The organism is Leptolyngbya sp. CCY15150 (assembly GCF_016888135.1).
Classification (GTDB): domain Bacteria; phylum Cyanobacteriota; class Cyanobacteriia; order RECH01; family RECH01; genus RECH01.
In genome coordinates, this window is record NZ_JACSWB010000243.1 from 1 (window position 1) to 57,671 (window position 57,671).

Genomic DNA, 57,671 nt, shown 5'->3' on the forward strand with positions numbered 1-57,671 from the left:
ATTGCAACCCGCTACGAGAAGAAGGCTGAGAACTACCTCGCCATGCTGACTCTAGCTTCTATCATGCTGTGGCTATAGTTTTAAAACAGAGCCTAGTATTTCGGGAAACCGGCAGTGCTAAATAGCGGTATGATTCCGCAAGCTTTTGCCTAGAGTTTCAGAATCTCTAGCTAGAGGTTCATACTCTGATTTAGCAACGCCATGTCGGGAAACCTTCGTGGATTGACGATAGTTTCCTCCTTTTCCCCAGTCCTTCAAGATACCGTCCTCGCAGGCGCAGCGCCCTAGGTGAGGACGCTACGCCTACTACGACCTACGTAAGCTGGATATAGTCAGAGATGGAGCGATCGCCATGCACTCGGTTATGACGGCTAGATAGCCCATGAGACTGGTGATGACGATTGATTTCATCCCGCCGCGCATCAAACACTTGCTTGATCTTAGGTTGGGTTGCAGCCCCAACTTGCTTCAGCAAATCTTTCATAACTGGGTAGGATACTGCCCACTTGTCTTCCTTTGATAACCCCGACTGGTTGTTGTAGCTAAAGATAGCTTCCAAGGCAAGGTTAACGTTAGAGTCTAGACCATTTGCACTACTGGCAGCACGCCCTTTCGACGGAGGCCGTCCTCGGGTTGCTTTCTTCGTGGTCTTCGCTGTCTTTGTAGCCTTTGTCTTCCGCTGACGCGTGGGTGCTGGCTCTGCTGCAGGAGGGCTGTAGGCAGGCTCTTCCTCCACAATCCCTAACGCCTGCTGCACATGGTTGACTTTGTCCCGTAGAGCCGCGTTTTCTGCTTTCAGAGACTCATTTTCTGACTGCAGTTGGTCGATCGCCTGTGAGCTGACGCCCGGCACCGTTTTTTGAGTTTTGACCTGCTGCAACTGTTGACGCAGTTGCTCCACCTCACGAGTAAACCAAGACAACACTTGGGCTAGCTCTGAAACATCCTGAATGCTAGCTTTGCCTGGCTTGGGGCTAGGCGCTGGTGTCGCCACAGGAGCCGGCTCACGGGTAACGACAGGAGCTGGAGCCGGAGGCGTGACCTCTGTACGTCTGGGACGACCGGGCTTGCGCTTGGGAGGAACGTCGGGCTTGGGCACAGCATCACTAGGACGCATATCTTCCCAATTTCTGGCGTTGCGGCTGAATTTAGGCGTACTGCTGTAGGCTAGCCCATACTGCTTTTCTAGGGCTTGGGGCGTCTCGCGAGCCATCATCCGTAGCTGTTCTTTGGAACCATCAAAACCACGGTGCTGCGCCAAAACGTAGGCGTCACTGGTCGAAAGCATAAGATTAGCCATTTATCTATCCCTCATCTGTGGGGTTTACTGAATGAATCACCAGTTGGAACAGCCGAAAAACTCGGACTGCACCAGCGGCTTTGAGCGTGAGATTGGGTGAACTAAACTCCTGAATTGCTCATCAATGAACAATCCTATCTGCCTGAATGAACGGCACAATCGCCCAAGACATTTGAATCGAACGATTGCGATCGCTAGACTGACAGATGTCATTGTTTGATGGAATCCATAATATTCAATGATGAAAACCGACGGAGGTATAAGGCTGATATATCTGAAGCCGAAGACAATACTTGGTTGGGGTTATGAAGCAAGGCTGATTAGAAACAGCAGAATCCATGCTAGAAGGGGCTACAAACGGCAATCATTCAACCTTTTTCCCAATGTGCTGACCACTATACTGAACCAGATGTTGATCTAGGCACATCTTTGCCGCCGAATGACGGAACAGCTCAGCTATAAGCCAGTCACCCGGTTGAACTTACTTCCCTTTGTAAACAACGCTGCTATGTTCATGCCTCTTCCAAGGTCTATCCTGAATAAGAATTTGCGAAGACTAGATAATAGTATCAAATATTTTCCAAAACTTGACAGGTCTTGAGTAAATTCAGTGGAAAATATTTGCAATCAGGATGAAATGTGTCATGTTTTGTAGGCAGAATCATGGTTTGGCGATGGGTATTGGGGTGGAATGAACACCTGTCAGAGCAACCATGCCCCAAAGATGAGGAACGGCTTTTGAAGGAAGAACCTGCTGTTGTGGCTATCAATGTGTTCATTCAAGCTGAATTTGAGATGCTTGTGTAGCTACTGTGACGGACTTGGTCTTCCCTGGCGATCGCTCTAGTCACCATGGGAGAGTTCATGGTTTTGCACTATCATTCCCACTTTATGTCAGCTTCATATCAACATTTCACCATGATTATCGCAGGATGGTGACGCGATCGCTGTGTGATGCCTATGGTTTGACTCTTCCCTGCTCTGGAGAGTTTTAGGATTTTCAGCATGGCTGTTGTCAGGTATTACATCGAATCAGGATATTCAAGAGCCGGTCTTACAGCCGTTGTGCCGCCCCAAGTTCACCATAAGAAGGTCTATCGTCGTTGATTGTCCATAAAACTTGTTCATAAAACAAGGAAGAAATCCTAGCTGCGGCCTAGATGAAATTACTGAATAACCAATAGGCCACTACCGTCTAAATACTCAGAACCCTGGCTAATACCTTGATTATCAAGAACTATTGCACAATGTTACCGTAGGGTAACCGTTGGGACAATAAGTACGTCCGTAGGTCAGCCATTCTCAGGATACATATTTCATCCGGGCGTTACTGAATCGCAGTAGGGTTTGCTATCGCAGTAGGATTTGCTAAGAAACCGTGAGCAGGACACTCACACGACCTAGATGGTGAATGAATTGGGAGGGTGAGCAACCCGCTCCCATGGCGATTCATAGCCTCATTCAGCTTCGGCAACGCCGGTTTGCGGGTGGTGGGCAGGTTGACCTGGTTATGGCTTGACCGATTGATAACAACAGCACCGTGACCTGCAGCTACCCTAGGGCATGTGCCAAGTACAAAAGATAAGCTCAGGCGATGCTGGCACCTTGGGCGGTTAGGTATTCATCCCAATGCCTAGGGTCTATGACATGAAACGTTGTGACGACTCTGTGCGTACCGAAAGAGAGATCTCTCTTGTCTCTCTACCCAAAGATAGACTGCTCGCGCCCCCTGTTGTGATAGACGATCAGTCCAACATACTGCTGTTGGATGGATCATGGGTGAAGAACCGATGTAGATCACCCAGAAGACATGTGAAAAATTGTTCTGAATCTACCGTTTGCGCAACCCAACTATTAGCAAACTGGGGTAGAAGGCGGCGATCGCTGACGGTTTGCCCAAGCGTCCATTGCCCAAGGGTTTCAACCTGCACCTGGGATCGTTGAAAGGTAAACAGGTGGGGGTAGCAGAGATAGGCGATCGCTGCCGCGTCATGCACCAGAAAACCTGGTTGCCCAGAGGTTTCTCGATAGGCCATGGCGGTTGTGATCAGACATTCACAGAGTTCCACCAACAGGCCTGCTGCTGGATGGTGGTGGAACGTCTGCCCTAGCGATCGCACCTGCTCACGGGTGAACAGGAGGGTACGGGTGACATCCAGGGGAAGGATAACCACATCTTGGCGGCTGGCTAACACCGTTTGGGCTGCATCGGGGTTGAAGTGGATATTGAACTCTGCCTGAGCTGTAATGTTCCCAGGGCAGGTAAAGGCACCCCCCATCAGGACAATTTCTTTAGCCAGTTGCAAGATGCCCGGACGGGTTCGTTCTGCTGCCGCTAGATTGGTGAGAGGCCCAATTGCCACAACGGTGACTTCATGAGGACGGGTTTCGAGCTGCTGAATGATCACATCTTCAGACCATGGAGCAGTTTCTCGATCATGACCAGGTGGCTCTAGAACCTGAGATAGACCGCCTAGTCCATCTGCCCCGTGGATATGAGATGCATCGTCTGTCTGCCCACTGCCCTGCTGTCCTTGCCCCAAGATAACCGTTGCTTGCTGTAAGCGTGCTAGCACTTGACTGGCATTGCGGAAGGTTTGGGCTGCAGATACATTGCCATCTACCGTCGTCACAGCCACAAGCTCTATAAGCTTGGAGGCTTGGAGGGCCGCTAGCCAAAATAGCGCCACGACATCATCGCCTCCGGGGTCTGTATCTAAAATAACTGGACGAGGCGAGATAGGCTGAGGGGGCATGGAGATGCGCTTTTTACAAAGATTTTACAAAGAATAGACTTAGCATACTGGATTTCCTGCATCTCTCTATAGTTGCCCTAGATAGGTGATGGGTGGTTGACCCAGATAGGTGGTTGATCTAACTAGATGGTTGATTCGGATAGATGAAGACGAAGGATTACATACTATTGATAACGGTCTATTGATCACGGTTGATCGGGATCACGGTTGATCGGAATCCTCCTGGAGAGTTATGGTTAGTGTGACCTAGGTCGCGTACACGTTAAGACTCAGCTATAGTAAGAGTTTAATATTGCCCGTTAGGCGATCGCTCCTATGACCGCAGAATCCCATGCATCTTCTACAACTGTTCAGGCCTCTCCTAGGGATGCCTCAGAAGGCGATCGCTCCCTAGACGTAGGTTCTAGAACAGATGTGGAGGTGGTTGTACCAACCACGATTCATGCCTCAACTGGTTCTACAGGCTCTCCCGTCGGCGACAAAGGATATCGCTGGGCTAAGCTAGTCTCCGACCTGCTCACGCCAGACTATCTTGAAACCCTAACAGGCACCTTACGGGACTATTCATCGTTGCCGGATACCGTCACCCTGCAACTGTTTCAGTATTTGGTGAGTGTCTATCAACATCGCCTTGCCCAAGATATTGAAACCTACGGTATCGACGCGATCGATACGAGCCTGCCTCATCTGAAATTGGCTACAGGACGCCGCAAGGGGCCCCAGCGATTGGAGCTGGTACTCGATGAAGACAAGACGAAGGCCTACCTCAAAAATTCCCTGGCAGAATTTTTCAATCATGCTGGCTTCAAAGAAGAGTTTGCCAGAGCCATTGGGGCCAATCTGGTCATCTGGGCCCTAGAGGATATTGAAGCTAGCATCAGTCCTGATACCCTGCAGCAAATCTCCTTATCCTCGCTGAAAGAACGCTGTAGCGCCTATTTGCTAGATCCTAGCTCACCCGTCCTGCAAGAAAAAATCAGCTTTTTTGGTCAAATTTATTGCCAGGATATTACTCAAAAAATTATCGATGGCTTCAATCTGCCCAACTGTACATTACAAGATATTGAGAAAATCCTGGGTCTCAAGCAGCGGCCACCAGCAGAGACAGAAACCAACCTCACCCTAGACCCAATTGCAGTGGTTCCCACCTGCATTCCCATTGCCAGCAGCATTCGGGCCCAGCTTCGTCCTGATTTATGGCAGCGGAGTGATGATGAACTGGCTGTTTTCCACTACCGCAGTCGGGTGAATCCGGCTAATTATATTGAGCATTACATCACCAACCCTGGGGATATTGCCATGCTGCCCTGGGAAGCCGCCGAGCAAATTATCAACAAATTTGGGTTTGATACCGTCAAGCTCCAGCTTATTTTCGCGGCTCAGACGATGGATCAAGGAGAGCCGTGGAAAAGTACGTTTACCCTGCGGGCCAGCGACATTATTCAGCTTCTCGGCTGGGACAAGAACCACAACACCAATATGCCCGAGAAGCGCAATGCGGTGGCGAGTACCGCCTACGCTCTATCCTGCCTACTAGTGCGATCGGTGTGGGTGGAGGGGCGGGGTCGCCGCCAGATTGATGCCAGCACTCCCATTGGGCGCATGTGGGACGTGTTGATTGACCCCCACGGGCAAATTGACTGGGTGACGGGCAAAATTGAGAAGCCTGAGGAAGTTTATATCACCATCAGTCCAGGTCTATGGACGAAGCATTTCCTCAACCGGGCGGGCAGCAAAGCCAAGGAAGCGCTACACCAGTTTGGCTATCTTGCCAAAGATATCCTAAAAATTGACCCCTACCATAATGAAATGGCGCTACGGCTGGCCATTCAGCTTACCCTCGATGCTCGAATTCGCGCCCGCAACCAAAATCCCTACGATTACCGCGTGATTAGCCTGCTAGAAGAGGTGTTGCCTAAGCTAGAGCTGGATCGAGCCTTGAACAACAAGTATAAAGCTCGTGACCTGAAGAAACGCTGGAATAAGGCGCTCAACCTTTTGATGAGCCTAGGCTGGCGGATTGAGTTTGATCCAGAAACCTATCCCGACTGGCTGCAGCCTGGCAGTAAAGATGCGAAACCTCAAGACTGGCGCAAGATTAAGGTGATTGAGCGCTTGCTGCAGGCCAAGCTGACGATCAAACCGCCTCACCCCATTCCCGATTTACTAGACAAAATTAAGGATCCCAAGCGCCCGAAAGCCATTACGCCGGCTGCGATTGTGGAATCCCTCACCGGCGACATCATGAAATCTGCACGGCAAAATCAAGGCTGGAGCCGTAAGGAAATCGGTGGCTTTTTGGGGGTGAGTGCCGACTATATCGGTAAGCTAGAACGGGGCGATCGCTTCATTACTCCCGAACTAGAAACCAAGCTGAGAAAATTGCTACACCTCTAGGAGGTGCTGGCATCAATAATTTTCTATGGTCTAGACATGGTTCATCAAGGAAGCTCTGGTTTGCGGGTCGATCCTAGCTAGAATAAGAACCCATTAGCATCGCTTGCGCCCATGGGAGGAGGCAGGCTATTATCAGTCCGTACCATGGCGTGCCCGTAAATTTACGTCCGTAGAATTCCAGTCTTGCTGTTGTTACGCTGTCCAACAAGTTGAAGTAGGGGCGTGAGTCTCAGGCTATAGGGACGGGGTTACCCCTGTGATTCTACTGAAAGCACGTCATCTTTTATCTACTGTTCAGGGTGACCGAGGAGAGTAGCGATGAACCAGCCGGCTAGGGTAGGTTTGGGGGTAACCCTGATACTCAGTGTTTTAGCTGGGGTGGGGATGCCGGTTCACGGGCAAATTATTCGGGATGCGTCCCTAGGGGCAGAACCGTCGCGGGTAGTGCGGGATGTGCAGATTCGTGGCGCGCAGGGCGATCGCATTGAGGGTGGAGCCCAACGGGGCGGCAATTTGTTCCATAGCTTTCGGGAGTTTAATGTGGGGGATGGACAGCGGGTGTATTTCACCAGTCCCGCTGGCGTAGACACCATCCTCACTCGGGTGACTGGCACCAGCCGCTCGGATCTGTTGGGTACCCTGGGGGTGGATGGAACAGCAGATCTGTTCTTGATGAACCCCAATGGGGTATTTTTTGGCCCCAATGCCCGCTTGGATGTATCTGGCTCGTTTGTGGCTACAACGGCGGATGCTATCCAGCTCGGCAACGGTGAGTTTAGCGCTCGTAGCCCGCAGGTGCCTGCCCAGACCCTGCGGGTTGATCCCTCAGCTTTTGTGTTCAATCAACTGAATCGACCTCGGGGTGAAATTGTTCATCAAGCGATCGCCCCTGATCCTAACGATCTCAGACCTGTAGCCAACGGTCTTAGCGTACCTGACGGGCGCAGCCTCATTTTGCTGGGAGGGGATGTGATCCTGGAGGGTGGCTACCTGCGGGCATCGGGGGGACGGGTGGAACTGGGTGGATTGGTAGAACCTGGCACCGTGACCATACGGAGCAGCCAAGATGGGCGTCGCCTGCGGCTCACCTACCCTGATGCTGCCGCTCTCGGTGATGTGACGCTGACGGATGGTGCCATCATTGACGTGACCGGAGCGGGGCGGGGCGATCTATCGATGACGGCTGGTACGTTGAGCATCCTCAGCGGCAGCAATATTTGCGGTGGATTGGGGGCATCGTCCTTTTGCGGTCGAGACGAAGATCAACAAGCTGTGGGAACGTCCCGCAGCCGGGCGGGCAATGTGGTGTTGGTGAGCACAGACAGGATGACGATTAGCGGAGCCAATACGGGGGTGCGTAATCGGCTCAATCCTGGAGCAACCGGCAACACGGAAGACATTTTTGAGGCGATCGCTCGTCTGGACGACACCAATGCCGACGACCCGATTGATATTCTCTTCGGCTCAGTTTTGCTGATTTCTGGGGATGCCGTCACGGTTTCCGAGGGTGCCCAAGTCAGCACCAGCACCAATGGTCAGGGCAATGGCGGCTTGCTGTATGTTCTCTCGCCCAATGTGACGGTGGAAAGTAGCGGCGTTTTGGATAGCAATGTATTGAGCAATGGCAGGGGCCAGGCCGGCGGCGTGTTCATTGGCAGTTCCGCCCTGCAGGTTACCGGAGGATCATCGGTGGAAAGCGGCACGGATGGTCGGGGGCCAGCCGGTCGGGTGCTGATTCAATCGGGGACGGTTGAGGTGAGTAACGGGGCACGCCTCTCCAGCGCAGTCTTCCAAAATGGTGTGGGGCGGGCTGGCGGTATTGCCATTGAAACCAATGGTTTAGTGATGACCGATGGTGGATCGTTGAACAGCAGTACGTTTTCCCGAGGGCCGGCAGGGGCGATCGTGGTGGTCTCCAATGGGGCGATCGTCATCGATAACGCTCGCATTGATAGCGCCGTTGGGGAAAATGCCGTGGGTCAAGGCGGCCAGATTCGTATCCTAGGGCAAGATACGCTGATTTTGTCTAACGGTGCTGTGATTAACACCAGTACCAATGGGGTCGGTCAGGCTGGCGATATTGTTGTGGCAACCGCCAGCGATTTGATTCTGGAAAATGGTAGCTTTATTCTTAGTTTGGCGAACGTAGGAGCCCAAGGGAATGGCGGCGAAATTGGCATTGGGGCAGGGGGTTCCTTCATAGCTAATAGTGGGTCGGGTATTACCACCTTAGCGGTTGAACCAGATGCGGCAGCCGGCGACCTGTTTTTGGCGGTCAACAACTTGTTCATCGTCACCGATCGCTCCTTTATTAATGCAGCAACCGGCTCCGGGGACGGCGGCAATTTGTTCTTGACGGGAACAGACTTTCTGATTTTGGCCAACGCCAGCAATATCTCCACCAGTGCTGGGCAGATCCAGGGAGGTGGAGACGGCGGCAATATTGAGCTGGATATTCAACGGGCGATCTTTGCCATTCCCTTTAATGACAACAACATCCGTGCCGAGGCCTTTGACGGGGATGGTGGCAATATTCGAATCGTGCGGCCGATTAATCTTCAGGATATTGCTGAACGACCGGATGTGCTGACAACCAATGACATCACGGCTAGCTCAGAATTTGGCGTGGATGGCATTGTAAATGTTAATGAACTAGATGTGGATCCGATTCGCGGCTTAAATGAATTGCCGACCGCGTTGGTAAATGCGGAAGATTTGGTCACCCAAGAATGCCCAGGGTTAGGGTCGGGGCAGTCGGGGCAGGTCGGGGCGTTCTACGTCACTGGGCGTGGCGGCATTCCCACTACACCGGATACCTATCGAGGGCAGGCAGCGGTGATCGTCGATTGGGCAGAGGACGATCGCTCTCCCGAGGTTAACGATCCATCCCAGGGCGATCGCTCCTCCATGATCCCCCATGAGCCATCTCAAATACCCCCCAGGGAGTTTCAAGGATGGCAGCGGGATGAAACGGGTCAGGTTTGGCTAGTAGCGGAGGGAGCATCCCAGCCAGCCACGCCAGCTTCAGTCTGTCCATCACCCTAGGCTTACTTACCTCGCACGCGATCGCCCTCTTAACGTCACGGACTACCACGGTATGCATCACCGATCATTTCATTATTTTTATTTTATTTTAATACCTGGAATATTCTGTTGTTCCAGTCGGGTAGCTATTGCCCTTGAGGATTTCCGCGCTGTTGAGGAACCGCGGTATGATAGGGGAGCGATCGCCCAAGCGAACGTTGAACCTACTGTGGATAGACTCAATCTAGGGAACTTAGATGGAATCGATGCACCCCAGTTGCTTGAGCCCTTCTCCCGCCAGCGTCCCACTGAGCCGTCGCTGCTCGTCGTTCCTGACCCGGCTATCCTAGTTCCCATTGAGCTTGTTCCAGACTCTGCTAGCGATCGCGCCCCCGTCCGTGAGTCTAAGGATCAGGACGATCCGGTGGTTCAGAGGAATGCTCCCGATACATCGCCCCAGACTATCCCCTTAGATCTACATACTCCAGATCGTCCAGAGGCACGTGGTTCTGTTTTCCTAGACGCCCCAGTGAGCCAAGTGCTGCCAGCACCGCTGTTTAATGATCCGCTGTTTGATGACCCGCTGTTTGATGATGACGTACCGCCGCCCCTGCCGCCGCCGGACGAGTTGCTGCGTCCCGTTGAACCAGACGCCATTGAGGATCCTGGTTTAGATAGCTTGGATCGCATTGTGGTAGAGCGATTTGAGTTTGTGGGCAATACGGCCTTTAGTGACGCTGAGCTAGAGGAGGTTACTCAACCCTATACCAACCGACCGATTACCCTCGATGAACTGTACGAAGCGCGATCGGCGGTGACTCAGCTTTACCTGGATGCGGGCTACGTAACATCCGGGGCCTTCATTCCTCCCCAACCGATCCAAGCCGGGGTGGTGCAAATGGAACTGGTGGAAGGACGGCTAGAGGGCATTGAAGTACGCAATAACCAACGCTTGAGCGATCGCTACTTTAGCCGTCGTATTGCCCTAGGGGCTGATATCCCCTTGAATGTGAATGATTTGTTAGAGCGGCTGCAACTGTTACAGCTTGATCCGCGTATTCAGACGCTCACCGCCGAGCTATCGGCTGGCCCGGAGTTGGGTACGAGTTTATTGATCCTTGATGTGCTGGAAGCCGATACGTTTAATATAATCGGCACCTTAGATAATCGGCGATCGCCCAGCGTGGGTGAATTTCGGCAGCGGCTGGAGATCAGCGAACTCAATGTGAGCGGGGCAGGTGAAACCCTTAACCTTAGCTACGCTCGCACCTCGGGCAGTGATGCTCTGGAAGGGCGGTTTCGTGTGTTTCTGAATCCCCAGGGTGGCACCTTAGAATTCAGCACGGGGGTGGGTATGGCGGAGGTGATTGAGCGGCCGTTTAACCAGCTTCAGGTGGAGTCCGAGTCGAATTTCGTAGACCTGACCTATCGCCAGCCGCTGTTTCAAACCCTGAATGAAGAGCTGGCCGTGGGCATCACCGCCAGCCGCCAACAAACCCGCAGCATTCTGGATCTACCGGCAGACCTCGGTGGGCCGTTTCCGCTGACGGTGGGGGGTGCCGATGAAAATGGCTACACCCGCGTGGTGGCGCTGCGCTTGTTTCAGGAATGGCTGCAGCGCAGTTCCCAGGATGTGTTTGCGGTGCGATCGCAATTTAGCCTAGGTCTAGACGCCTTAGACGCTACGGTGAACCAAGATCGCCCCGACAGCCGCTTTTTGGCCTGGCGTGGTCAGGGTCAGTGGCTGCATTTATTTGCTGACGATGCCTTGCTGCTGGTGCGTAGTGATGTCCAGCTTTCCACCGACTCGCTGCTGTCCCTAGAGCAGTTTGGCATCGGTGGTCAGGATACGGTGCGCGGTTATCGCCGGGATCTGTTGCTCACGGATAATGGTGCCTTGCTGTCGGCAGAAGTGCGGCTACCGGTGTGGCGGCAGCCAAGGGTCAACGGCTTGCTCCAAGTCGCGCCCTTTTTGGATATGGGTATGGGCTGGAATGTCAATGACCCCGACCCCGATCCACGCACCCTTGTGGGCGGCGGCATCGGTCTACTTTGGCAGCAAAACCATCTCAACGCTCGCTTGGACTGGGGTATTCCATTTGTATCAATAGAGGCGGATCGCAACACATGGCAAGAACATGGGCTGTATTTTTCCATCAACGTCAGTCTGCGCTAGGCAAGCGGCAGGGCCGGCGATCGCTACGGCTGCGGTCTAGTCTGGCGATCGCCCTCGGTTGCCTAGTAGCGTTGAGCATTATCCTGCCAACTCAGATAGAGCGGGGCATGGCCAGTCCCCCATCGATCAGTCAAGGCGTGAGTGCTGATGATCTCGTCCAGCAAGGTCAGCAGTTCTATGATGCTGGCCGCTATCAAGATGCGGCTGACCGCTTGCAGCAGGCGGCCCAAGTCTATGCTCAGCAGGGAGCCGAACGACAGCAGGCGATCGCCCTCAGTAACCTGGCCCTCACCTGGCAGCATCTAGGAAACTTAGAGGCTGCGACCCGTGCCATCGACACCAGTTTATCCCTGCTGCGTGCGGCTGACGGCGCAAATCCATCCCGTTCCTATGCCCAAGCCCTATCGATCTACGGTCGTATTCAGCTAGCTCAGGGGCTGCTGAACGAGGCCTACGATAGTTGGGGACAAGCTGCCGATCTCTATGGAACCTTAGAGGATCCGGCAGGGGTGACCCAAAGCCGCATCAACCAAGCCCAGGCCCTAAAAGACCTAGGCTTTTATCGGCGGGCCGTTGACCTGCTCCAGGATCAGGTTGATGCCCTCAACGCCCAACCGGCTAGCTTGACCACGGCGATCGCCTTGCGTAGCTTGGGGGAAACTCTCCAGCTTTTAGGACAGTTTGCGCCAGCTATTCAGACCCTGGAGGCTAGTCTCGCCATCGCTACCCAGATTGGCGATCCCGATGCGATCGCCGCTGCAAACCTGAGTCTGGGCCATACCCTGCGCGCCCAAGCCGCCCGCCAACGCCAGCTCCAAGAAGCCGGTACGCCGGGAGCCGGTAATGCCACCGATACCCTCATGCAAGCCCAACGCGCCTACACCGCAGCGATCGCCGCTGATCCCTCGTTCCCACACCAAATCCAAATTCGTAGCAGTCAGCTCAGTCTATTGGTGGATCAACAGAACTGGTTGGCCGCCCAAACCCTTTGGCTCCAGCTTCAGCCTGACCTTGCCCAACTGCCCCCCACCCGCGCCAGCCTGGATCAGCAGGTGGAGGTGGCTAAAACCTTGATCCGTCTGCGTCAGGGACAGGATCCATCCAGCAGCCCGACGGTATTAGAGATTGCCAATCTGCTGACCCAAGCCCATCAACAGGCCCAGCAGATTGGCGACCAGCGCTCCCAATCCTATGCCCTAGGCACCCTTGGGGAACTTTATGAGCAAAACCAGCAGTGGCGGGATGCCCAAACCTTGACCCAAGATGCCCTAGCCCTTTCCCGTCGCCTAGAGGCTCCGGAGGTGTCCTATCGCTGGCAGTGGCAACTGGGAAGGCTGTTGAAGCAGCAACAGGATCGTGAGGGAGCGATCGCCGCCTATGATCAAGCGATCGCCACCCTGAAAACCCTGCGGTCGGATGTCGTTTCCATTAATAATCCCGAAGCCTGGCTCTCCTTTCGCGACACCATCGAACCTGTCCACCGGGAATTCGTAGACCTGCTGCTAGCCCCCGATCGCACCCCCAGTTCCGCAGAGCTTGACCGGGCCCGAGAAACGGTCGAAGCGCTTCAGCTTGCGGAGTTGGATAACTTCTTCAAGGCAGCCTGTCTAGATGCCGATGCCGTTAATATCGAAACCATCGATCCTCGGGCTGCAGTCATCTATCCTATTCTCCTCAGCGATCGCTTGGAGCTGATCCTTAACCTACCCGATCAGCCCCCGATCCGCCATAGCGTTCCCGTCCCTGCCGAAACTGTTGCCGCCACCGCCCGCGAGCTTCGTCCCCTGCTGTTTCGGGATCTATCAGGCATAGGCATCCGCTTGCGTCCTCTGACAGCACAACTCTATGACTGGCTGATTCGTCCCTTAGCGGCTGATCTTGCCACCAGCGACTTAGATACCCTAGTCTTTGTTCTGGATGGCTCTCTGCGTAATATTCCCATGGCAGTATTATTTGATGGTACGGACTATCTTATTCAAGACTATAACATTGCCCTAGCTCCTGGCTTACAGTTAGTTGATCCTGCACCCGAGCGATCGCCTGACTATAGCATCCTCCTAGCGGGCGTCAGCGAAGTGCCTGAAGACTCTCCCTTCTTTGGACTCTTGAACAACTTACCTAACGTTGAAGAAGAGCTCAACGCTATCCGCTCCCAGATTTCCGGACAAGTATTGCTGAACGAGGCATTTACGACTCGTAGTCTACAAACTACTGTGAATGTTGCTTCTACACCAATTGTTCACTTGGCAACCCACGGTCAGTTTAGCTCCGATCTAGATAATACCTATGTCTTAGCTTGGGACAATACCATTAACGTACTACAGCTACGGGATCTCCTAGAAGTCACCGATGTGCGCCGCCGGGTACCCATTGAACTTCTGGTCTTTAGCGCCTGTGACACAGCCCAAGGTGATGATCGCGCTGCCCTTGGCTTGGCTGGCGTTGCAGTGCAGGCTGGAGCCCGCAGCACCATCGGCAGTCTTTGGAAAGTGGATGATGCTTCCACATCTGTCTTCATGCAGCAGTTTTACCAAGCCTTGACCCAAGATAATTTATCCAAGGCGGCTGCCCTTCGCCAAGCCCAACTTGCCCTACTAGATAGTGAAGCCTATCAAGCTCCCTACTACTGGGCTCCTTTTATCCTTGTTGGCAACTGGCTTTAGAGAGAGGAACCCCTTTTTCGTTACCGTTGCAAAGCAAGAGAGCAAGCCCAGATTTTCTTGTCAGATAGTGGTAGCTGCCATAACAGAAATTCGTCTGTCACTAGCATGTCTCACCATGACGAAAGAGGGGTGGCATTGCTGAATAGTGAGATGATTCCGCAACCTTTTGCATGGAGTTTCAGGTTTTATAGCTAGCGGTTAATCTTTTAGTTCAGCAACACCAGAGAGTTAATGGCAAGGGAGCCCCTCTATATACCGCAGGCAGGGCCAGCCAAGTCGCCAAAAGCCACATCTGGCCCCTTGACAGCTACTGTTGTACGACCCACTGTTAACGATCCAGATAGGGTTACCGAAAACTCACCTTCTACAAATCCACCACCCGGCTGCCACTTAATACCACTCAGGCGAGCATTGGGATCCGGATTCACTAATTCTCCTCGGGGTGATGCATCTACAATCCGCGCACAGCTTGGCAGTTCTAGCACCCAGTTACTTAAATCCTGGGCAACAGGCAACTCTTCGACGTAGTATCGCCACGTTGAGCTTTGTCCTGTGTAAGACACACCCAAAAATGTCACGCGATATCCATTGGAAAGCGTTACCACATCGTCGCCAGCCACGGAACCTGTTGTCGAGTCAGGGCTAGGAAGTTCAGGAAGCCCCGTGATCGCACTAGGTCGATTAGACACTCCACCTTCCTGAATCTCAGGTAGACCAATTCGTCCTCCCGGGCGGTTGAAGATACCGCTCTCCCTTGACGTCTCAGTCTGTTCTACGATCCCCACAATGCCATCAATCGTGGTTGTTTGAGCGATCAAGCTATAGGACTGAGTTTGGACTGTCTCTACTACTTGATCCCGTCTACCGCCGCGCACATCATACCGCACTTGGGCAACAACACGTAGATCGACCTCTGATAGGTTTAGACCCTCTTGATCTAGGCGCTCTTGTAACGCAGTAATGGGAATGACTTCTGGCTCTAAGGTCACAGATCCTGCTTGGGAGGTGATCAACCGAGCGCCTGTGTTGGTATAAATTCCTTGCCATTGACCATCGATCAGTGCAAAAACTTCATACACCGTATTGGCATAAGATGTATCAGGTTTGTTTAAGACATTAAGCTGCACGACTAAATCCGTTACCTCTTGACTAGCATTGACCAGTCGTACTACGTCTAAAGCCGTCTGCCAGTCTTGGGATTGCTGACTGATCTGGTACGGAGCAGCGATCGCTTCAGGGGTGAGGGTATAAATTGAGCCAAGGACAGTTGTAGCTATTAAGGCAATGGGTAGGTGTTGCCACAGGATATGTGAATGAAGAGGTTTTCTCATGGTCATGGAGATCATTAAAATCCAGTAGAATTTCGGAGAATGTTGCCATGCCCAGGTATGGCTGATACACACCAATGGGGTCAAATGACGACGGCGAGATTATACAAGTTCCTGCCCTAGGAAGCATAGATGGCAATCTGGATCAGGATATAAGGTTCATGTAATATCAAGTCCGAAGTTCAGTGGTCACCTCATAGATCTACCCGTTCGGCTGAACTCACGCCGCAGCCCCAAACCTCTCACGGAACGCGTAGTTGTCTCTCCCAGATCTGAAAGGGGATTGAGATAAGAGATAGATTCTATGGCTTTTTAACTAAACTTGATATCATTCCCTGATGCAGTAAAACTCATGGCAGCAACTCCTTCATATTCACAGATTCACGGAATTGTAGGCGAGAATTTCACGTGTAATTCAGTCCATTTTTCTGGAATGACAACCAAGTTTTCTGTTGTTGACTAGGCAACTTGTTTGATGTCATGACAGGAGTGAAGTCTATGATCCAATCGACACTGCCAACGTGGGGACGGCTGACGATGCTCGCAGTGTTGGCCCTAGGTCTCTCTTCTCTGTCGGATCTAGGGGCGATCGCTGCTCCCGAGGCTCAGCTAGGTCAGCCAGTAGCGGCTCTGAACCAAGCCATGCTGACGGTAAACGACATGAACATTTTGCGGCAGGCTGAAATTCCCATCGCCTTGCCCACCTACATTCCTGAGGGCTTTCAGGTAGACTATGTAGAAGCCTTTGCCCCCAATCCTAGCGGCCCCGGTGATGGTCATGGTTATCTAATTACCTATCGTCAACCTCAACTGAGCGGTACCGAAGCGGCTTGTTTTGAAATAGAGGCCAGCACTGGGGGATTTGGCGGGCCGGTTCCGGAGCGATCGCAAGCTATTAACCCACCCACCTTTGTCCAAGATGCAAGCCCTCCCAGCTACCAAATCTTTTGGACTGAAACCGGCGATCCAGACGGCCCCTTTCCCGAACCCATCTTGTTTTCTGACTGGATTGAGGGCGACGGCGCATTCTACCGTCTTTCTAGCCGTATGACCATGCGACGCTATTGCAATCTTCTGCGCCCCGAGACCGCCCGGCAAATTTTAGAATCATTTCGCTATGTGGACTGACTAGACCCATGATCAGACGGCGACACGGGTGACACCTTGCGCTACAGTCAAGAAGCGACGAGCGTAGGATAACTCTATGAAAGAACAGCCAAGTGTACAGTCTCTGATTGCCATTGGATTGGTAGGACTGTTGGCCATTTTCAGCCTTAACTCCTTTTTCATCATCAATCCCGGTGAGGCAGGGGTGTTGAGCATTTTAGGAAAAGCGCGGGACGGCGTGTTGCTAGAAGGATTCCACTTCAAGCCACCCATCATCGCCCGTGTGGATGTGTATGATGTCACGGTGCAAAAATTTGAAGTGCCGGCCCAAAGTTCGACCAAAGACTTGCAGCAACTATCGGCAAGTTTTGCGATCAACTTCCGCCTTGATCCAATTGAGGTGGTAAATATCCGTCGTACCCAAGGGACGCTGCAAAATATTGTGGCTAAGATTATTGCACCGCAAACTCAAGAATCTTTCAAGGTGGCAGCGGCTCGACGGACGGTGGAAGAAGCTATTACGAAGCGGGATGAACTTAAGAAAGACTTCGATGAAGCGCTGGGTCAGCGTTTGGTCAAGTACGGCATTATTGTGTTAGACACCAGTGTCGTGGATCTTAATTTCTCAACGGAATTTTCCAAGGCGGTTGAGGAAAAGCAAATAGCTGAACAGCGTGCCCAGCGAGCTGTCTACATTGCTCGGGAGGCAGAGCAGGAAGCAGAAGCCACCATTAACCGCGCTAAAGGACAGGCGGAAGCTCAGCGACTGCTGCGAGAAACCCTCACTGCAGAGCTATTGCAGAAGCAGGCCATTGAAAAATGGGATGGTAAGTTTCCTCAAGTCCTGGGTGGCGATGGTGCCATCCCGTTCATCAACATTGAGCCTCGGGCCCTGCAAACAACCCGTTGAGACTCTTTCTCTCGTTAGATCACACCTGCTTAGAGAGCTATAGGATCGGCTCCTCACGCTAGCCCTCTTCCAACCTTGGATGATCAGCTAATCTTAGCCCTTCTCCCTCCAGGAGAAGGGTTTGGGGTGAGGGTCTTCGGGTTTTGTCCGTCAACCAAGTGCTGATCAGTTGTGATGTGGGTGCGGCTCTATCCTGTTGATGCTTTCAGGTTCTCTCTAGGAGAAATCTAGAGGGTGAACGCTAGGCCTGAAAAGCTCTGTAGTCTTTCACACAGAGTTATACCAGAGGGTAGCTTACAGTGCAGAAGGCGATCGCTGCTTGATAGTTCCAGGCAGGCTGCGATCGCTTTTCCGTATCTACACTTAGCGATCCCACTATGACCACGACTCCTCGTCCCACTCGTTCCATTGCCACAGCCACCCATCCCCTAGATCCCCTCTCGCCCGCAGAACTGCAGGCAGCGATCGCTATCCTGCGTCACCAATCGCCCTTAGGCAGCACCTATCGTTTTGTCAGCGTGGCGCTTCAGGAACCGCCTAAGCTAGAGGTGTTGGCCTTTACCCCAGGGCAAGCGATCGACCGCCAGGCCTTTGCCATAATCTTAGATAATGCTACCGGCTATACCTACGAAGCCGTTGTATCGATCACCCAGGATGAGGTGCTGTCTTGGACGCATATCCCCGATGTACAGCCCTGCATCATGCTGGATGAATTTTTGGCCTGCGAGAATGCGGTCAAAGCATCCCCAGACTTCCGCGCGGCGCTGAAAAAGCGCGGCATTGAGGATATGGATTTGGTGATGGTCGATCCTTGGTCGGCGGGGAACTATGGCATTGAAGAGGAACAAGGTCTACGGCTTTCCCGTGCCTTCTGCTGGGTGCGATCGGAGGCGAACGATAACGGCTATGCGCGCCCCATTGAGGGGGTTGTGCCCATGGTAGACCTCAACAAAATGGAGGTGATCCGGGTAGAAGACTATGGTGTGGTGCCGCTGCCGCCCCATCCAGGTAACTATGCGCGGGAGTATATCCCTAACTTTCGGGATGACTTGAAGCCTTTGGACATTGTGCAACCGGAAGGGCCAAGTTTTACCGTGGATGGCTACCAGGTCTCTTGGCAAAAGTGGCAGTTTCGCATCGGCTTCACGCCTCGGGAAGGATTAGTTCTCTACAATGTTAGCTATGCTGACCAAGGACGGCAGCGATCGATTCTCTACCGCGCGTCCTTGGCGGAAATGGTGGTGCCCTACAATGACCCCAGTACCCCCGCATCCAATCACTATCGCAAGAATGCCTTTGACGTCGGTGAATATGGCGTGGGGATGTTGGCTAACTCCCTGACCTTGGGCTGCGACTGTTTGGGAGTGATCCGCTATTTTGATGCTTATCTGACCAATAGCTCCGGTGATGTCTCGATCATTGAAAACGCCGTCTGTATGCATGAGGAAGATTTTGGCATTCTCTGGAAGCATACGGATTGGCGCACCAATCAAGCTGAGGTAAGGCGATCGCGTCGGTTGGTAGTGTCCTTTATCGCGACGGTCGGCAACTATGAGTATGGATTTTTCTGGTATTTCTACCAGGATGGCAATATCGAGTATGAAGTCAAGCTGACTGGCATTCTCAACACCTCTGCTATTGCACCGGGAGAAGAGCCAGCCTACGGCGCGTTGCTTGCACCCCAGTTAGTTGGCCATGTTCATCAACATTTCTTTAGCCTGCGCTTAGATATGATGGTAGATGGTCTATCGAATACAGTGCGAGAGGTGAATACCGAAGCACTACCCTTGGGCCCAGACAATCCCTATGGCAATGCTTGCCAGGTGACAGCAACGGTACTGAAGACAGAACAAGAGGCCCAGCGCACCATCGATCCCTTTAAAGCACGCTACTGGAAGATTGAAAACCCCCACGTTAGTAATTGGGTAGGTAAACCAGTCGCCTACAAGCTGATGCCTGGAGATACGGTATTGCCCTTTGCTCAGCCAGAATCGAGCGTCATGCAGCGGGCCGGATTCATGGCCAAAACCCTATGGGTGACGCCCTACGATCCGTCAGAGCGCTATTCCGCAGGTATGTATCCTAACCAACATCCTGGGGGAGAAGGGTTGCCGAAGTGGACAGAGGCAAATCGCTCCATTGAAGATACAGATGTTGTGGTGTGGTATACATTTGGTCAACATCATATTCCCCGTCCAGAAGACTGGCCAGTCATGCCGGTATCCTATGCAGGATTTATGCTTAAGCCTCAAGGATTCTTTGATGCAAGCCCTGCCATGGACGTGCCGCCGTCTGCCCCCAAGCATCACTGCTGTCCGGAGTAGGTTAGCGGTAGTGCCCAGTAAGCTAGGCTTCGAGACCGTGACGCGATTGTGAGTCAAGGCGTCCTGTCGTCATCATGACTTAGAATGACCTGTAGGGTCGTGTATAGCACAACCCTACAGGCTCTCAATCTGTTGATCGTTGATCAATGGATCAATGGTTTGATCTACCGCAGCAGAATCCGAGTTCTATGGGCAGGATAACTAGCGACCTTTACGCTTTACATCGGATCATAGCGGGTATAGCAATGATCAGGAAATATGCTAGGGTCATCGCTTAACAACTGATCGAGCTGTTCTAGCGCTTTCTCGGTTTGAGAGCCAAATTGCCCGTCTACCTCTCCAGCATAGATACCTTGGTGTTTTAGATAAGACTGGAGCGTTTGCACAGACTCCTGGGTACAATTTTCCTGTTTTACATAGGACAGAACTTGCTGAATAGAGCAGCGCATCTGGTCAACGGAGTCCTTCAATCCCTTCACTAAGTTTTCCATATCAGAAAAATTCCTCATCTTTCTAAGCAAGGCAGTTTGCTGCTGATCAATAAAAGTACTATCAATGAGATTCAGTTTGTGCGCAACAACATGATCAACTTCATCAATCCAGAAGCTAAGCAGGGTGTCTTGTGTAGCCTCATCAAGAATTGCTTCAAGCCGTTCTGCTTGGGGTTCGGTTAAAACATCTAGCAATGAAAGAGTGAAATATTCGATTACTTTAGAACGAAGATCTAACGATTTTGCTCGGAAGCGTTCTAAGGAATCCGGAAATTGGTTGTCTGTAAGCGTTCCCATTATTCGTGATTCACTCCAATCTAGTACGAACGTCTATGGATAGCAATGTAAATGTAGGTGTTCTACCGTACATTACTCTCGCAATCAGTTATCCCTGAGACTGTTCAAGACGATGAAAAAGCAGGCGAAACTTTTTCTTGGCCCGCGACAGCTTTTTGCGTAAGGCAACATCATTGATAGGTTGACGATACTTGGCGCTCCATTGTTCAGCGATATCCTGCCACGATAACCGATCCAACGTTCTCAAACAAAGCAATTCAAAGGCTTCTGGTTCTTCTCGGGCAAAGATAGCGATCGTTTCCCGTAGATCCTGCAATTCCTCTTGCCAGATGAGTTGTCCCATCGGTTCATCATCGTCGTCACTGACAACATCAGATAGAATAGCTGGATCCGTTGGTATACCTTTTTTAGATCGACTATATTCCCGGATAATGTTGAACGAGGTTTTCTTAAGCCATGCATGGGGGTTTGTAATAGCTTTCCCTGCTTTAAGAGCAGCGACGCCTCGTTGATAGGCTTCATGGAGTACGTCATGGGGTTCCATCCGCCAATGAAGCTGATATTGTCGTAACGCCCGTTTGATAAATGAGAACATAGTGTAAGCATAGGGGTTATTCTTACCTAAAATCTCATCAAGCGCCTTGTCGAGAGTTGTGTTGTCTAACCAGTCGCTAGGTGGTCGAGGGCAAGTTGGATCTGTCATCGGTAGTTCCCACTGATGTGTTGCGACGCAAGAATACTGATACTTGGTAGAGTTAAATCGTTTAGGTGAGGTACCTCCTCCACATGTGATTAGGGTCTCTAAAGTATTAGTGACATCAGGTGAGGGTTTGTGACCGCGTCTTGAAAAAACGGTTGGGACATGCCTTCAATCCCCCGCTTCGCTGCCTCCCTAGCAAGACGTCCACAGACATCTAGGTACTGCCACAGCCTTGAATGCGTAGCGCGCATCTAGTCAGACTGGATAAACAGTTCACGAATCTTCATGGGGGGCGATCGCTCCTTGTCCCTCTTCCACGTCATCGACTACCCACCCAATCTCAAAGGGTGGCTCTGGCAAGTATGCCAGTTTCAGAAATGGCAGGATTTAGGCGGTTAATTGTATCAGTTGATGTTAAAACTTGGATGTCACTTGGAAAAGTGTCATAGGATACGTTTCATACCCATCAATAATAGGGTCACCATGGCATCATCCCTGACAACAGCCCCCAACGGCATGTTAGGGCCGTGATGCAGGTTACGTCGAACCCATCACACTCGCATCTCTTCAAAGGTTGACCCCCATGATGCCAGAAAAGTTTCGTCAACAGTTACGTCAAGAAGCGATCGCTTGGCGTGAGGAAGGTTTGATTCAGCCTTCGCTCTATGATCACCTCAGCGATCGCTACCAGTTTGATCAAATCGACAGCACGGCCCGTAACAAATTCGTCATGATCTTGCTCGGGCTGGGCAGCGTGTTAATTGCCCTCGCCGTGATCACCTTTATTGCCGCCAACTGGCAAGAATGGTCGCGTCTGGCGAAAGTGCTGCTGCTCGTGAGTTTATTCATCGGTATCAACAGCGGCGGCTTTTATCTATGGCGCGGAGCCGGCCAGCGCTGGCAAGCTCGCTTAGGACAGGCGCTATTGCTGTTAGGTGCATTACTGATTGGCCCTAGCCTCGCCCTGTTCTCCCAGATGTTTCACCAAACGGGCAGTGTGCAAATCCTGTTTTTAGTTTGGGGACTGGCTGTGCTGGTCATGGCCTACAGCCTATGCCTGCCGATGCTGGGTATTGTATCCATCATCTTGGTATCGATGGGCTATTTCTGGTACTATCCAGACCCTGGTGTCCATGGTCTATGGTTAAGTCTGTTAGCCTATTTCCCACTGATCGCGATCGCTCTCTTCTTTCCCCTAGCGCGATGGAGTCGATCGGCGTGGCTTTTGAGATTAGTTGTTCTCTTTACGGTGTTCGCTCTGCAGTTTAAATTGCTGCAATTCGTCAACACATTAAATAACTTCAATCATAGCTGGACATTACTAGGGGCGATCGCTGCGAGCTGCCTGATTCCGTTTCTGCTGTGGGGCTCTCGTGCCCTAGGTTCTATCTTCGCAGAAGAAGACGATGTTGCCCTATCAAGTTCCAGGCTAGCCGTTGTTTATGTCAGCTTCTTTAGCTTCCTCTTTTCCTTCAACTACTGGTGGCGAAATCCAGTATCCTTGGCAACGGAAACAGAGACAACCTCTGCAATGGTCAATGGATTGGTGTTAGTTGTTCTTTTCAGTGCTATCGCCCTTGCTTTGTGGTGGCGCTTGGGTACCCTACGCGGTTCAGTGTGGCGACTTACCCTATCCGACACCTCTTTTGCAGCCGTCTTGCTGATCATTGCCGGACTGATTTGGGCTCACTGGACTTTCGGCCCCCTATGGGTGGCAGGAACGCTGATCTTAAACATTCTGCTCACCCTAATAGCGATCGCCTGTATTCAAGAAGCGCTCAGCAGCAGCGATCGTCAAGGTTTTTGGTGGGGACTGCTGGTGCTTGTGGTGCAAATTATGTCCCGCATGTTGGAATACGATACGGGTCTTCTGGCAAAATCCCTAGCTTTCCTGCTTTGCGGCATTGGTGTCATTCTGGCAGGACTATGGTTTGAGCGCTACGTTCGTACCCTGGCCTCCTCTCGCCCCTAAGCCGCTGGTGCTGAACATGAAGACGACATTGGACTTGTGTGAAGAGACCATAAGAGTCCCCCCGTCATCTGCTACGCACCATCCTCCTGATTGTTGTAACCCCTTTTGATGGATTGACAGTCCTATGACCTCCTCTCCTACGTCCCCCATGCCCCGCTGGCGATTTTGGCTGCCCCTGCTGGCCCAACTGACCTTGATCTTGGGACTACCCGCCCAAGCGATGTTGACTTACCTGACCGGCACAACCGTGATTTTACAAACCGCTCCGGTTGATCCCTACGACTTACTGCGCGGCTATTCTCAAACCCTGAACTACAATATTTCCCTGGTTGATACCCTGGATGATCTACCAGGGTGGGAGGCTGTGGAAGAACGCAGCAGCCGTGAAAGTACGGATCAGACTCAAGCTAGCATCCCGGTGTATGTTGTGCTGGAGCAGCCTGATGCTGATCCAACAGCGGAGATTCCCTTAGCTTGGCAACCGGTGGCGATCGCTCCTGATCTACCCCGCAACCTACCAGATACCCAGGTTGTGATTACCGGACAGTTGTACTATCAACAGGTAACCTACGGTTTAGAGCGCTACTACATGCCCGAAGATCAACGGGATACCATCAACACCGAAATCATGGAGCTGAACCAAGAGTTTGGCAATGAGCCGCCCTTTGTGGTGGAAGTACGGGTGCGGGGCAATGGTTATGCGGTGCCCATAAGCCTCTGGGTGGGCGATCGCCAGTATCAATTCTAGACCGGGTGTTGCTGAATGAAGCTATGACATCAGACTGTGAGCAAGATGCTCCCACGACCTTGATTGCGAAGGAATACTAGACCTTATCGGTACTTAGTTGCCCGACATCTACATGGATGTACTAGCCATACGATCGATCGGTTTCGGGCTAAGATTAATTGCTTTTCCTACTTCTGATGAAGTCTCATCAATGGCGACTGTGAGCGTCCCACTCACGGTTGGTTAGCGCCAATCCTATCGCGATTCAGCAACGCTCACTCAAACTTTCTGCAAACGTTGTGGAGGCATCTTGTTATTACCGCTATATTTTTTAGGAGGACGTGGGTAATTTCACCAGCTATTGGGGCACATTAGAAATGAACAAAACCTAGACCATCCAGGATGGTTGAGATAGCTCAATCGTCAGGGCAACCATAGGCTATTGGCATTACACTCCAGCCTAGGAGCTGTACCAATCATTATCTATCTGCTAGTGCCAACATTGGGGAGGCTGGATCATGATCGATCTGATGGACTTTAATGAATGCCCACGACTGGGTAGCTCTTGGACACAGTTTACTCAATCTATTTCGCGGCTTTTACTGACGCCATTGCCCCTGCATGTCAAAGGATTGATTGTACTCATCGCCTGTGCGATCGCCGTTTGGCTAGGGCGGACAATCTATCGTCAGTGGAACAAGCGCCATCATCCCCACTGGAACCCCACCTGGACAAGGGTGACGATTGGTGGGGCGATCGCTTTCTTGGTTTTAGTGTCGCCCCCAAGCCTCAACCTAGCGCTCTGGGGACTGAGCAGCCACATTCCGTCTGACCCAGGCACCCCCGCCGATGCCATTGTGTTTCCAGGACGACCCTATCGCCTAGATGGCGGTGGACGGTTTGCAGCGGCGGCTGAGCTATGGCAAGAAGGACGGGCACCGTTGATTTTCGTCAGCGGTTCCGGCACCACTCCCTTTGACATTCTGGAAGATATGGGGGTGCCTCGGTCGGCCATGAGTGGGGAAGTCTGCTCCCTAACGACCAACGAAAATGCCATCTATAGTGCCTATAGTCTGCTGCCAGAGGGCATCCAGGAGATTGTCTTGATCACCGATCCACCCCACATGTGGCGATCGATCCTCACCTTCCAAAACCAAGGCTTTGAGGTGATCCCCCACATGACCTCCTTGGTGAAGGATCTTGGCTACCGAGAGAAAATTGTGCTGGTGCTGCGGGAATATGGCGGTCTCCTCAGCTATGTTGTGCTGGGACGACTGGAGTAGACGTCTGGATAGGCTATACCAAGTCTTGGATTGCCCGCCACAGTGCCCCTACCCTCAATCCTTCTCCCAGAGGGCTCCTAAGTACAGACAAGTCCAACGTTTGTGACCCTAAGTCCTGAAACCCTTGCCTAGCAGGGTGCCGCTATGCGAAGCCGTAACGCACCGTCTCACGAGGACTGGATGCGTTACGCTGCCGCTTTAGCCTGGAGATCACTGGGCCAGGAGCGATCGCCAGAGCAGTTTGCGATCGCTCCAGCTTGCTTTGAGTAATTCTTGCCGCACATCGTTGGTGGTTTTACCGAACAGAGTGACCATAGCCAGCATCAGCTCCGGCATGGTTAGAGTATCAGCCAAGAAGCCCGACCACTGGGGTTTGGAGAGCTGGAAGAAGGCATGAAAAAAGTCGTTGAGCTGAGGCTCATCAAAGGCCAGCAAATTGCTGAGCCCAAAGCGATACAGATAATATTTCCGCAAGCGCTCCGGCGACCATAGGGCCTGCCAAGCCGCCCGCGCAGTTTGCTGGGGAGAACTGGCACCGTTGAGAGCTTGGGCGATCGCTTCTGCCACGATCGGGCCACGGCGCAGGAGACTGCCCACCATGTAGCCAGATGCTGGATGCACCATGCTAGCCGCGCCGCCAAACCCAACCACGGGTTGATCCAAGAAGGGCATGGGCAAGTTCATGGGAAATAGGCAGCGTTCGGTGTGATGAACCTCGGTGACCGCTACGCCGTAGTGGGCCAACCGTTGATGGAGGCGACGTTCTAGTTCCTCAAAGGCGATCGCGGGACTGTGGGCCAAAGACGTTTCCTCAACAAAATAGACCCCATCACCTAAATCCATGGCATAGAGGAACGTGGGAGGTTGGGCCCGCTCGGCCGCCGTGAGATGATCGGCACGATAGTCCATCAACACAAACTGCTGAGGACGAATAGGGGGTTTGGAGAAGCGGCCGACGATGCCATAGGCTGCTTGATAGGCAACGTTGGCTAAGGGCGGCCGCTGCACCAAGGCAGGGCGATGGCCGCTGGCATCGACGACAATGCGGGCGGTGAGCTGTGTGCCATCTTGGGTGGTGATGCAGGAGACCTCTGATTTATGGTCAATCTGGGCGGCAGTGCCCTGGTGCCAAGTCACAGCGTGGCGATCGCAGCGATCGAGGAAATAGGTCTGGAGCTTCGTTTTATCAATCAGTCCATAGTCACGGTTCAACGCTGTGACCTTTGACCCTGTATAAACCACGCAGTCATGCCAGCGATGGCCCAACATATCAGCCAGCAACAGCGACTCTAGTTCATCGCACCAAATGCCGTAGGTGTTGGGCCAAGCAGCGGTCGGCTCAGCCATGGTCAGCCCAATCACCCGCAAGCCCCGACTCCCCAGCTCGGCAGCCATGGATAATCCGGCAGGCCCAGCCCCTATCACTACGGCATCTGCTACGTCACGATGTTCCACAGGCTCACCCATACTTGTCTTTATTACTCACCTCCTTTAGTCTACCGGTCGCGCCGTCAGGATATCTAGCGATCGCCCCTGGAACGGTTAGCTACTCGGCCGCCGCCAGCATTTCATCTAAACGCTGCCAGTCCTGCACCCAAATCCGTCCACCCCGTTGATAGGTGACCACAGGATGCAGTTGCTTAAAGAGGCGCACACATTCTTCATAGGTGATACCAATGCTGCGGGCAATTTGGTAGTGGGGCAGAGGCGATCGCAGTTCTTCTCCCTCCGCTAGGGTGACCGTGCCATAGTGGTCGGCGGCGTATTGCAGATAATGGACAAGCCGCACCATAGCTCGTTCCGACACCAGCCCATGGACGGTATCGTGGAGCTGCTGTAGGCGATGGTTGAACATCATCAGCATGGTCAGCGGCACGTCTGGATGCTGGCGAAATAGGGTCAGCAGTGCCTGGCGATCGATGGTGATCACCTGGGCCTCAGCGATCGCAGTGACGGTAGCGGGTGCAACCTGATCGCCAAACAGGGCCGGCGCAGCAAAGATATCGCCGGGGGCCAGGGTGCGTAAAATGGTCTCCTTGCCGCTGCTGGCCAGCTTCGCCACCCGCAGGTGGCCAACGCTGAGACTATAAAGCTGGGAGGGGAGGCGATCGCCCTCTTGTAACACCACCTCCCCCGCCTGGTAGGACAGAAGGCGGGTATGGGGTTGGAGATCGGCTAACTCATCCGTGTCAAGGTTGTGGAAGAGGGGGAGCTGGACAAGCTGATGTAAGGAAACGACCATGGGCAATTGGGGCTCTACACCATCATTCAACGCCCATTTGACCGTTGACCGCAAGGTTTGGCGTCTAAGCCTGCCCTTCATGCGGACGGCGTGGTAGCGAGCAGCCTGGAATAGAGTCTATGACGTTAAGCCATATTACCGAGGTGCGAACGTGAGTGTGGTTGGGGGCATCAGCATCAAGAAGGTGTTGGCCATCATGACGCTCGACGGTTCCATGGATGGCAATGCGTTCAAGGTTTTTATTAAGCGTTTTCTATTGCCACAGTTATGGGTTGGTGCCGTTGTGGTGATAGATAATTTGCCAGCCCATAACGTTGAAGAGGTCGAGTCATTAATTAAGTCGGTTGGTGCAAGTGTTCTGTATTTATCCTCATATTCTCCAGAAGTTAATCCCATTGAACATTGGTGGTCACACTTGAAAGCGTTCTTGAGACTATTTTCTCCAGCTACGGTATCGGGTGTGGATAGGTTGATTAAAATAGCCCTGCAACTCATGAATCCTGAACACCTCAAACATTGGTTTACACATTGCTGCTACTGCACTTCATAAACTTCGAATCCGCCCCTACTAACCGGACTGTGCCAAGACATGAAGGCAGTCCAGCACCGCATCGGCTTTTGCTGCCGAGACAAACAGATGATCGTGATAATAGGCCGACACAGGATTAACGCTGATGCCTTCACGGGCTAGGGCTTGGGTGACGGCTGCTAGAAAGCCCACGGCGTCGAGGCTAGAGTGAACAGAGAGGGTGATCATGGAGAAAATGGTGCCATAGGGCAGGCGATGGGCATCGGCGCTAGGGCGAGGCAGGATGAGCGTCAGCCCCTCAGCTTCCTGGAACAGGCCGAGGGGGTTAAAGGCAATGCATTGGGCCATCGGTATCTGAACGGTACAAAAGACATACTCTCCCTCCTGTTTGACAGGTGTCATGGAGGTGAGTAGGGTCGCGAGATCGGTTTCGCCAGACATGGGTGAACGAATAGAGATAGGGTAAACGGTGCTCTAGGCTTCTTTCAATCTTAGAATATCTAATGATCTTAGCTTTTTTCTCTTTGGGATAGGGATTTGGGGCTTCGGCGTGATCTCATATTAAATCCGTTTAGACCCACGATTTATTTAAAACAGCGGCAGCACCCAGATGTTGGTAGCCCACTTGTCCAAGGAACGGCGAAGTAGGGGATCGAGCGCAGGATGTCTCGGCGATGAACCTTCAAGCAGACTTGATAGGAGTATAGCCAGATCCTGATTTAATCTGAGCATAAAAAACCGTAGCCAAAATTTTTGACTACGGCATGAGGTAACGTGTTGGATCGTCAGGATTCTGATGGCTAAACTAGCCGTTGGTGGAAACTGATACAGGGGATGATTGAGCCTTTTGAGCAGGAACCGGCACGGTCTTAGTTGGTAGCCCTTCAATAGGACATTCCTCCGTGCCCACGGTTGGGCGAGTCAGTGCCTCTACGTTTTCCTTCACCTTCTTCGGATCAAGAACCCAGTCACGGTAGAACTGGTAGGGACATTCCGCCATGCCCTCGCTACCGTCTCCGGAGTTGATCATGCCAGTGTAGCCACGGTGTAGCAACTTGAAGAGGTGGTTCTGAGACTGAGAGTTCTTACGGAAGTCGCGAATGGCAAACTTCGACAGCGCCGCATACTGAATGCCGTTTTCTTCCTCACCACATTCACCCAAGGTGCGGCCATCAAAGCCAACGACAGCGGAATGGCCAAAGTAGCTATAGACGCCGTCAAAACCTGCAGCATTGGCAACAGCAACGTAGACATTATTCATCCAGGCCATGGCCTTGGATACCATCACCTGCTGATCCTTAGCTGGATACATATAGCCTTGGCAACGGATAATCAGTTCTGCACCCTTCATGGTACAGTCGCGCCAGATTTCCGGATAGTTGCCGTCATCACAAATGATCAAGCTAATTTTCAGACCCTTCGGCCCATCCGAAACATAGGTGCAATTACCTGGATACCAACCTTCAATAGGCGTCCAAGGCATGATCTTGCGATACTTTTGAACAATCTCACCCTGATCGTTCATCAATATCAAGGTGTTGTAGGGTACCTTGTTAGGATGATCCTCATGGCGCTCGCCCGTGAGGGAGAAGACGCCCCATACTTTATTGCGAATACAGGCTTCTGCGAAAATATCTGTTTCTGGCCCAGGAATGGATGCCGCATTCTCCATCATTTCCTTGGGATCATACATGATGCCGTGGGTGGAGTATTCTGGAAAGATCACCAGATCCATACCGGGCAACCCCAACTTCATCCCATCAATCATGGATGCAATGTTCTTGCAGTTGGCAAGGATCTCATCTTTGGTATGCAGCCGTGGCATTTTGTAATTGACAACTGCGACACCAACTGCATCATCGCTGGAAGAAATATCGCCGTGGTAAGACATGTTAGGCTCCAGTTAATGTTTCTTGCATGTACGAGCAACACATGTGAGGGCAGCACTCCTCAAATGTCGCTATTGGGCAAAACTTACTTGCACCTAGCTATGGAGAGCAACGCCTACATCTAAGACGTTCAACGGCTTATGTTCGCATAGCAGGTGGCTTACTTTCTCAGAGAATGACAGAGTTACTAGAGCTATTGTAGGGAACATCCAAGGTAGAATTTGTATCTAGTTTTACACAAAATAGTTAAGTGCCTAACCATTTTGCGTGGTGCCCCTCCGAACATCCTGGATGATGGCCTGGCTCTGCCTCAGAGATTCAGGAGTTGCGCAAGCCTCTGGCTGACCGCACAGCAATGCTCCCAGCAGCGCTCCTGTGCCCAGACCTTAGTTGTCGAGAAGAGTCGCAGGAGCGACCAAGACAGGTGTCAACGCGGGAGCACTGGCACCATCAGCAACTCAAGCAGTTGACCGGGGTAGAAGCCTGTCAGTGCCGCAAAGCACGGATTCAGCGCAATCCCATTGCTTGTGCGCTGCTCGTCTGGACACGATTGAAGACGATGGCTTACCAACGTGGGCAAACGATTTATCAAATCAAGCATGGTCTGTTGTCCAACAACTTGATAGCGCAACTCAAGCAACCGGCGATCTCAATGCTTCTTGCGTAAGTCCTGCCTTCATTCAGCATCGCCCGAGATGTGCGTTACAGCTACGCCTAACGGTACGGTTTGATCTGAGCGATCGCAACCCATCTCCTATGCTTCGAGCAGATCAGCATGGCCAAGACTATGCCAGTCAAACTCGCGCTAGAGACATATATCTTATCCATCTCAACGATTCATCCCTAGCCAAGGCTAGTGAGATGAGCCGGCCCATGGACATGCATTCTCAGCAACAACTTCTCAGCAACTATTGATAACCTATCAGGGTTGTAGCACCATGCAGATCAACCCAGGGATCTAGATAGCTGCCTAGCGGAAAACAAGTACCGGAATCATGGTGCTACGGAGAATTTGGCTGGTCGTACTGCCAAGGACGAGGTAACGAATGCGGCTATGGCCATAGGCTCCCATGAGCAAGAGATTGATGTGATGCTCGGTGACGTAGTTGGCGATCGCTGTTTCTGAATCTCCCTGAAGAACCTGGCTAATGGGTGTAAAGCCGGCTGGCCGCACTAGGTCTTCTGCCTCTTTGATCTGAGCGATCGCAGCGTCATGGTCAGCAGCGTTGGCAACGGTGAGCAGATGAAGCTCTAATCCTTGAAATAGCGTTGATCGGGCTAGAAACTCCAGAATTTTTTGACAGCTCTTGCTACCATCATAGGCAAGCAAGAGGCGTTCGATGGGCTGGAACGCTTGCGGGGTAACCAGACAAGGCTTATGGCTTGATCGCAGAATGCGTTCTACGTTGGCCCCCAAATGTCCGGTGGCAAACTGGGCTGTTTCGCCACGCTTACCCAGCATCACCAGGTCTGCCTGATCTTCAAATTCATGGAAGCAGTCCACCAAAAACCCTGTTTCGTGGAGAAGCTGCACCTGCTCGGCACCCAGCTCCTTCAGGCGGGCTTCGGCCGTTTGCAGCACTAGCTTCGCCCGTTGGTGGTTCAACTTCGCCCGTTGATGCTCCAATTCCACAAGCTGACTGAGCAAAACCTCTGAGGCATCAATGCCAATGCTGCCACTCAGATTACCGCTGGCGATCGCTTGCTGCGAGCGAATATCCGTGACAAACAGAACATCAATCGCGGCGGGCAGTCGGCTAGCAAACCAGGCTCCGTAGGGGTAACTATTTTCCGCAAAGGGTGATCCATCGGTACATAGCAAGATTTTTTTCATAGGAACCAAGGCTCCTGAGGGGCGATGGGGGACATGTCGATCATGATGTTTTCCTGTCAGGGCGATGAGGAGTGTTGGACGAGAACCGACCCCTCTCGCCGATCATGACATGAAGGCCACCGCCCTACAAGCCAGTAACCCTTCCTGGGTTGATAAGCCTCAGCTATGGATTCGCCTGAGCATAGTCCAAAATACCGCGGGCGATCGCGTAGGCAATCAGTTCGCGAAACTCTGGATCAGCTAACAGGGCGGCATCTTCTGCCCCCGTGACAAATCCCATTTCCACCAGCGCCGAGGGCATGGATGTATTGACCAAGACATAAAACCGCGCCGACTTAGCGCCGCGATCGCGCATCCCTGTTGCTTGCAGCAGACTGCGCTGAATAGCTTCGGCCACCTGGCGATCGCTAGAGGAATAGTAGTAGGTTTCCACACCATTCACGTCTGGGCGACTCATGCTAATGGCATTGGCATGGAGGCTAATAAACATATCAGCCCCATAACGCTCGGCAGTTTGCACCCTGGGAGCTAGATCGAGGGTGCGATCATCTTGTCGGGTGAGCACCACCTGAGCCCCCTGCTGTTCGAGCAAGGTGGCGACCCGTTGGGCAACGGGGAAGACTATATCTTTTTCCCGCAGACCGCTAATTCCCACAGCTCCAGGATCAGAACCGCCATGACCGGGGTCAATCACAATCAGCGGACGTAGGTGGGCCACATTAGGCAGGGTGATGTCGGCAATTCGGGCAGCGATCGCCTCGGAGGTGATGGGCGTTGACGTAGATGTCCCTCCCAGCGGTACCGCCAATCGTTGGCCATCCAATTGGCGAATGGTGCCAACCTGCACTCTGGCCACCAATTCAAGCTGCACCACAACCGTGGTGGCGTCAGCTTGCTCCACCCGCATCGATACGAGACCCGGATGGTCTGTGAGGTCGGGCAGCATCACCTGCGGGGCCAGTTGGGTATTCGACAGTTCAATCCGATGGCTGGTAACCCGCTGTTGCCAACCACTATTCACCTGCCCCACAGCCCGATCGGTGCGAAGAATCAGTTGACTACCATCCTCTGACAGCTCAATGGCTTGTAGGGTGGCGATCTGGGAGGAAAATAAACCTTGGCTAATTTGATGGGGCTGAGAGGTTAACGGTGAGCCGGATGCGGCATCGAGGGTGGACAAGTCCGATGCGGTTGCTAGGGTTGGTAAGGCCATCAATGCCCCACAACACCCTAGCCACATTGATAAAAAACGATAGGTCTTCAAGCAAACTCTCCTGGTGTGTAAGGAGACAGGCAGCGATCGCACCACTCACCTGTCTAAAGCTTTCCATGATTTACACCGCCTGATCTCGTCCTGCCGGACAGGGGAGAACCTGTTGGGCAGGGGCAGTGTATCAATACAGGTGAAAGCAACGCGGTCGTTGAGATGAAATTAAATTGGGGGCCGTACAGGAACACAGGTGAAAGCAATGGTAACAGCAGTCATCTAGACAAAACTCGATGGGGTGATGCGAGAGGCCTGGACATCGTTCAAGACCAGCAATGTCGTATTACCGGCTTGAATGAGCGTGTTGTCTTGTCGTTGACGAAAGGTCAGTTGACCGACGGTGAGCGATCCGGTGAGCTGAATGCGATCTTGGCGGGGGTTGAAATCGGTGACGATGTCGGTGCCGTCCCTTGGGCCAATCACTAGGATATCGCGTCCTAACCCCGTGGTGATGCGATCGCTTCCCCGGCCACCGATGAGTTGATCATTCCCAGCACCGCCGTCTAGCCCATCATTCCCGGCACTGCCGTCCAAGCGATCATTGCCGGGGCCTCCCAACAGCAGGTCATTGCCAGCATCGCCTAAGAGCCGATCATTGCCCTGGAAACCCAGAAGGCGATCGTTGCCCCCCAAACCCCGCAAAACATCATCTCGCCGGGTGCCCCGCAGAACGTCGTCGCCCTGGGTCGGCGGATTGGGATCGGTGACCGTGACCACAAAGCTTTCCTCCACGCTGACGCCCAGCAGGTTGGTAGCCCGCACGGTAATCTCGGCAGTACCGGTGCGGATGGCGCTATAGTCCAGCACTAAACGATTCTGACGAATGGAGGCATTGACCAGGCGGCTATTGGAATTGCTGACCACCGAAAAGGTGAGTTCATCCCGCTGGGCGATGGTAATGCGGCGATAGCGCACAAAATTTTCATCACCCGTCACCTCCGGTACCAGGGGATTATCGACGCTCAGGGGCAAGCTGTTGAGCACTCCATTGTCGATATTGAAGCGAGGCAGGGCAGCGATCGCGTCTACAACAGCCAAATCACGATTGGAGCGCAGTTGCCCAAAGACCGTAAAGCCACCATTTTGAGCATCTAGATTGGTCGAATTGTCGTTCAGGTTAAAAAACCATTGGCTGGTGGCGCTATTGGGATTGCCATCGACCTTAGCCATGGCGATGGTGCCCCGTAAGTTGGAGCGATCGCTGCTGAACTCATTGACGACCGGCGGATTGGTGGGAATAGTGGCAATCGGGATGGAGGAGACCGGTGCAGAAAAATCATCCACCGTAAAACCACCCCCCTGCACAATGAAGCCAGGCACCGATCGATGGATAATCGAATTAACATAGGCACCGTTGTTCACATAGGCCTGAAAGTTTTGCACCGTTTGCACAGCTCCGCCCCCGGCTTGGTCAAACAAGACCACCTCCGCCACACCCCCCCCTAGGGATGTGTCATACAACACAAAGCGAGCTACCAATCCCGTTGTCAGCGGATCATCGAAATTATTGCCGAGATTAATCAAGCGGTCGGGGGCATTTTTGTCCGCATTAATATCCCTTAACGGAGTTACCGTAATCGCCACAGGCATACCTCTCGCAACTGTTGCACAACACCATGCTCATGGATAATTTAACCTAGTTCTGCCACAATCGATCGCAACAACTCCAGGATTCTACTGATATGCCAGCCACACCTAGTCCCCGTACTATCCTCGAAACCCTGCTGCCCCATCTGCGGGTGGCCGCCCGCTATGCCCAGCAGATCCAAACCAGCATCGTGGCCCTACCCGACAAGGGCGATGCCAGCAATGCCTTTGCCGCAGCCCTCACGGCGGCAGATCTATCGGTGCAAACAGCAGTGGAGGTGGCGCTCTTGGGTACTTTTCCCCATCTGCATTTCTATGGCGAAGAGTATGAAAAATCCTTCAATACCGGCTATGTGCGATCGCAAGACCTGAGCCCGCCGGGCAATTATTTGGTGACCCTCGACCCCATTGACGGCACCCGCTTCTACGTGGATGGCCATGACAACTACCAGATTCTGCTGGGCGTCTTGGGCTGGGAAGAATTTGAGGCCGTATTGGCGATTACCCCCGCCCAAAACCGTTACGCCTACGCGCTGCGGGGCCAGGGGCTGGCTCAGGGAGCCCTGCATGAGGATCTGGATGCCTGCACTCCGGTGCATATCGAACAGCCACAGGCCGCTATCCTCCTGGGCTCGGGCATGGCCAAGGTCAAGCCTTTTTTGCCCGACACCTATGAGGCGATCGCTGTGGAAACTGATTATGACCAAGTGCGGAGGATTCCCAATGTTAACGGCGTCTTGACAGGGGAGTTAGCCGGAGCCGTGCTGCGGGGCGGTAAGTTCATTGACGGTGCAGCGATCGCCTTCTTAGCCACCGAGATGGGCTATGTGGTCACCACCCACCAGGGTGAACCGCTACCCCCGCTCCACGCCTGTTCCGACTACGCTCGACCAGGGCTGATCATTGCCGCCTCTGCCAAGATTCACCAGGATCTGCTCCAGGCCGTCCAAGCAGCGATCGCCCGCGACGCCACCGAGTCCTCTGAGGCGTAAGGAACCCGCTTATTGGCTGAGGCAGGCAACCTCGGGCGTCCTAGACTTCCTTTTCGTTCTTCCTTTTCGTTCTTCCTTTTCATTCTTCTGTCTTCGTTCTTCTGTCCTGCGGTACTAAGATCTACGGTTGGTGAAAAAGACGCCCGTAACGACCAACAGTCCTCCCAGAGCCAACGATGGCGTAAACGGCTCCTGCAAAATCACAAGACCGGCAATCACCGCCACCACCGGCACCAGCGTGATAAACACCGATGCCCGGGCCGGGCCAATGGCCTGCAGACCCTCGTAGTACCAATAAAATCCAACCACCGTCCCGAGGGCTGCCAGGTACAAAATGCCTAGCCAAGCAGCGGGAGCCACATCCCCCCAGTCGGTGAGCAAGCCATCTTGAATCGCCGGGATGATAAACAGCGGTGTACCGATCAGACAAGCATAGGTGGTGGCGGTTAGGGGTGATAGATCCGCCATCACCCACTTGCCCACCAGGGTATAGATCACCCAGCAGATCACACAGCCCACTAAAAAGAGATCGCCTAGGGTAATGCCCTGAGACAACAATGCCCAAGGCTGTCCGTTACTAATCACCAGCGTAGCTCCCAGCAACGCCGCCGCAATGCCCACCAGCCGGGATGGCGTTAGGCGATCGCCAAAGACTAGTGCTGCACCTAGAGCAATCACACTGGGATTGGTGGTAATAATCAACGAGGCCCGGCTAGCGGGCACGGTTTGCAGCCCCAAAAAGAAAAAGATGTTGTAGGCAAAAATGCCGCTCAACCCCAGCAGCGTCAGGGGTAAAATATGTCGCCGCTGTAGGGGCGGCAGTCCACCTTCCCGATAGAGCATCCAAGCCACAAGGATCACCGTAGCCACAGCATAGCGATAAAAGGCCGCACAGATTGGCCCCATACTTTGCACGGCAATGCGTCCAGCAATAAAAGTGCCGCCCCAGATCAGGGTCATGCCCACTAATTTGAGATAGATCCAGAGGAGCGATCGCCCCTGGGGAGGAGAACTAGAGAGATTGGGCAGGGTCATGAATGCCTTGGACAACGGTGAACAGTATACACAGAGTCGTGACGATAGAATAGCGATCGCCCGCGTTGTCTACATCCTCCACTGGTATGAACCTATCGTTATGAGTCTATTGTTATGAATACACCGGCCCACATCGCCCTCAACCTACTTTGTATTGGGCGGAAAGATAGTCCTTCTGTTCTACTGCCTGTAGCTCTGGGCGCGCTGCTGCCTGATGTTCCTATCTTTATATTCTATGGCGTCGAGAAATTGGTCTTCGGCGTTCCCGAGTCGGTCATCTGGAGCCAAAGCTACTATCAGCCCGGCTGGCAAACCGTGATTGCCCTCTCCCACTCCCTACCGCTGATGCTCTTGGGGCTCGGTCTATCCCTCTGGAGGCGATCGCACCTTGGCCTCCTCTTATTCAGCAGCATGATGCTGCATGTCGCCGGGGATCTCCCCCTCCACCATGACGACGCCCATCGACACTTTTTTCCACTCTCCAACTGGCGATTTATGAGTCCTGTTTCCTACTGGGATCCTCGCTATTACGGAGATATTTTCGGAGTTATTGAAGCGATCGCTGTCCTCGTCAGTTGTGGATGGTTATGGCGGATCTATCAATCTAAGCTCAGTCGAGCAGGCGTACTCTTAATTGGCGGCATTTATATAGCCTATCTTATTTATGTAGTTCTGGTGTGGGTTTAAGATTATTTGTTTTGGTTCATGATGAAATATTCTGACGGACTCTCGTCATGACAGCTAACCACATCTGACGATAGCACCAGGGGTAGACCCTGATTGGTAGACCCTGATTGACAGGGCAAACTCCTGCGATCTTGATTCTCTCGTAGGTTAGGTTAGCGTCAGCGTAACCCAACGGAATCTAAGCTGGTACTGGGTTTTACGTTGCTCAACCTAGTCTAGACAAAAAGATTTGCCAGTCAATCAGAGAGTAGACCTCCTTGGTTGCGAACGTGATGTTGCGGGAGCAATATTGCGAGAGTGGCAGGCGAAAGATTATGTCAACTCTAGTTAGCCCCACGATTCCTTTAAGACTGTGCCGTACCCAGATATCTGTAGCTCCCTTGCCAAAGAGGGCGGTGAAGCAAGGGATTGAAGGCAGGATATCTCAGGCATGGCTATTCCATCGGATGTGACATGCGTAGGGGTCACGCCGTGACTTCGCAACACCTTAAAGGTTTATAAAGCTCTAGACAAGTCCTAGAGTTTAATGGTATCTATTGAGAATAATTTTCAATCAAGAGCGTTGTTCTTGCTTAATCCAAGTCGTCTAAATCCACCTTAGCCAGGAACTCTTCATGCTTCTGTCCCATGGTTGACACTATGTAGTTCTTCTCATGAATCCACCACAGCTTTGTAGTATGCGCCATTATTGTTGCCTAAGGTTTAGATCCTTGGCCAGCAAGACTTAGTGTTGATCGATGCAGGACCTGGGTTTGCTGAAAAGTAGTATGACGCCGCGAACATTTGCAGAAGGTCTTAGACTCTCTAGTTCGAGGTTCACACCCTAATTCAGCAATACCCAGGCATCAACCAAATGTTTCATCATTCACCCCAGAGATATGCCTGTCCTACATCAATGGATCAGCTTCATCAGCAAATTTACCCTCTTATTGACAAACAACTCACATCAAATTCGGTTGAATAGCTATCACGGGGATATCCTGTCTTGGATCTTCCGCTGCGTTGTCTCCTGATCCAGGAAGCTATCAATACCCGGCGACTATCAATATCTCATATGAAACGTCTGTCTAGCCGGATTTGACATCAGTTAAACCTATCCATCGTCGAAAGATTGACCTTTCAAGATTCATGATGGCACTCACCTTATTTTTAGCGCTAGGAGTCTGTTATGCATAGCGGAGATGATTTAGTCCATCATTGGCTACAAGATGTTCATCCCTCAGATTGGGAGAGATTTACCTATGTCAGCGATCGCCCTCCTTCCTCTTCACCCGAGAGTGATTCCCTAGATCAGTCCTCCAACCCCTATGTTTTGTCAAACATGGAGGTTGGCGATCGCGTTCAGATTATTGGACTAAACTGCGGAGACGCCACTGCACGCCTACGAGGCATGGGATTTATGCCCGGGGTGGCGTTAGAGATTGTCAGCGTACTCTCTAGTGGCTCGGTAATCGTTCGCTTAGGTCAGCAAAGTATCGGGCTCAATGCACTGATGGCAGGTCAAGTTCAAGTACAGCCTATGGCAGACGGATACGATGCAACCTTAGAAACCTATCAACAGACACCCATTAGGATGAACGATATTAAGCCTGGAAACAGCGCTAGCCTGCTAGAATCCAGAATTGGCGATCGCTTTCGGGTCATTGGTTACACCGCAGCAGCCCGCACCTATAAACGTAAACTCCTCGCCATGGGCTTAACGCCTGGTACAGAGTTCATCGTCACCCGCCATGCTCCTCTTGGTGATCCTACAGAGATTGAGGTAAGACATTTCCATCTAAGTTTACGTAAAGCAGAAGCAGAAGCATTACATATCGAACGTATTGATTAGGGAGATTATTATGCGCCGTTCAATGCCCACATCCTCCTCACCGTCGCAGCTACAAACAGACCTACATCCAGTTATTGCCTTAGTGGGTAACCCTAATTGCGGCAAAACCACGCTGTTTAATGCTCTGACAGGAGCCAATCAGCGGGTCGGCAACTGGCCGGGCGTCACCGTTGAACGCAAGGAGGGCTTATATCGTCATCAGGATCAATCGTTTTCCATCGCTGACTTACCTGGCATCTATTCGTTAGACGTAGAAGATGCCGCTATTGGGTTAGATGAACAGGTCGCTAGAGATTATTTAATCTCCAACGCCGCAGATCTGGTCATCAACATTGTGGATGCCTCCAACCTAGAACGCAATCTCTATCTGACAACCCAAATTTTAGAGATGGGTCTTCCCATGGTGGTCGTGCTGAATATGATGGATTTAGCAGAAAAGCGAGAGCTACAAATACGCCCCCATGAGTTAGCTCAGCGTCTAGGCTGCCAGGTTGTACCCATTTGTGCCACGCGACATCAAACGCTCTCAACCCTCAAAACAACCATTCAGGATGCGATCGCCCATCCAGCGATTCCCTCTGCCTATGTGGCCTATCCTCCCCTAATTGAAACTGCCCTAAGCGAGATTTTATCCCTGCAAGATTTAGCCCATCCATCAACGACACATCGGCGTTGGCTAGCTCTAGAGCTATTGCAGTATGAGGATCATCATCAAGATACGAGTCCTGATCTGCAGCGCTGTATTGTGCAGCATCGCCATCGAATTCACCAAGTTTTGGGAGACGATCTAGACCTGTTAATTGCTGATGCTCGGTATAGTTGGATTCATCACATAGTTCAACAGGTTAAAACCAAGGGACAGACCGTACAGCCTTATCTATCTGACCGGATTGATCGCATTGTATTAAGTCGTGCCTTGGGCATACCCATCTTTCTGGTGGTTATGTATGCCATGTTTTTGATATCAATTAACCTCGGCGGAGCCTTTATTGACTTTTTTGATATTGCATTTGGTACCATTTTCATTGATGGCATTGCCCATGGTTTGACATCCATTAGCGCTCCCGGTTGGCTCATCGGACTCTTGGCTGATGGCGTTGGAGGCGGTATTCAAACCACGGCAACTTTCATTCCGCAAATTGGTTTGTTGTTTATTTGCTTATCCATTTTAGAAGACTCTGGCTACCTTGCTAGGGCAGCGTTTGTCATGGATCGCTTCATGCGGCTTGTGGGATTGCCTGGCAAGTCTTTTGTGCCCATGATGGTGGGGTTTGGGTGTAACATCCCTGGAATTATGGCCACCCGCACCCTAGAAAGCCGACGCGATCGCTTAATGACGATCATGATGAATCCGTTCATGTCCTGCGGCGCTCGGTTACCTGTCTATGCTTTATTTTGTGCCGCCTTCTTTCCTAGAAATGGACAGAATATTGTTTTCATGTTGTATCTACTAGGGATTCTAGCTGCGGTATTCACCGGCCTGGTGCTCAAGCATACTCTACTCAAGGGTGAGATTTCTCCCTTTATCATGGAGCTACCGCCCTATCATATTCCTACCCTGCGTGGCGTATTGATTCGAGCCTGGGAGCGCCTGAGATCCTTTATTATCCGAGCCGGCAAGATGATTGTGATCATGGTTGTGGTATTGGGTCTGCTTAACTCGGTGGGCACCGACGGATCCGTTGGTCACCAAGATAGTCAGACATCCATGCTCAGTGCTGTCAGCCGTACCATTACTCCAGTTTTTGCGCCCATGGGCATCCAATCTGAAAACTGGCCAGCCACCGTCGGGATTTTTACGGGAGTCTTTGCGAAGGAGGTGATGGTGGGCAGCATGGATTCTTTGTATACGGAGCTGGCGAGTCAGGAATTAGGTCATGAAGAAGACGCTCCTGAGGACTTTAGTTTATGGGGTGGTCTAGGAGAAGCGATCGCTAGTATTCCAGCCAATCTGGCAGATCTCGGCAATCAGATCCTAGATCCAGTCGGCATGAACATTATGGATAGCTCGACCGACCAAACGGCAGCCGCCGAAGCTCAAGAGGTTCACTACACCACCTTCGGACAGATGGCCCAGCGGTTTGGCAGTTCTACAGCCGCGATCGCTTACCTATTGTTTGTCTTACTGTACTTCCCCTGTGTTTCGGCAACTGCGGCGGTGTTCCGTGAAACGAATCTGGGCTGGACTATCTTTGTTGGGCTCTGGACAACTGGACTTGCCTACTGGGTGGCAGTCTTGTATTACCAAAGCATGTCGTTAGCGCAAGCACCTGGTACAGCAATTCCTTGGATTGCCGGTCTGCTGGCTGCGATGGGCTTGGTCATCCTAGGGTTCAAGATAGCAGGCGATCGCCTAACCCCCACCAAGGCTCGTTCCTAACGCCACAACATTTGTGGGCTAGGGGTCAGTCCTCCAGCCCACAGGTTAGTTTATTTCGTCAACACATTTTTCTCATACCACTTTTTATCCATAAGGACAGTAGATGATATGCTTTTAACTGAACTACAGCGCTATCTACACCAGCATCCGCGCTCATCGTTACAGGAACTGTCCGAGAATTTACAGGTGGATGCAGATGCATTACGAGGAATGCTGAGTCATCTGATTCGCAAAGGCCGCGTGCATCAACTCAAGACTAAACCCTGCACCCACTGCAGCAGTTGCAACCCAGAAACCCTAGAATTCTATGAATGGATCGGCCGCTAAGCTCATATCAAATCAAGCTCATATCAAATCCAGTTGGAGACGCTGTTTATTCAAGGCGTTGGCATTCCCCAGGTATCTGTAACTCCCTGGGCAAGGGGGCGGCGAATTGGGGGATCGAATGCAGGATGGTACCGTTATGACCATTCAACCAGATTTGATATCATTTAGTATCCCCAAATATCTAAAATCCGCTGATCACGCCATAGAGCGAACCAAAAAGTACTGATCCTATTATGGCAAAGCTTAGATAAGCAAAGAAGACAGGACGACGGGCCAAGGCAAAAACAGCCATCATCGCGGGAATGGATGTAGCACCTCCGGCTAATAAGAATGCCATACCTGCACCGGGGTTCATGCCTTGCTGAATCAGTCGCCCCACTAAGGGCAGAGCCGCATAGCCGTTGAGATAAGCAGGAATACCCACAGCAGTGGCGGTGATCACGGAGCCTAGGCCTCCATCGCCAGCGATCGCTCCGATCCATCCATCCGGCACATAGGCCACCATGAGACTTTCGAGCAAAAACGCTAGAGCCAACCATTTTCCGAGGAAAATAGCACTGTTACGGATGCCATTTCCAAACCGTTTCTGCCGCTCAGGATCCGACCAAAACCGCCACATGACCGGCTTGGGATTGCGGATCTTGCTGCCCACACAGCCGCCATTGCCCACACCGGATCGTAGCGGATTTTGTAGGGCTGGGGTTAAGGGTTTGATTCGCATCAGCGCCCAAATACCCCAACCGCCTAGTAGTCCCATCCCCAAAGCTGCCAGAGTTTTGGCGATCGCAAACGGCATTCCCAACGTCCCCGCCGTCAGAAAGAACATGGAAGGATCCATCAGGGGTGAGGAGAGCCAAAAGGCCATCACCGCCGCTGTCGGCACGCCCATAGACAGCAGCGCGGCAATGAGGGGAATCACACCGCAGGAGCAAAAGGGGGACAGAGCCCCAATCACGGCAGCAATCGGCACCATGGTCACCACCCGTCCCTGAAACGCTTTGGCAATCAGGGCATCGGCTCCCGTGGCCTGGCTATAGGCAGCGATCGCCACGGAGATCAGCAGGAAGGGCGCAACCGACCATAAACTGCTGACCATAAACTCCACGCTAGCGATCGCCTGGGATGGCACGATGGCTAGCAATCCTAGAATCAGCAGGGCGATCGCCCCCAGCACAACATCTAGGTGTTTCATCTGGCGATACATGCGGGTCAAGGGCGTTACGGTCATGGATGTCTCCTAGGGTAAAATTTGGTATTTCTACAACTATCAAAATAAATAGTCCACGGTGAGTAGGGCAGCGATCGCTACCTCAGGCAAGAGAATCGTGGCTCAAGATAGTTTAGTCATCTAACTCCACAACATGGTTACGCGTACAGCATTCCTCAAATAAGAAATCGATCAGTTGCTTGAGCACCTGAGGCTGCACGGCATACCAAATCCACTGCCGATCCTTGGTGGCGGTTACCACACCCACCTGCCGTAGTTTTTCAAGATGGTGCGACAGGGTAGAGGCGGTAATCTCCAACTCTCGCTGGATCTCGCCGGCAGGCAATCCTTGAGGGTGGGCAGATAGCAACAGCCGCACAATATTCAGCCGCGAGGGTTGCCCCAGGGCTGCAAAGGTGGCCGCGATATCGGTCGTGGACAGTGAGCCGGACTTGGTTTCCATAATTCGATAATCGTCGAAATGAATGAACTTGTCAACACCTTGGTCATACGTAGGTAGACTCAATTGAGGTGTCAGCAAAATTGGCATGAGTATTTGGCATTAGTATTTGGCATTAGTATTAAGAAGTAGATTGACAAGATGAACCCTGCTGATAGCGTCTGAATGCCATGCCCATTTATCCAGCTACCAAAATTGTCAAAGATCGGCGGGACTACAATACTTGGGTGGCCACTGAAACCCTAGAAGACTATGCCCTCCGCTTTGCGCCCACCTCATTTCGGAAATGGTCAGAACTCTTAGTTGCGAATACGGCCAATGGTGGTCTCTCCTTTTTGGCCTTGGAAGCTATTGGCGGATCGTTGGCCATTCGCTATGGGTTCGTCAACTCATGTTGGGCGATCGCTGTCGTCGGCATGATCATTTTCCTTACCGGCCTCCCGATCGCTTATTATGCCGCTCGATACAACGTAGATATTGATTTGCTCACCCGAGGAGCAGGTTTTGGCTATATCGGGTCAACGATGACCTCCTTGATCTATGCCTCGTTTACCTTTATCTTCTTTGCCATCGAAGCTGCCATCATGGCCCAGGCTCTAGAACTCTATCTTCATCTACCGTTGCCTGTTGGCTACATTATCTGTTCTGTCTCGATTATCCCCTTAGTCTTTTTCGGCATGACGCTGCTCAATCAACTGCAGCTATGGACTCAGCCCATTTGGTTGATTCTCATCCTATTGCCCTATGCCTGCGTGTTGTATAAGGAACCCAGTGCCTTTACCAACTGGACACATTTTACAGGGCAACTGAGAGCATCCACCTTTGATCCCCTACTCTTTGGATCTGCGGCTACCGTATCGTTTGCATTAATTGTGCAGATTGGTGAACAGGTTGACTTTTTGCGATTTCTGCCAGATAAGCAGGATAGTAATCGACGCGCTTGGTGGCTAGCCGTGCTCATGTCTGGCCCAGGCTGGATCGTGATTGGCTGTCTGAAACAGTTAGGAGGAGCATTCCTGGCTTCGTTGGCGATCGCCCATGGCGTCAGTTTTGCCAAAGCTCATGAACCTACTCAAATGTATCTTGTTGGGTTTGAGTATGTGTTTTCCAATCCAGACGTGGTGTTAGCCGTCACCATTCTATTTGTCATCCTTTCCCAGGTCAAAATTAATGTTACCAATGCCTATGCTGGTTCCTTAGCTTGGTCTAACTTTTTCTCGCGACTGACCCATAGCCATCCTGGACGCGTCGTGTGGCTGGTGTTTAATGTGGCGATCGCCCTTGTCCTTATGGAGTTCGGTATCTTTTCAACCCTAGAGGTCGTCTTGGGGCTCTATGCCAACGTGGCGATCGCTTGGGTGGGGGCCTTGGTTGCCGATTTGGTGATTAATAAGCCCCTAGGCTTAAGTCCGCGCCACATCGAGTTTAAGCGCGCCCATCTTTATAACTTTAATCCTGTGGGCTGTGGATCGGCCCTGATTGCTTCCCTCGTCTCGATCGCCGCCTTTGTGGGCGCTTTTGGCCCAGAAGCTAAGGCCTTTGCGTCATTCATTGCCCTGGGTTTATCCTTGCTGCTGTCGCCAGCGATCGCCCTCCTCACCCGTGGTAAGTATTATTTAGCCCGAGAGGATAGCTATGAAACCACTGGACAGCCCATCAATTGCTGTATCTGTGAGCAAGAGTATGAGCCCCAGGATATGTCGTTTTGTCCCGTCTATGCTGATGCCATCTGTTCTCTCTGCTGTAGTTTAGATATGCGCTGTCATGACGTGTGTAAAACCCCATTTGTTCAGTTGTCTGACCAGCTTGAACGCGCACAACCCGCTGTGTCAAACCCGGATGAGGCACTGAGGCTGGAGGAACGCGATCGCCAATCACCCTCACCCTCTCCCCCCATTCATCTCCCGGATCAGACCCTCCTCGGACGCTTTCTTCAGACTAAGCTATCGCCCCAGTTGGGCATGAAATTACTGAAATACCTAGCCATATTTCTGGTATTATCTGTCTTGGTGGGAAGTATTTTAGGACTGGTGTACTATCAGCAGGTGATGAGCGATCCAACCCTCTCACCCAGCACCGTGCAGCGTCTCACCTCAACCTTGATTGAAGTTGCGGCTACCTTTTGGGTGCTCATTGGCATTGGCGCATGGTGGTTAGTGCTGACTGAAGAAAGTCGGCAGCTTGCCCAAGACGAGCTAGATAAGCAAAACCTTCAGCTTCAGCAAGAAGTACAGGAGCGTCAGTTGGCAGAAGTACAGCTACAGGAAAAAGCCCAGCAGCTCGAACAAACCCTGCGGAATTTGCAGCAAGCCGAAGCCCAACTGATTCAGACTGAGAAAATGGCCGCCTTGGGAGGGTTGGTGGCAGGGATTGCCCATGAAATTAACACCCCGATTGGGATTGGGGTCACGGCGGCGTCATTTTTGATGGAAAAAACAACGGCCTTTGCCGACGCCTTTAAGAACGGCACCATGAAGCGATCGGATCTGCAAAAGTTTATCGATATTGCCGAACAAAGTAGCGGCATGACCTTGACCAATCTCAATCGTGCTGCCCAGCTCATCCAGAGCTTTAAGCAGGTGGCGGTGGATCAATCCAGCGAATCGAAGCGCGTCTTTCACCTGGTTGTTTATCTAGAAGAGATTTTGCTACAGCTTAGTCCTAAACTCGCCCTCACGCCCCATCGCGTTGACGTCAAGGGCGATCGCCATCTGAGTCTCCATAGCTATCCGGGAGCATTTTCCCAAATTGTGACTAATTTGGTGATCAATTCCCTCCTCCATGCCTATGGGCCGGATGACCAAGGGCATATTTGTTTAACCGTTGTGCAAACAGAACGCGGTATTGTATTGGACTATACAGATGACGGCTATGGGATTCCGCCCGAGAATTTGGGCAAAATATTTGAACCCTTCTTCACCACAAAACGAGGTCAGGGCGGCAGCGGTTTGGGGCTACATATCGTGTACAATCTCGTGACTCAAAAGTTAGGTGGCACCATTCAATGTGAAAGTCAACTGGCGGTTGGTACAACCTTTCGCATTGAGTTGCCTAACCCATCCACTCAACCTTAGATTTATGGAACCGTCTATGTCCAAAAAAGCGTATGATGCCTTGACTGGTGCCCAACAGGATGAGCTTATGTATGATCTTGAGGATGATGAACTTCAATTTGCCGAAGAAACAGAATTACAATCGCCAGAAAAGAGCTGGAAGATCTTGATTGTGGATGACGAGGCGGAGGTGCACCACGTCACCAAACTAGCCCTCGCAGATGTCACCTTTGAGAATCGCTCTCTCGCGTTTATGAGTGCCTATTCTGGGGAAGAAGCAAAGCAGGTGATTCGTGCCCATCCCGATACGGCGATCATCTTTTTGGATGTGGTCATGGAAACGGAAAACGCCGGCTTAGACGTCATTCAGTTTGTACGCGAGGAGTTAGAAAACTCGGCGGTGCGGATTATTCTACGCACTGGACAGCCCGGCCAAGCGCCGGAAACGGTGGTGTCGGTAAATTATGGTATCGACGAATACAGAACCAAAACAGAACTTACATCACAAAAGCTATTTATTACCGTGGTGACGGCCTTAAGAACCTTTTCCATCTTGATGCAAGAACGCGAGAAAATACAGCAGCTAGAGCGATCGCTGCGTCTATTCCAGCATGTTCAGCTCCAGCCCGAGCAGCGGGAGAAAATTGAAACTCTCGGTCAACTGGTCACTGAGGTCACCCAAGATATCATCAATTCCCCCAGCGGCGGAGCCCTATCGATGATGTCTAAACTAACGCGGCTAGCGCGAGTTGTGCTGCGAATTACGGATGAGCAATCGGCGAAACTTGGTTTGTCTCAAAGTAAACTATCGGTGCTCATGTATCTCAATAGTGAGCCAGACTTTTGTTCTAGTCCATCCTTGCTGGCGAAACACTGCGGCATTTCCCGAGCTGCCATGACGGGTTTGCTAGACGGCTTGGAGCAAGATCACTATATTGAGCGCGATAGTCATCCATCGGATCGCCGCGCCTTGATGGTCAAACTCACCCCGAAGGGACAACAGTTTTTCGATTGGATTGCTCTAGAGGAGGGGGCTCAACTATCTACGCTCATGGATGCCCTCGATGATACTGAACGGCAGAAACTATTTGATCTCGCTACCCACGCACTCAAACTTGTTGAAAAGAAAACCGAGCAGGCTGATCCATAACCATCATCATCGATCTTCAGCGGCATGTCGTATAGCCTCTTTCATTCAATCCTACAGCGATCGCGCTATAGGAATACACATCGGTGTTCCAGCGACAGGATCGGCAATAATTTTGCTTTTTAAGCCAAACACATCCTGCACCATGGTTGCAGTCATGACCACCGAGGGAGCACCTTGGGCGTAGATCTTACCCTCTTTGATAGCTACTACATGGTGACCATAACGACAGGCTTGATTTAGATCATGGAGCACCAAAACAATGGTTCGTCCTTGGGATTGATACAAATCGTAGAGGAGATCCAAAACCTCTACTTGGTGAGCCAGGTCAAGAAATGTCGTGGGTTCATCCAGGAGTAAAATATCCGTATCTTGAGCAAGAACCATGGCGATCCAGGCCCGCTGGCGTTGCCCTCCCGATAGTGTGTCCAGAGGGCGATCGCACAAATCTTCCAGATCGGTAATCTGCAAAGCATCATCTACGGCCTGCTCATCCTGGATAGACCATTGCTGCAGCCAAGTTTGGTGTGGATAGCGCCCTTGAGCCACTAGTTCACGAACCGTTAGTCCTTCTGGAGCTACTGGATTTTGGGAGAGGAGAGCAATATGGCGAGCGATCGCCTTGGTTGACTGAGAGGCTAGGGGTTTATTATTTAAATACACTTGCCCCGTGCAGGGTTTTAGCAATCGTCCTAGCCCTTTGAGCAGCGTTGACTTGCCACAGCCGTTAGCCCCAACTAAAACCGTAATTTGTCCAGGGGGAATGGCTAAGCTAACCTGATGAATAATAGTCGTTCGACCATAGGCTAAGGTTAGATTTCTTGCCTCGATCTGCACCGTTGAGCATGGCATGGTACTCAGCTTGTTCATGGATACCTAAACTCCTCCCACTGATGGACGTTGTTTCATCATTAACATGAGAAAATAAGGCGCTCCTAGTAATGATGTAATCAAACCACAGGGTAGCTCGATAGGGGCAAAGATACTCCGCCCCAGCAAATCAGCAGCCATCACCAAGCAGGCACCCACAACGGCTGAGACTAAAATAACCCCCTCATGGCTAGGCCCGACTAATTGGCGGGAAATATGGGGGGCAATAAATCCAACAAAGCCAATCGTACCGGCTGTAGCGACCGATGCTCCAGATAATAGAACAGCCACTAGAAGTAATATACCTCGTCGCCACTCTAGGGCAATTCCCAACCCACGGGCCGTATCATCACCCAAATTAAGACCATTAAGGTCGCGGGCCATTAGCAGCACTATCGGTAAACTAACCATCAGCCACGGCGCTAGGGCCCATACTTGATCCCAGGTGCGTCCATAGACACTGCCCGTTAGCCAGATGAGGGCTTGGGAGACTTGGTTGAGGTTGCCAAAGGTGATCAAAATGTTGGTGATGGCTCCGGTCATCAGCGAGAAGCCAATGCCAACTAAAACAAGACGGATGGGCGAAGTTCCGCTATTCCAGGATAGTCCGTAAACCAATCCTGCTACCATCAAGCCGCCACTAAAGGCCGCGATGGGTAAGATAGCGGTGGGTACGCTAGGCACGACAATGATACATATTACGGCTGCCAATGCGGCACCGTTGTTAATGCCAATGATATCTGGCGACGCGAGGGGATTGCGTAATAGTCCCTGGGTAATCGTGCCGGCGATCGCTAACCCCATACCTGCCAGCAAAGCAGTGAGCACCCGAGGAAGGCGTAGGCTGTTGACCACAAATAGATAGTCTGGATTCTGGGTTTGGCCTCCCAGGATAGCCCGAACAACCTCAAGGGGTGGTACTGGGTATTCACCATGGGCGACTGAGATCACCAACAGCGCCACAACAAGCCCTCCAAGACCCAGGACAACCGCAGGAACTTGGGCTTTAATCCGAAATGAAAGGGGAAGAAAGCGGCTGCGAAGGATGAGCCATTGGGGCGATCGCACGGCAGAAGTCTGGTGGGGATGGGTCATCGTTTTAGCTTTGTGCGAATTAGATAGATAAAGAAGGGAGCCCCCAGCAACGGCATGATCAAGCCGACGGGAACCTCCTGGGGGCGAATCACAAGACGGGCTAGAATATCTGCTATGATCAACAAGATACCCCCCATAAGAGCAGAATAGGGCAACACCCAGCGATAGTCGATGCCTGCAAAAAAACGCACCAGATGGGGAACGACTAAGCCAATAAATCCAATTGGGCCAGCCATAGCCACACTACTACCCACCAGTAATACTACAGTTAGCGTACCTAGTCCTTTAACCCACGCCGTATTTTGACCCAATCCCTGAGCAATTGGCTCTCCCAAACTCAATACCGTCAGATTCCGAGCCAGCACTAGAGATAATGCCATTCCCAGCAGTAAGATAGGGAAAACATGCTGGAGCACCTCCATACTCCCCCCAGCGACAGAGCCAGCCAGCCAAAACCGAACTTGTTCTAGGGTTTGCTGGTTGAGCAACAGCAGGCTAGTCGTCAACGTGCTGATCAGGGTGGCAAATACGGTTCCAGATAGGGTCAGGTTCAATGGGGTGATGCCGCCGGGGGCAAAAGATGCAAATAGATAAACAAGCACAGCAGTGCTGGCCCCACCGATCATCGCCAGACTGGCTTGGGTCATGGGGTCGTTGACTCCCCAGAGGGATGTGGATACCACAACGGCAAAGGCTGCCCCGGCACTAACGCCGAGAATGCTAGGCGAGGCTAGGGGGTTGCAGGTTAACCCTTGCATAGTGGCTCCAGCGATCGCCATGGCCGCACCGACCAGCAGAGCCACCAGCGATCGCGGTAGGCGCACCGTACGGATAATCAGATGGTTGGTGGAGGTTTCATCAAAGTTGACGAGCGACTGCCACACCTCCAAGGGCGTGATATCAGCAGCGCCGAGGGCAACACTGGCAAATAGACACCCCACCAAGGCTAGAGTTCCAAGTACCAGACCCACCATAAGCATAGACAACGACCGGCGGGCGATCGCTGGCTGACGGACAGACGATAGCATAGTAGACCGTGAATAGTATGGATTTAATTGAGGCATCATACCCAGTCATTGAACGGGGCCGACAGATCGTCAATCCCGATGGATTGAGCTGTGATGGTTAAGGGACAAATTTTGGGGCTTGTTCTACATTTGCTGTTGAATAAGATGAGCTGTTGACCAGATTTGATCGAAATCAGAGATCAAAAACGTCATGGCAGCGACCCTAGAGCACTATCTTACTGCACCGCCTGAGACTGAGAGCGCTGAGTGGCAATTCCAAGCTGGGCCCCTTCTACGGTGCGTAACTCATCCATGACAGATACGACGATGCCGTGGGATACCTCTGTATCAGCGTTAATCGTGACTAGCGCACTATCGCGATCGCCCTTCAGTTGACTAACTTGATCAGCCAGATCCGGTAGGGCCACCGAGTTACGATTGAGGCTTAGCTCCCCTGATGGATCAATGGTGACGACAATGGCCTCAGTGCGCTGAGTTTCGGCGGTTTCAGCATTGGGTAGATTGACCGGCAAACCCTCTGAGCGGGTCATGAACAGGGTAGACATAATGAAAAAGGTCAAAATAGCAAAAATGACATCAATCATCGGCACGATATTAATATCCGCAGTCGTATCCATATCATCTGGCACATTCATGATCGTTCACTCCCAACCATCTGATGTTGATACCCATGGGCTTGCTCATAGCGACAAAGATAGAGGAGCTCCAGTTGTCCACCATGTTCTTGAATTAAGGCAAGCTGACGTCGATAAAAGCCTCGAAATAAATTGGCAAAGATCAGCGTAAAAATAGCGATCGCCATCCCCGCCGCCGTAGACACCAAAGCCTCACTGATGCCCCCGGTGACAGCCGCCGCATTGCTGGCTCCCAGATCTCCCAACTGTAGCGACGAGAAGGAACGAATCAGTCCCAAAATTGTACCTAACAATCCCAATAATGGGGCAGCACTGATGACAATATCAAAGGCAGTATTAAAGCGTCGCAGCAATGGGATCTCAGCTTGGGTTGCGCTCTCCAACGCCAGGCGAAATCCCACCGGCGATAGATTGTATGAAACCTCAAAGGCTTCGAGAAAAATGCGGGCAATGGGCAGATCGGCATGACGCTTTAATGTATCCACCACCGCCGCTGGATCATGCTGAAAAAGGGACAGCGTCTCTTGCACAACCCGACGCTGACGACGGTTAACGCGTGACCAAAATACCAACCGCTCAATAATTAACCCAATGGAAAGCAGCGAAAAACCAAGCAGCGGCACCATGACAATGCCGCCAGCCACTAGAGTATCGATCAAATTTTGCATGAAGACAATCCAACTTAAGGGGACTAGACAACCTTGAGTTTGAGAACCAATATCAATAAAGATTAGACCTTTAGATGCGATCGCTTGTCAAGTACACCCGGCCGCTCTGTAGCAGCAACCTGCTTAGCGCACCTGTTCTAAGCATGGGTTGATGAAGAGGGCAATAATGCTCTAAGATCTATCAGCACTAGGGTTTAACAGGTTATCGAGTGAGTATCATCCTTCGATCGAAGGATGATACTTTGAAGTTATGTGCCTGCTGCACCCTCAATTTTTGACATCAGCTATTTGACAATAGTTGTATTGTCTTGCTAGATCTAATCTTAAATGACTATCAATTGCAACTAAGTATGACATGAGTTTATCGCAGACCGCTTTCCAGCATCGCGATCGCCAATCTCAACTCTCCAATCCCATCCTGCTTTGGGGGGTCGTAGGTTCCATGGTTGCCCATGGTGGGCTGCTGCCTATGTTCCTGTGGCTAGGACAACAGAGTCCTCTGCCAGAGCCAGCTCGCATTGAGATTATTGTTACGGAACCCCCGCCCTTAGCCGAAGAAGAACCCGAGCCTGCCCAGTTGAGCGATCGCCCCCTAGAGGAAGCGCCTGTGGACGAGCCATCTCCCCAGGATCCTGGAGTGGAAGCTGCACCCACAGCCTCTCTGCTAGCCCCCGATGCTACGCCTGAACCCGTGGATAGTCCTCCAGAGACGGTGGATGACCAGGTTAACGAGCCTGTGGAAGAGGAGCCCGTGGAGGAGGACATAGTGGCAGACCAGCCAGATTCCCCAGACGAGGAAAGTCCCGATTCAGAAGCGCCCGATGAGGTGGGCGAGGTTGACGAACCCGAGCCGTCTGCCTCGGCTACAGAAGCTGATTCTGAGCCGGCCGAACCCCGAGCCAGCACGCCTAGGACTCATGCGTCGCGTCGCTCTACCCAAGCTCTGGGCGATCGCCTCCAAGGCCGTACTCCATCCAATTCCCGTTCCCAGGGCAGCGATCGCCCTGGGCCGCCCGCCGACACCCAAGCTGCCCAACCTGGACAGACGGGTTCCGACAATGCCGGAGAAGATTCTGCGGACGAAGATGCTGGCGGCGACTCCCGAACCGTTGCCTGTCAGCATTGCCCTTCCCCTAGGTATCCGCAATCTGCCCTCGATGCCAATGTTGAAGGCAGCGTTGGCATTATGGTTGACATCAGCCCCAGCGGCGCGGTGTCCCATGCCAGCGTCGTCAGCTCCAGCGGCTCCTCAGCCCTCGACCAAGCTGCGCTATCCACCGTGAGAGGAGAATGGCTTTTCCAGCCTATTTCCGGCGGTGCCAATGGAGTCATGGTGAGTGTGGTTATGACTATTTCTGGCTCAGACCTCAACCGTCGGGCCCAAGAGCAGGGTAATCGAGAGTCCGTCGATCTGCCGTCTGAGCCGGAGCCAGAGGAAAGCACAGCAGAGGTAGAGTCCGAGGAGCGCCAGGATCAGGACGATAGTGCAGAATCGACGACCGAACCACTGCCGGAATCACCCCCTCCCTCCGAGTCGCCTTCCGAGGATAGCCTGCCGCCTGAAGCTCCAGCCGTCGAGCCGCCCGAGGCGATAAGTCCGCCTGAGGAAGCACCCGCCGAGCCGCCCCCGGCCGATCCTGTGCCAGATCCCCCCGCTGCCGTTGAGCCGCCCCCGCCGCCTGAACCGGCTGCGCCAGCCCCACCTGTTGAGGTTAATCCACCTTCTGAGATCGAGAACGAGGAGGAGACTGGGCTGTAGTCTATTTCTCAGACAACTGGAGTTCGGGATAATACGGCTTGAGGCGAAAATGGCGGGTACAAGAGATAAGCGATCGCTCTTGCCACTACAATCAAGATAGATGCCAATGGTGAGAAGAATGGTTGCTTCGTCTCAACTCCCCGTTGACCCCGATGAATATCTGCGGCTTGAAGCCGAAAGCCCCATCAAGCATGAGTACGTCAACGGTGAAGTCTATGCGATGGCAGGGGCGACGGATGCCCACGTGACGATCGCTGGCAACCTGTTTGCCATGCTCCGCAGCCATGTGCGGGGAACAGGATGCCGCGTTTACATTGCCGATATGAAACTACGGGTGGAGTTGCGCAACTGTTTTTATTATCCCGATGTGGTGGTGACGTGTGATGAACGGGATGCGGAGACTTCGACGTACAAGCGATTCCCGAAGCTGATTGTAGAGGTGCTGTCGGCTTCGACAGAAGCGTTCGATCGCGGCAATAAGTTTTTTGATTACCAAACCCTCGATACGCTGGACGAATATGTGCTGATTAATACCCAGCATCAACGGGTGGAATGTTTTCGGCGTAACTCGGAGGGACTGTGGGTGCTGCAATCCTATCATCCAACGGATAAAACCTTTGAGTTACAGAGCCTTGCGTTTCAGGATAATCTAGATGCACTCTATGAAGATGTGACGTTGGAGCCAACTCCATCGACTTGAGGAGCGATGTCAGTTTGGGGGTGAGCGGTTTGACCATTTTGTTGCCACTATCTTGTTGCCTATGACGCGATCTCGATCATGTCATGCTTGTGGCTGATCAGTTCAAAATCGCTCCTTGATAGTCTAGGGGGATGACGTGATTGAGGCGCAGGAGTTCTGGAATCATGACCCGCAGTTTGTTTTACAGACTATCCAAGGAGGGGGATTCAGTAACAAGTCCGGGAATGTCGTCGCTGGTGACGCCCCAAACGGCAGCCATAGCATCCCAAACGGCGTTGGTTTGAAGAGGGGGGTGGTTCATGCTGGCTGAGGTTTTATGCAATTGCCTTCTCCCAAGCATAGCCAATGAGGTGTTTGAACAGATGACGAAGGACATAGGCGAAAACTGCATAGCTGCTTGCTGCCCTGCGACTATGTACGATATGGATGTAATGAGAAACCCCAAACCATGAACGCGAAAACATTTTTGCCGTTGCTGACTTCGTTGCTCGTTGTGCCTGTTTCCCTGTTTGTGGTACTGTTGCCAGCCTCACGGGCGGAGGCTCAGGTTACGGTTGCCCAGATGGATGCGGCAGCCTTGCTGGTAGGAGCAAATCGCCTTCTCCAACAAGGCATTCAACAGTATCAGGTAAGCCAGTTTCAATCTGCCTTACAGTCCTGGCAAAAGGCACTAGAACTCTATCAAGATCCATCTGTGCGAACTGCGTTTCCTCAAGAGAGCCGTCAAGGAGAAGGAAATGTACTACGGCGCTTAGGCAATATTGACTTTGTACTGGGTCAGTACGATCAATCCATTGACTTTTATGAGCAAGCTCTTGAAATTGCCCGTGAGATGGGCGATCGTTCTAGTGAAGGCAGCGCTCTAAGTGGTCTGGGGAATAGTCACGCGGCTTTGGGTCAATATCAACAAGCAATTGACTTCTATGAACAAGCCCTGGAGATTGCCCGCGAGATTGGCAGTCGCGATGGAGAGGGATCGGTTTTGGACAGTTTAGGTAATGTTTACCAAAGTCTGGGTCAATATCAACAAGCAATTGACTTCTATGAACAAGCCCTGGAGATTGCCCACGAGATTGGCAGTCGTTTTGGTGAAGGCAGCGCTCTAAGTGGTCTGGGGAGTGGTTACGTGGCTTTGGGTCAATATCAACAAGCAATTGACTTTTATGAACAAGCCCTGGAGATTGCCCGCGAGATTGGCAGTCGCAGTGGAGAAAGATCGGTTTTGGACAGTTTAGGTAATGTTTACCAAAGTCTGGGTCAATACCAACAAGCAATTGACTTTTATGAACAAGCCCTGGAGATTGCCCGCGAGATTGGCAGTCGCGATGGAGAGGGATCGGTTTTGGCCAATTTAGGTAATATTTACCAAAGTCTGGGTCAATATCAACAAGCAATTGACTTCTATGAACAAGCCCTAGAGATTGCCCGTGAGATTGGCAGTCGTTGGAGAGAGGGATCGGTTTTGGACAGTTTAGGCAATGTTTACCAACGTTTAGGTCAATATCAACAAGCAATTGACTTTTATGAACAAGCCCTGGAGATTGCCCGCGAGATTGGTACTCGTTCTGGTGAAGGCAGCACTCTAAGTAGTCTGGGGCGTGGTTACATGGCTTTGGGTCAATATCAACAAGCAATTGACTTCTATGAACAAGCCCTGGAGATTGCCCGCGAGATTGGCAGTCGTTGGAGAGAGGGATCGGTTTTGGACAGTTTAGGTAATGTTTACGGTCGGCTCGGGCAACATCAACAAGCGATTGACTTTTATAAGCAAAGCCTTGCTATTGCGCGTGAGATTGGCGCTCGTGTTGGTGAAGGTAGTTCGCTGGGTGGGCTGGCCAATGCTTATTCAGCTTTGGGGCAGTATCAGAAGGCACTTGAGGGCTATCAGCAAGCGTTAACCATCGCTCAGGAGATTGGCAATCGCTCTGCAGAAGGCTTGTGGCTCAGTAATATAGGTTTCCTGCTGGCTCAGCAAAACCAACCCGAACTCGCTATTGTATTCTACAAACAATCCGTCAACGTCCGAGAATCCATTCGGGCTGATATTCGCGGCTTACCCCAGGAACAGCAACAAACTTATACCGAAACCATTGCAGGCTCATATCGGGCACTAGCCGATTTACTCCTGCAACAAAACCGCATCCTGGAAGCCCAGCGCGTCCTCGACCTGTTGCGCGTCCAAGAACTAGACGACTACCTCGACGGCGTTCGCAGTACGGCTCAGACGGAGAGCGGCATTGACCTGCGCGACCCGGAACAGGCGATCAACAACCGCGTCATTGCCGTGGGCTATGAACTAGCCCAACTGCGTGATATTCCTCCCAACCAGCTCTCTGATAACCAGCTTCAGCGCCTCAGCGAACTCGATATGACCCAGCGGGAGATGTCCGCCGATTTCCAGGGTTTCCTCAACAGTCCTGAAATTCAAGCCCTCGTTGCCCAACTCGATGCCAGTCTGCAAGAGCAAGACATCCTGGCCCGCGCTGATGAATTCATTAACCTGCAGAATAATTTACGTGCCATCGACCAAAATGCGGTGATGATTTATCCGCTGATCCTAGAAGACCGCCTGGAACTGGTGGTGGTGACACCTTTCAGCGAACCTGCTCGCTATCCCGTTCCGGTTGACTCCACCGAGCTCAATGCCGCCATTGTGGAATTCCGTCAAGCTCTGGATGACCCCACCAGTGACCCGCGCCCTATTGCCCAACAGCTTTATGATTGGCTAATCGCGCCGATGGAAGACGACCTAGAAGCCATTGGAGCCGAAACCATTCTCTACGCCCCCGACGGAGCCTTGCGCTATATTCCCCTCGCTGCCCTGCACGACGGCGACCAATGGCTGATTGAGAACTACCGCATCAACCACATCACCGCCGCCAGTCTGCAAAACTTCACCCTACGCCCCAGCGCTACCCCCTTGATCCTAGCCGCCGCTTTCAGTGAAGGAGCCTTTGACGTCCAGATTGGTCAGCGGTCATTTTCCTTTGCGGG

The 57,671-nt window shown here is 52.1% G+C and carries 41 protein-coding genes and 2 pseudogenes (1 of these 43 running past the window's edge); 22 read left to right on the forward strand and 21 right to left on the reverse strand.

Annotated elements, in window-relative coordinates; all coding sequences use genetic code 11:
• Positions 1–313 precede the first annotated feature (313 nt).
• Together JUJ53_RS18605 and JUJ53_RS18610 are read right to left on the reverse strand one after the other, a co-directional pair.
• A complete protein-coding gene (locus JUJ53_RS18605) occupies positions 314–1,300 on the reverse strand; it encodes a hypothetical protein (protein ID WP_204153538.1) in 987 nt (328 codons plus the stop codon).
• Positions 1,301–3,045: 1,745 nt separating this feature from the next.
• Positions 3,046–4,056: a nucleoside hydrolase gene (locus tag JUJ53_RS18610; protein ID WP_239125200.1), complete on the reverse strand. Its 1,011-nt coding sequence runs from the start codon at positions 4,054–4,056 to the stop codon at positions 3,046–3,048.
• A 315-nt stretch (positions 4,057–4,371) separates the two neighbouring features.
• Between JUJ53_RS18610 and JUJ53_RS18615 the strand changes: the two genes are divergently transcribed.
• The 4 genes from JUJ53_RS18615 (at position 4,372) to JUJ53_RS18630 (ending at position 14,316) form a co-directional block, all read left to right on the forward strand.
• Positions 4,372–6,453, forward strand: a complete 2,082-nt coding sequence (locus tag JUJ53_RS18615; RefSeq protein WP_204153539.1) for a helix-turn-helix transcriptional regulator — start codon at positions 4,372–4,374, stop codon at positions 6,451–6,453.
• A gap of 318 nt (positions 6,454–6,771) precedes the next feature.
• A complete protein-coding gene (locus JUJ53_RS18620; RefSeq protein WP_204153540.1) occupies positions 6,772–9,498 on the forward strand; it encodes a filamentous hemagglutinin N-terminal domain-containing protein in 2,727 nt (908 codons plus the stop codon).
• Between the two features lie 208 nt (positions 9,499–9,706).
• A complete protein-coding gene (locus JUJ53_RS18625) occupies positions 9,707–11,653 on the forward strand; it encodes a ShlB/FhaC/HecB family hemolysin secretion/activation protein (RefSeq protein ID WP_204153541.1) in 1,947 nt (648 codons plus the stop codon).
• Positions 11,605–14,316 carry a CHAT domain-containing protein gene (locus tag JUJ53_RS18630; RefSeq protein WP_204153542.1) on the forward strand — a complete coding sequence of 904 codons (2,712 nt, stop codon included), beginning with the start codon at positions 11,605–11,607 and terminating at the stop codon, positions 14,314–14,316. The genes JUJ53_RS18625 and JUJ53_RS18630 overlap by 49 nt, the downstream gene beginning before the upstream one ends.
• Positions 14,317–14,564: 248 nt before the next feature.
• On the opposite strand, the gene JUJ53_RS18635 is transcribed toward JUJ53_RS18630, so the two are convergent.
• Positions 14,565–15,647, reverse strand: a complete 1,083-nt coding sequence (locus tag JUJ53_RS18635) for a hypothetical protein (protein WP_204153543.1) — start codon at positions 15,645–15,647, stop codon at positions 14,565–14,567.
• Between the two features lie 495 nt (positions 15,648–16,142).
• Between JUJ53_RS18635 and JUJ53_RS18640 the strand changes: the two genes are divergently transcribed.
• The 3 genes from JUJ53_RS18640 to JUJ53_RS18650 all read left to right on the forward strand — a co-directional run bounded on the left by JUJ53_RS18640 (position 16,143) and on the right by JUJ53_RS18650 (position 19,985).
• Positions 16,143–16,772 carry a hypothetical protein gene (locus JUJ53_RS18640; protein ID WP_204153544.1) on the forward strand — a complete coding sequence of 210 codons (630 nt, stop codon included), beginning with the start codon at positions 16,143–16,145 and terminating at the stop codon, positions 16,770–16,772.
• A 76-nt stretch (positions 16,773–16,848) separates the two neighbouring features.
• Complete coding sequence (locus JUJ53_RS18645) at positions 16,849–17,661, forward strand: prohibitin family protein (RefSeq protein ID WP_204153545.1); 813 nt, start codon at positions 16,849–16,851, stop codon at positions 17,659–17,661.
• A 377-nt stretch (positions 17,662–18,038) separates the two neighbouring features.
• Complete coding sequence (locus JUJ53_RS18650; protein WP_204153546.1) at positions 18,039–19,985, forward strand: primary-amine oxidase; 1,947 nt, start codon at positions 18,039–18,041, stop codon at positions 19,983–19,985.
• A 218-nt stretch (positions 19,986–20,203) separates the two neighbouring features.
• Here the strand turns inward: JUJ53_RS18650 and JUJ53_RS18655 are convergent, their stop codons facing one another.
• Positions 20,204–20,773: a peptidoglycan-binding domain-containing protein gene (locus JUJ53_RS18655; RefSeq protein WP_204153547.1), complete on the reverse strand. Its 570-nt coding sequence runs from the start codon at positions 20,771–20,773 to the stop codon at positions 20,204–20,206.
• 88 nt (positions 20,774–20,861) lie between these two features.
• Positions 20,862–21,476, reverse strand: coding sequence for a sigma-70 family RNA polymerase sigma factor (locus JUJ53_RS18660; protein WP_204153548.1), 615 nt, complete (start codon positions 21,474–21,476; stop codon positions 20,862–20,864).
• Between the two features lie 583 nt (positions 21,477–22,059).
• On the opposite strand from JUJ53_RS18660, the gene JUJ53_RS18665 reads away from it, so the two are divergent.
• From JUJ53_RS18665 to JUJ53_RS18675, 3 genes are all read left to right on the forward strand, one after another.
• On the forward strand, positions 22,060–23,445 hold the full coding sequence (locus tag JUJ53_RS18665; protein WP_204153549.1) for a DUF2157 domain-containing protein: 1,386 nt from the start codon (positions 22,060–22,062) through the stop codon (positions 23,443–23,445).
• Positions 23,446–23,569: 124 nt separating this feature from the next.
• Entirely contained in the window at positions 23,570–24,193 is a 624-nt protein-coding gene (locus tag JUJ53_RS18670) for a GDYXXLXY domain-containing protein (protein ID WP_239125202.1), read from the forward strand.
• A 497-nt stretch (positions 24,194–24,690) separates the two neighbouring features.
• Positions 24,691–25,455 carry a YdcF family protein gene (locus JUJ53_RS18675; protein WP_204153550.1) on the forward strand — a complete coding sequence of 255 codons (765 nt, stop codon included), beginning with the start codon at positions 24,691–24,693 and terminating at the stop codon, positions 25,453–25,455.
• 210 nt (positions 25,456–25,665) lie between these two features.
• Here the strand turns inward: JUJ53_RS18675 and crtL are convergent, their stop codons facing one another.
• Positions 25,666–26,910, reverse strand: coding sequence for a lycopene beta cyclase (crtL, locus tag JUJ53_RS18680; protein WP_343327990.1), 1,245 nt, complete (start codon positions 26,908–26,910; stop codon positions 25,666–25,668).
• Positions 26,911–27,001: 91 nt separating this feature from the next.
• Positions 27,002–27,697: a Crp/Fnr family transcriptional regulator gene (locus tag JUJ53_RS18685; RefSeq protein WP_204153552.1), complete on the reverse strand. Its 696-nt coding sequence runs from the start codon at positions 27,695–27,697 to the stop codon at positions 27,002–27,004.
• 127 nt (positions 27,698–27,824) lie between these two features.
• Here JUJ53_RS18685 and JUJ53_RS18690 point away from each other — a divergent pair.
• A pseudogene (locus JUJ53_RS18690) lies at positions 27,825–28,247 on the forward strand (transposase); the annotation flags it as partial.
• Positions 28,248–28,265: 18 nt separating this feature from the next.
• Here the strand turns inward: JUJ53_RS18690 and JUJ53_RS18695 are convergent.
• Together JUJ53_RS18695 and JUJ53_RS18700 are read right to left on the reverse strand one after the other, a co-directional pair.
• Complete coding sequence (locus tag JUJ53_RS18695; protein ID WP_204153554.1) at positions 28,266–28,667, reverse strand: ACT domain-containing protein; 402 nt, start codon at positions 28,665–28,667, stop codon at positions 28,266–28,268.
• 364 nt (positions 28,668–29,031) lie between these two features.
• A complete protein-coding gene (locus JUJ53_RS18700) occupies positions 29,032–30,117 on the reverse strand; it encodes an aliphatic amidase (protein WP_204153555.1) in 1,086 nt (361 codons plus the stop codon).
• A 422-nt stretch (positions 30,118–30,539) separates the two neighbouring features.
• Between JUJ53_RS18700 and JUJ53_RS18705 the strand changes: the two genes are divergently transcribed.
• Entirely contained in the window at positions 30,540–30,782 is a 243-nt protein-coding gene (locus tag JUJ53_RS18705) for a hypothetical protein (protein ID WP_204153556.1), read from the forward strand.
• Between the two features lie 303 nt (positions 30,783–31,085).
• Here JUJ53_RS18705 and JUJ53_RS18710 read toward each other — a convergent pair whose 3' ends face one another.
• From JUJ53_RS18710 to JUJ53_RS18720, 3 genes are all read right to left on the reverse strand, one after another.
• Positions 31,086–31,949, reverse strand: a complete 864-nt coding sequence (locus JUJ53_RS18710) for a universal stress protein (protein WP_204153557.1) — start codon at positions 31,947–31,949, stop codon at positions 31,086–31,088.
• Positions 31,950–32,112: 163 nt separating this feature from the next.
• Positions 32,113–33,162 carry an N-acetylmuramoyl-L-alanine amidase gene (locus JUJ53_RS18715; protein ID WP_204153558.1) on the reverse strand — a complete coding sequence of 350 codons (1,050 nt, stop codon included), beginning with the start codon at positions 33,160–33,162 and terminating at the stop codon, positions 32,113–32,115.
• A 273-nt stretch (positions 33,163–33,435) separates the two neighbouring features.
• Complete coding sequence (locus JUJ53_RS18720; protein ID WP_204153559.1) at positions 33,436–34,800, reverse strand: peptidylprolyl isomerase; 1,365 nt, start codon at positions 34,798–34,800, stop codon at positions 33,436–33,438.
• A 98-nt stretch (positions 34,801–34,898) separates the two neighbouring features.
• On the opposite strand from JUJ53_RS18720, the gene JUJ53_RS18725 reads away from it, so the two are divergent.
• Positions 34,899–35,795, forward strand: coding sequence for an inositol monophosphatase family protein (locus tag JUJ53_RS18725; RefSeq protein ID WP_204153560.1), 897 nt, complete (start codon positions 34,899–34,901; stop codon positions 35,793–35,795).
• Positions 35,796–35,909: 114 nt separating this feature from the next.
• Here JUJ53_RS18725 and JUJ53_RS18730 read toward each other — a convergent pair whose 3' ends face one another.
• Entirely contained in the window at positions 35,910–36,830 is a 921-nt protein-coding gene (locus JUJ53_RS18730) for a DMT family transporter (protein WP_204153561.1), read from the reverse strand.
• A 114-nt stretch (positions 36,831–36,944) separates the two neighbouring features.
• Between JUJ53_RS18730 and JUJ53_RS18735 the strand changes: the two genes are divergently transcribed.
• The 4 genes from JUJ53_RS18735 to JUJ53_RS18750 all read left to right on the forward strand — a co-directional run bounded on the left by JUJ53_RS18735 (position 36,945) and on the right by JUJ53_RS18750 (position 42,055).
• Positions 36,945–37,517, forward strand: a complete 573-nt coding sequence (locus tag JUJ53_RS18735; protein ID WP_204153562.1) for a hypothetical protein — start codon at positions 36,945–36,947, stop codon at positions 37,515–37,517.
• 1,168 nt (positions 37,518–38,685) lie between these two features.
• Positions 38,686–39,348 carry a FeoA family protein gene (locus JUJ53_RS18740; RefSeq protein ID WP_204153563.1) on the forward strand — a complete coding sequence of 221 codons (663 nt, stop codon included), beginning with the start codon at positions 38,686–38,688 and terminating at the stop codon, positions 39,346–39,348.
• Between the two features lie 22 nt (positions 39,349–39,370).
• Positions 39,371–41,728, forward strand: coding sequence for a Fe(2+) transporter permease subunit FeoB (gene feoB, locus JUJ53_RS18745; RefSeq protein WP_204153581.1), 2,358 nt, complete (start codon positions 39,371–39,373; stop codon positions 41,726–41,728).
• 108 nt (positions 41,729–41,836) lie between these two features.
• A complete protein-coding gene (locus JUJ53_RS18750; protein WP_204153564.1) occupies positions 41,837–42,055 on the forward strand; it encodes a FeoC-like transcriptional regulator in 219 nt (72 codons plus the stop codon).
• Between the two features lie 181 nt (positions 42,056–42,236).
• Here JUJ53_RS18750 and JUJ53_RS18755 read toward each other — a convergent pair whose 3' ends face one another.
• Positions 42,237–43,283 carry a permease gene (locus JUJ53_RS18755; protein ID WP_204153565.1) on the reverse strand — a complete coding sequence of 349 codons (1,047 nt, stop codon included), beginning with the start codon at positions 43,281–43,283 and terminating at the stop codon, positions 42,237–42,239.
• 112 nt (positions 43,284–43,395) lie between these two features.
• Positions 43,396–43,725 (reverse strand): metalloregulator ArsR/SmtB family transcription factor, encoded by a 330-nt coding sequence (locus tag JUJ53_RS18760; RefSeq protein WP_204153566.1) that lies wholly within the window; start codon positions 43,723–43,725, stop codon positions 43,396–43,398.
• 167 nt (positions 43,726–43,892) lie between these two features.
• On the opposite strand from JUJ53_RS18760, the gene JUJ53_RS18765 reads away from it, so the two are divergent.
• Together JUJ53_RS18765 and JUJ53_RS18770 are read left to right on the forward strand one after the other, a co-directional pair.
• Positions 43,893–46,796, forward strand: coding sequence for an ATP-binding protein (locus JUJ53_RS18765; protein ID WP_204153567.1), 2,904 nt, complete (start codon positions 43,893–43,895; stop codon positions 46,794–46,796).
• A 16-nt stretch (positions 46,797–46,812) separates the two neighbouring features.
• A complete protein-coding gene (locus tag JUJ53_RS18770) occupies positions 46,813–47,925 on the forward strand; it encodes a response regulator transcription factor (RefSeq protein WP_204153568.1) in 1,113 nt (370 codons plus the stop codon).
• Between the two features lie 51 nt (positions 47,926–47,976).
• On the opposite strand, the gene JUJ53_RS18775 is transcribed toward JUJ53_RS18770, so the two are convergent.
• The 5 genes from JUJ53_RS18775 to JUJ53_RS18795 form a co-directional block, all read right to left on the reverse strand.
• Complete coding sequence (locus JUJ53_RS18775) at positions 47,977–48,792, reverse strand: ABC transporter ATP-binding protein (RefSeq protein WP_239125205.1); 816 nt, start codon at positions 48,790–48,792, stop codon at positions 47,977–47,979.
• 6 nt (positions 48,793–48,798) lie between these two features.
• Positions 48,799–49,887 (reverse strand): iron ABC transporter permease, encoded by a 1,089-nt coding sequence (locus JUJ53_RS18780; protein ID WP_204153569.1) that lies wholly within the window; start codon positions 49,885–49,887, stop codon positions 48,799–48,801.
• Entirely contained in the window at positions 49,884–50,915 is a 1,032-nt protein-coding gene (locus tag JUJ53_RS18785) for an iron ABC transporter permease (protein ID WP_239125206.1), read from the reverse strand. Before JUJ53_RS18785 ends, JUJ53_RS18780 begins: the two co-directional genes overlap by 4 nt.
• Positions 50,916–51,130: 215 nt before the next feature.
• Positions 51,131–51,550 (reverse strand): biopolymer transporter ExbD, encoded by a 420-nt coding sequence (locus tag JUJ53_RS18790; protein ID WP_204153570.1) that lies wholly within the window; start codon positions 51,548–51,550, stop codon positions 51,131–51,133.
• Entirely contained in the window at positions 51,547–52,218 is a 672-nt protein-coding gene (locus tag JUJ53_RS18795; RefSeq protein ID WP_239125207.1) for a MotA/TolQ/ExbB proton channel family protein, read from the reverse strand. The genes JUJ53_RS18790 and JUJ53_RS18795 overlap by 4 nt, the downstream gene beginning before the upstream one ends.
• A 355-nt stretch (positions 52,219–52,573) precedes the next feature.
• Between JUJ53_RS18795 and JUJ53_RS18800 the strand changes: the two genes are divergently transcribed.
• The gene (locus tag JUJ53_RS18800; protein WP_204153571.1) at positions 52,574–53,977 is read left to right on the forward strand and encodes a TonB family protein; all 1,404 of its coding nucleotides are present in this window, start codon (positions 52,574–52,576) and stop codon (positions 53,975–53,977) included.
• 118 nt (positions 53,978–54,095) lie between these two features.
• Complete coding sequence (locus JUJ53_RS18805; protein WP_204153572.1) at positions 54,096–54,677, forward strand: Uma2 family endonuclease; 582 nt, start codon at positions 54,096–54,098, stop codon at positions 54,675–54,677.
• Between the two features lie 59 nt (positions 54,678–54,736).
• Here JUJ53_RS18805 and JUJ53_RS25580 read toward each other — a convergent pair.
• Positions 54,737–54,978: pseudogene (locus JUJ53_RS25580) on the reverse strand (DUF1902 domain-containing protein).
• Between the two features lie 147 nt (positions 54,979–55,125).
• On the opposite strand from JUJ53_RS25580, the gene JUJ53_RS18815 reads away from it, so the two are divergent.
• A protein-coding gene (locus tag JUJ53_RS18815; RefSeq protein ID WP_204153574.1) for a tetratricopeptide repeat protein crosses the window boundary here: on the forward strand, positions 55,126–57,671 show its 5' portion. 631 nt of this gene lie beyond the right edge of the window; only the first 2,546 of its 3,177 coding nucleotides appear in the window; it begins with the start codon at positions 55,126–55,128; its stop codon lies off the right edge, out of view.

What these genes read in the sequence shown, in the direction of transcription:
- JUJ53_RS18710 (WP_204153557.1), bottom strand. Translation starts at nt 31,949, where the DNA reads ATGAAAAAAATCTTGCTATGTACCGATGGATCACCCTTTGCGGAAAAT.
- JUJ53_RS18775 (WP_239125205.1), bottom strand. Translation starts at nt 48,792, where the DNA reads ATGAACAAGCTGAGTACCATGCCATGCTCAACGGTGCAGATCGAGGCA.
- JUJ53_RS18655 (WP_204153547.1), bottom strand. Translation starts at nt 20,773, where the DNA reads ATGGGAACGCTTACAGACAACCAATTTCCGGATTCCTTAGAACGCTTC.
- JUJ53_RS18610 (WP_239125200.1), bottom strand. Translation starts at nt 4,056, where the DNA reads ATGCCCCCTCAGCCTATCTCGCCTCGTCCAGTTATTTTAGATACAGAC.
- JUJ53_RS18660 (WP_204153548.1), bottom strand. Translation starts at nt 21,476, where the DNA reads ATGACAGATCCAACTTGCCCTCGACCACCTAGCGACTGGTTAGACAAC.
- JUJ53_RS18670 (WP_239125202.1), top strand. Translation starts at nt 23,570, where the DNA reads ATGACCTCCTCTCCTACGTCCCCCATGCCCCGCTGGCGATTTTGGCTG.
- JUJ53_RS18700 (WP_204153555.1), bottom strand. Translation starts at nt 30,117, where the DNA reads ATGTCTTACCACGGCGATATTTCTTCCAGCGATGATGCAGTTGGTGTC.
- JUJ53_RS18605 (WP_204153538.1), bottom strand. Translation starts at nt 1,300, where the DNA reads ATGGCTAATCTTATGCTTTCGACCAGTGACGCCTACGTTTTGGCGCAG.
- JUJ53_RS18665 (WP_204153549.1), top strand. Translation starts at nt 22,060, where the DNA reads ATGCCAGAAAAGTTTCGTCAACAGTTACGTCAAGAAGCGATCGCTTGG.
- JUJ53_RS18760 (WP_204153566.1), bottom strand. Translation starts at nt 43,725, where the DNA reads ATGGAAACCAAGTCCGGCTCACTGTCCACGACCGATATCGCGGCCACC.
- JUJ53_RS18685 (WP_204153552.1), bottom strand. Translation starts at nt 27,697, where the DNA reads ATGGTCGTTTCCTTACATCAGCTTGTCCAGCTCCCCCTCTTCCACAAC.
- JUJ53_RS18725 (WP_204153560.1), top strand. Translation starts at nt 34,899, where the DNA reads ATGCCAGCCACACCTAGTCCCCGTACTATCCTCGAAACCCTGCTGCCC.
- feoB (WP_204153581.1), top strand. Translation starts at nt 39,371, where the DNA reads ATGCCCACATCCTCCTCACCGTCGCAGCTACAAACAGACCTACATCCA.
- JUJ53_RS18770 (WP_204153568.1), top strand. Translation starts at nt 46,813, where the DNA reads ATGTCCAAAAAAGCGTATGATGCCTTGACTGGTGCCCAACAGGATGAG.
- JUJ53_RS18790 (WP_204153570.1), bottom strand. Translation starts at nt 51,550, where the DNA reads ATGAATGTGCCAGATGATATGGATACGACTGCGGATATTAATATCGTG.
- JUJ53_RS18800 (WP_204153571.1), top strand. Translation starts at nt 52,574, where the DNA reads ATGAGTTTATCGCAGACCGCTTTCCAGCATCGCGATCGCCAATCTCAA.
- JUJ53_RS18675 (WP_204153550.1), top strand. Translation starts at nt 24,691, where the DNA reads ATGATCGATCTGATGGACTTTAATGAATGCCCACGACTGGGTAGCTCT.
- JUJ53_RS18795 (WP_239125207.1), bottom strand. Translation starts at nt 52,218, where the DNA reads ATGCAAAATTTGATCGATACTCTAGTGGCTGGCGGCATTGTCATGGTG.
- JUJ53_RS18805 (WP_204153572.1), top strand. Translation starts at nt 54,096, where the DNA reads ATGGTTGCTTCGTCTCAACTCCCCGTTGACCCCGATGAATATCTGCGG.
- JUJ53_RS18630 (WP_204153542.1), top strand. Translation starts at nt 11,605, where the DNA reads ATGGCAAGAACATGGGCTGTATTTTTCCATCAACGTCAGTCTGCGCTA.
- JUJ53_RS18715 (WP_204153558.1), bottom strand. Translation starts at nt 33,162, where the DNA reads ATGGCCTTACCAACCCTAGCAACCGCATCGGACTTGTCCACCCTCGAT.
- JUJ53_RS18735 (WP_204153562.1), top strand. Translation starts at nt 36,945, where the DNA reads ATGAATACACCGGCCCACATCGCCCTCAACCTACTTTGTATTGGGCGG.
- JUJ53_RS18765 (WP_204153567.1), top strand. Translation starts at nt 43,893, where the DNA reads ATGCCCATTTATCCAGCTACCAAAATTGTCAAAGATCGGCGGGACTAC.
- JUJ53_RS18750 (WP_204153564.1), top strand. Translation starts at nt 41,837, where the DNA reads ATGCTTTTAACTGAACTACAGCGCTATCTACACCAGCATCCGCGCTCA.
- JUJ53_RS18755 (WP_204153565.1), bottom strand. Translation starts at nt 43,283, where the DNA reads ATGACCGTAACGCCCTTGACCCGCATGTATCGCCAGATGAAACACCTA.
- JUJ53_RS18695 (WP_204153554.1), bottom strand. Translation starts at nt 28,667, where the DNA reads ATGTCTGGCGAAACCGATCTCGCGACCCTACTCACCTCCATGACACCT.
- JUJ53_RS18730 (WP_204153561.1), bottom strand. Translation starts at nt 36,830, where the DNA reads ATGACCCTGCCCAATCTCTCTAGTTCTCCTCCCCAGGGGCGATCGCTC.
- JUJ53_RS18615 (WP_204153539.1), top strand. Translation starts at nt 4,372, where the DNA reads ATGACCGCAGAATCCCATGCATCTTCTACAACTGTTCAGGCCTCTCCT.
- JUJ53_RS18645 (WP_204153545.1), top strand. Translation starts at nt 16,849, where the DNA reads ATGAAAGAACAGCCAAGTGTACAGTCTCTGATTGCCATTGGATTGGTA.
- JUJ53_RS18640 (WP_204153544.1), top strand. Translation starts at nt 16,143, where the DNA reads ATGATCCAATCGACACTGCCAACGTGGGGACGGCTGACGATGCTCGCA.
- JUJ53_RS18620 (WP_204153540.1), top strand. Translation starts at nt 6,772, where the DNA reads ATGAACCAGCCGGCTAGGGTAGGTTTGGGGGTAACCCTGATACTCAGT.
- JUJ53_RS18785 (WP_239125206.1), bottom strand. Translation starts at nt 50,915, where the DNA reads ATGCTATCGTCTGTCCGTCAGCCAGCGATCGCCCGCCGGTCGTTGTCT.
- JUJ53_RS18740 (WP_204153563.1), top strand. Translation starts at nt 38,686, where the DNA reads ATGCATAGCGGAGATGATTTAGTCCATCATTGGCTACAAGATGTTCAT.
- JUJ53_RS18635 (WP_204153543.1), bottom strand. Translation starts at nt 15,647, where the DNA reads ATGAGAAAACCTCTTCATTCACATATCCTGTGGCAACACCTACCCATT.
- JUJ53_RS18780 (WP_204153569.1), bottom strand. Translation starts at nt 49,887, where the DNA reads ATGACCCATCCCCACCAGACTTCTGCCGTGCGATCGCCCCAATGGCTC.
- JUJ53_RS18650 (WP_204153546.1), top strand. Translation starts at nt 18,039, where the DNA reads ATGACCACGACTCCTCGTCCCACTCGTTCCATTGCCACAGCCACCCAT.